The 57671-nt window shown below is 41.6% G+C and carries 56 protein-coding genes and 2 tRNA genes; 54 read left to right on the forward strand and 4 right to left on the reverse strand.

The annotated features are described in order from the left end of the window. Positions 1 to 312: 312 nt before the first annotated feature. The gene (locus IQ19_RS24330; RefSeq protein WP_110067691.1) at positions 313 to 516 is read right to left on the reverse strand and encodes a sigma factor G inhibitor Gin; all 204 of its coding nucleotides are present in this window, start codon (positions 514 to 516) and stop codon (positions 313 to 315) included. A 269-nt stretch (positions 517 to 785) separates the two neighbouring features. On the opposite strand from IQ19_RS24330, the gene IQ19_RS24335 reads away from it, so the two are divergent. The 10 genes from IQ19_RS24335 (at position 786) to rsmI (ending at position 8857) form a co-directional block, all read left to right on the forward strand. Then, positions 786 to 2219 carry an aminotransferase class I/II-fold pyridoxal phosphate-dependent enzyme gene (locus IQ19_RS24335; protein ID WP_144545986.1) on the forward strand — a complete coding sequence of 478 codons (1434 nt, stop codon included), beginning with the start codon at positions 786 to 788 and terminating at the stop codon, positions 2217 to 2219. A gap of 25 nt (positions 2220 to 2244) precedes the next feature. Beyond that, complete coding sequence (gene tmk, locus IQ19_RS24340; protein ID WP_144545988.1) at positions 2245 to 2883, forward strand: dTMP kinase; 639 nt, start codon at positions 2245 to 2247, stop codon at positions 2881 to 2883. 230 nt (positions 2884 to 3113) lie between these two features. Next, positions 3114 to 3443 carry a cyclic-di-AMP receptor gene (locus IQ19_RS24345; RefSeq protein ID WP_009336682.1) on the forward strand — a complete coding sequence of 110 codons (330 nt, stop codon included), beginning with the start codon at positions 3114 to 3116 and terminating at the stop codon, positions 3441 to 3443. Between the two features lie 54 nt (positions 3444 to 3497). Further along, complete coding sequence (locus IQ19_RS24350; protein ID WP_144545990.1) at positions 3498 to 3938, forward strand: YaaR family protein; 441 nt, start codon at positions 3498 to 3500, stop codon at positions 3936 to 3938. A 13-nt stretch (positions 3939 to 3951) separates the two neighbouring features. Beyond that, positions 3952 to 4959 (forward strand): DNA polymerase III subunit delta', encoded by a 1008-nt coding sequence (gene holB / locus IQ19_RS24355; RefSeq protein ID WP_144545992.1) that lies wholly within the window; start codon positions 3952 to 3954, stop codon positions 4957 to 4959. Continuing rightward, positions 4952 to 5779, forward strand: coding sequence for a PSP1 domain-containing protein (locus tag IQ19_RS24360; protein WP_144545994.1), 828 nt, complete (start codon positions 4952 to 4954; stop codon positions 5777 to 5779). The genes holB and IQ19_RS24360 overlap by 8 nt, the downstream gene beginning before the upstream one ends. Positions 5780 to 5791: 12 nt before the next feature. Then, positions 5792 to 6166 carry a DNA replication initiation control protein YabA gene (gene yabA / locus IQ19_RS24365; protein WP_144545996.1) on the forward strand — a complete coding sequence of 125 codons (375 nt, stop codon included), beginning with the start codon at positions 5792 to 5794 and terminating at the stop codon, positions 6164 to 6166. Positions 6167 to 6533: 367 nt separating this feature from the next. Then, entirely contained in the window at positions 6534 to 7274 is a 741-nt protein-coding gene (locus IQ19_RS24370) for a tRNA1(Val) (adenine(37)-N6)-methyltransferase (RefSeq protein WP_144545998.1), read from the forward strand. After that, a complete protein-coding gene (locus IQ19_RS24375) occupies positions 7264 to 7527 on the forward strand; it encodes a GIY-YIG nuclease family protein (protein ID WP_144546000.1) in 264 nt (87 codons plus the stop codon). The genes IQ19_RS24370 and IQ19_RS24375 overlap by 11 nt, the downstream gene beginning before the upstream one ends. A 454-nt stretch (positions 7528 to 7981) precedes the next feature. Then, positions 7982 to 8857: a 16S rRNA (cytidine(1402)-2'-O)-methyltransferase gene (gene rsmI / locus IQ19_RS24380; protein ID WP_144546002.1), complete on the forward strand. Its 876-nt coding sequence runs from the start codon at positions 7982 to 7984 to the stop codon at positions 8855 to 8857. 41 nt (positions 8858 to 8898) lie between these two features. Here the strand turns inward: rsmI and IQ19_RS24385 are convergent, their stop codons facing one another. After that, the gene (locus IQ19_RS24385; RefSeq protein WP_144546004.1) at positions 8899 to 9183 is read right to left on the reverse strand and encodes an AbrB/MazE/SpoVT family DNA-binding domain-containing protein; all 285 of its coding nucleotides are present in this window, start codon (positions 9181 to 9183) and stop codon (positions 8899 to 8901) included. 1156 nt (positions 9184 to 10339) lie between these two features. Between IQ19_RS24385 and metG the strand changes: the two genes are divergently transcribed. From metG to IQ19_RS24515, 26 genes are all read left to right on the forward strand, one after another. Continuing rightward, a complete protein-coding gene (metG, locus tag IQ19_RS24390; RefSeq protein ID WP_144546006.1) occupies positions 10340 to 12304 on the forward strand; it encodes a methionine--tRNA ligase in 1965 nt (654 codons plus the stop codon). Positions 12305 to 12525: 221 nt separating this feature from the next. After that, the gene (locus IQ19_RS24395; protein WP_144546008.1) at positions 12526 to 13293 is read left to right on the forward strand and encodes a TatD family hydrolase; all 768 of its coding nucleotides are present in this window, start codon (positions 12526 to 12528) and stop codon (positions 13291 to 13293) included. 511 nt (positions 13294 to 13804) lie between these two features. Next, entirely contained in the window at positions 13805 to 14998 is a 1194-nt protein-coding gene (locus IQ19_RS24400; RefSeq protein ID WP_144546073.1) for a G5 and 3D domain-containing protein, read from the forward strand. A 277-nt stretch (positions 14999 to 15275) separates the two neighbouring features. Then, the gene (rnmV, locus tag IQ19_RS24405; protein WP_144546010.1) at positions 15276 to 15836 is read left to right on the forward strand and encodes a ribonuclease M5; all 561 of its coding nucleotides are present in this window, start codon (positions 15276 to 15278) and stop codon (positions 15834 to 15836) included. Next, complete coding sequence (gene rsmA / locus IQ19_RS24410; RefSeq protein ID WP_144546012.1) at positions 15829 to 16707, forward strand: 16S rRNA (adenine(1518)-N(6)/adenine(1519)-N(6))-dimethyltransferase RsmA; 879 nt, start codon at positions 15829 to 15831, stop codon at positions 16705 to 16707. Before rnmV ends, rsmA begins: the two co-directional genes overlap by 8 nt. A gap of 354 nt (positions 16708 to 17061) precedes the next feature. Then, positions 17062 to 17946 (forward strand): sporulation peptidase YabG, encoded by an 885-nt coding sequence (gene yabG / locus IQ19_RS24415; RefSeq protein ID WP_144546014.1) that lies wholly within the window; start codon positions 17062 to 17064, stop codon positions 17944 to 17946. 320 nt (positions 17947 to 18266) lie between these two features. Continuing rightward, complete coding sequence (veg, locus tag IQ19_RS24420; RefSeq protein WP_110067675.1) at positions 18267 to 18530, forward strand: biofilm formation stimulator Veg; 264 nt, start codon at positions 18267 to 18269, stop codon at positions 18528 to 18530. Positions 18531 to 18685: 155 nt separating this feature from the next. Next, positions 18686 to 18856 (forward strand): small, acid-soluble spore protein, alpha/beta type, encoded by a 171-nt coding sequence (locus IQ19_RS24425; RefSeq protein ID WP_144546075.1) that lies wholly within the window; start codon positions 18686 to 18688, stop codon positions 18854 to 18856. A gap of 321 nt (positions 18857 to 19177) precedes the next feature. Next, positions 19178 to 20047: a 4-(cytidine 5'-diphospho)-2-C-methyl-D-erythritol kinase gene (ispE, locus tag IQ19_RS24430; protein ID WP_144546077.1), complete on the forward strand. Its 870-nt coding sequence runs from the start codon at positions 19178 to 19180 to the stop codon at positions 20045 to 20047. Positions 20048 to 20107: 60 nt separating this feature from the next. Beyond that, the gene (purR, locus tag IQ19_RS24435) at positions 20108 to 20926 is read left to right on the forward strand and encodes a pur operon repressor (protein ID WP_144546016.1); all 819 of its coding nucleotides are present in this window, start codon (positions 20108 to 20110) and stop codon (positions 20924 to 20926) included. A gap of 113 nt (positions 20927 to 21039) precedes the next feature. After that, complete coding sequence (locus tag IQ19_RS24440; RefSeq protein WP_144546018.1) at positions 21040 to 21414, forward strand: RidA family protein; 375 nt, start codon at positions 21040 to 21042, stop codon at positions 21412 to 21414. 204 nt (positions 21415 to 21618) lie between these two features. After that, positions 21619 to 21909, forward strand: coding sequence for a septation regulator SpoVG (spoVG, locus tag IQ19_RS24445; protein ID WP_009336662.1), 291 nt, complete (start codon positions 21619 to 21621; stop codon positions 21907 to 21909). A 276-nt stretch (positions 21910 to 22185) separates the two neighbouring features. Further along, positions 22186 to 23553 (forward strand): bifunctional UDP-N-acetylglucosamine diphosphorylase/glucosamine-1-phosphate N-acetyltransferase GlmU, encoded by a 1368-nt coding sequence (glmU, locus tag IQ19_RS24450; RefSeq protein WP_144546020.1) that lies wholly within the window; start codon positions 22186 to 22188, stop codon positions 23551 to 23553. A 20-nt stretch (positions 23554 to 23573) separates the two neighbouring features. After that, the gene (locus IQ19_RS24455; RefSeq protein ID WP_144546022.1) at positions 23574 to 24530 is read left to right on the forward strand and encodes a ribose-phosphate diphosphokinase; all 957 of its coding nucleotides are present in this window, start codon (positions 23574 to 23576) and stop codon (positions 24528 to 24530) included. A gap of 175 nt (positions 24531 to 24705) precedes the next feature. Continuing rightward, on the forward strand, positions 24706 to 25356 hold the full coding sequence (locus tag IQ19_RS24460; protein ID WP_144546024.1) for a 50S ribosomal protein L25/general stress protein Ctc: 651 nt from the start codon (positions 24706 to 24708) through the stop codon (positions 25354 to 25356). Between the two features lie 266 nt (positions 25357 to 25622). Beyond that, positions 25623 to 26183, forward strand: a complete 561-nt coding sequence (gene pth, locus IQ19_RS24465; RefSeq protein ID WP_144546026.1) for an aminoacyl-tRNA hydrolase — start codon at positions 25623 to 25625, stop codon at positions 26181 to 26183. Positions 26184 to 26311: 128 nt separating this feature from the next. Next, entirely contained in the window at positions 26312 to 26542 is a 231-nt protein-coding gene (locus tag IQ19_RS24470) for an anti-sigma-F factor Fin (RefSeq protein ID WP_144546028.1), read from the forward strand. A gap of 370 nt (positions 26543 to 26912) precedes the next feature. Beyond that, positions 26913 to 30452 (forward strand): transcription-repair coupling factor, encoded by a 3540-nt coding sequence (gene mfd / locus IQ19_RS24475; protein ID WP_144546029.1) that lies wholly within the window; start codon positions 26913 to 26915, stop codon positions 30450 to 30452. Positions 30453 to 30985: 533 nt separating this feature from the next. Then, positions 30986 to 31522 (forward strand): stage V sporulation protein T, encoded by a 537-nt coding sequence (gene spoVT / locus IQ19_RS24480; RefSeq protein ID WP_009336655.1) that lies wholly within the window; start codon positions 30986 to 30988, stop codon positions 31520 to 31522. 293 nt (positions 31523 to 31815) lie between these two features. Next, positions 31816 to 33423, forward strand: a complete 1608-nt coding sequence (locus tag IQ19_RS24485; protein WP_144546031.1) for a putative polysaccharide biosynthesis protein — start codon at positions 31816 to 31818, stop codon at positions 33421 to 33423. A gap of 8 nt (positions 33424 to 33431) precedes the next feature. Beyond that, on the forward strand, positions 33432 to 34886 hold the full coding sequence (yabN, locus tag IQ19_RS24490) for a bifunctional methyltransferase/pyrophosphohydrolase YabN (protein WP_144546033.1): 1455 nt from the start codon (positions 33432 to 33434) through the stop codon (positions 34884 to 34886). Between the two features lie 29 nt (positions 34887 to 34915). Continuing rightward, positions 34916 to 35182, forward strand: a complete 267-nt coding sequence (locus tag IQ19_RS24495; protein ID WP_110067662.1) for an RNA-binding S4 domain-containing protein — start codon at positions 34916 to 34918, stop codon at positions 35180 to 35182. A gap of 421 nt (positions 35183 to 35603) precedes the next feature. After that, the gene (yabP, locus tag IQ19_RS24500; RefSeq protein WP_026583004.1) at positions 35604 to 35906 is read left to right on the forward strand and encodes a sporulation protein YabP; all 303 of its coding nucleotides are present in this window, start codon (positions 35604 to 35606) and stop codon (positions 35904 to 35906) included. After that, positions 35903 to 36535 (forward strand): spore cortex biosynthesis protein YabQ, encoded by a 633-nt coding sequence (yabQ, locus tag IQ19_RS24505; protein ID WP_144546035.1) that lies wholly within the window; start codon positions 35903 to 35905, stop codon positions 36533 to 36535. The genes yabP and yabQ overlap by 4 nt, the downstream gene beginning before the upstream one ends. A gap of 15 nt (positions 36536 to 36550) precedes the next feature. After that, positions 36551 to 36961 carry an FtsB family cell division protein gene (locus IQ19_RS24510; RefSeq protein ID WP_144546038.1) on the forward strand — a complete coding sequence of 137 codons (411 nt, stop codon included), beginning with the start codon at positions 36551 to 36553 and terminating at the stop codon, positions 36959 to 36961. Between the two features lie 349 nt (positions 36962 to 37310). Next, entirely contained in the window at positions 37311 to 37769 is a 459-nt protein-coding gene (locus tag IQ19_RS24515; protein ID WP_110067659.1) for a S1 domain-containing RNA-binding protein, read from the forward strand. A gap of 160 nt (positions 37770 to 37929) precedes the next feature. On the opposite strand, the gene IQ19_RS24520 is transcribed toward IQ19_RS24515, so the two are convergent. Continuing rightward, positions 37930 to 38001, reverse strand: a tRNA-Glu gene (locus IQ19_RS24520). 147 nt (positions 38002 to 38148) lie between these two features. Beyond that, positions 38149 to 38222, reverse strand: a tRNA-Met gene (locus IQ19_RS24525). A gap of 358 nt (positions 38223 to 38580) precedes the next feature. Between IQ19_RS24525 and spoIIE the strand changes: the two genes are divergently transcribed. The 18 genes from spoIIE to dusB all read left to right on the forward strand — a co-directional run bounded on the left by spoIIE (position 38581) and on the right by dusB (position 57522). Next, on the forward strand, positions 38581 to 41061 hold the full coding sequence (gene spoIIE, locus IQ19_RS24530; RefSeq protein ID WP_144546040.1) for a stage II sporulation protein E: 2481 nt from the start codon (positions 38581 to 38583) through the stop codon (positions 41059 to 41061). Between the two features lie 365 nt (positions 41062 to 41426). After that, positions 41427 to 42167 (forward strand): vWA domain-containing protein, encoded by a 741-nt coding sequence (locus IQ19_RS24535; protein WP_144546043.1) that lies wholly within the window; start codon positions 41427 to 41429, stop codon positions 42165 to 42167. Further along, a complete protein-coding gene (locus IQ19_RS24540; protein ID WP_144546079.1) occupies positions 42136 to 43113 on the forward strand; it encodes a serine/threonine protein kinase in 978 nt (325 codons plus the stop codon). Before IQ19_RS24535 ends, IQ19_RS24540 begins: the two co-directional genes overlap by 32 nt. 254 nt (positions 43114 to 43367) lie before the next feature. After that, entirely contained in the window at positions 43368 to 44756 is a 1389-nt protein-coding gene (gene tilS, locus IQ19_RS24545) for a tRNA lysidine(34) synthetase TilS (RefSeq protein WP_144546045.1), read from the forward strand. A gap of 23 nt (positions 44757 to 44779) precedes the next feature. Then, entirely contained in the window at positions 44780 to 45325 is a 546-nt protein-coding gene (gene hpt / locus IQ19_RS24550; RefSeq protein ID WP_199749550.1) for a hypoxanthine phosphoribosyltransferase, read from the forward strand. A gap of 142 nt (positions 45326 to 45467) precedes the next feature. After that, a complete protein-coding gene (gene ftsH, locus IQ19_RS24555; protein WP_144546047.1) occupies positions 45468 to 47459 on the forward strand; it encodes an ATP-dependent zinc metalloprotease FtsH in 1992 nt (663 codons plus the stop codon). A 175-nt stretch (positions 47460 to 47634) separates the two neighbouring features. Next, a complete protein-coding gene (locus tag IQ19_RS24560) occupies positions 47635 to 48414 on the forward strand; it encodes a type III pantothenate kinase (protein WP_144546050.1) in 780 nt (259 codons plus the stop codon). A 60-nt stretch (positions 48415 to 48474) separates the two neighbouring features. Beyond that, entirely contained in the window at positions 48475 to 49353 is an 879-nt protein-coding gene (gene hslO / locus IQ19_RS24565) for an Hsp33 family molecular chaperone HslO (protein WP_144546052.1), read from the forward strand. 185 nt (positions 49354 to 49538) lie between these two features. Next, the gene (locus IQ19_RS24570) at positions 49539 to 50417 is read left to right on the forward strand and encodes a peptidyl-prolyl cis-trans isomerase (protein ID WP_144546054.1); all 879 of its coding nucleotides are present in this window, start codon (positions 49539 to 49541) and stop codon (positions 50415 to 50417) included. 229 nt (positions 50418 to 50646) lie between these two features. Continuing rightward, the gene (gene cysK / locus IQ19_RS24575; RefSeq protein ID WP_144546056.1) at positions 50647 to 51576 is read left to right on the forward strand and encodes a cysteine synthase A; all 930 of its coding nucleotides are present in this window, start codon (positions 50647 to 50649) and stop codon (positions 51574 to 51576) included. Between the two features lie 149 nt (positions 51577 to 51725). Further along, a complete protein-coding gene (gene pabB, locus IQ19_RS24580; RefSeq protein WP_144546058.1) occupies positions 51726 to 53141 on the forward strand; it encodes an aminodeoxychorismate synthase, component I in 1416 nt (471 codons plus the stop codon). After that, positions 53138 to 53731 (forward strand): aminodeoxychorismate/anthranilate synthase component II, encoded by a 594-nt coding sequence (gene pabA / locus IQ19_RS24585; protein ID WP_144546060.1) that lies wholly within the window; start codon positions 53138 to 53140, stop codon positions 53729 to 53731. The genes pabB and pabA overlap by 4 nt, the downstream gene beginning before the upstream one ends. Positions 53732 to 53734: 3 nt before the next feature. After that, the gene (pabC, locus tag IQ19_RS24590) at positions 53735 to 54592 is read left to right on the forward strand and encodes an aminodeoxychorismate lyase (protein ID WP_144546062.1); all 858 of its coding nucleotides are present in this window, start codon (positions 53735 to 53737) and stop codon (positions 54590 to 54592) included. 11 nt (positions 54593 to 54603) lie between these two features. Beyond that, entirely contained in the window at positions 54604 to 55440 is an 837-nt protein-coding gene (folP, locus tag IQ19_RS24595; RefSeq protein ID WP_144546065.1) for a dihydropteroate synthase, read from the forward strand. After that, entirely contained in the window at positions 55433 to 55792 is a 360-nt protein-coding gene (gene folB, locus IQ19_RS24600) for a dihydroneopterin aldolase (protein WP_144546067.1), read from the forward strand. The genes folP and folB overlap by 8 nt, the downstream gene beginning before the upstream one ends. Beyond that, positions 55792 to 56319 (forward strand): 2-amino-4-hydroxy-6-hydroxymethyldihydropteridine diphosphokinase, encoded by a 528-nt coding sequence (folK, locus tag IQ19_RS24605; RefSeq protein WP_144546069.1) that lies wholly within the window; start codon positions 55792 to 55794, stop codon positions 56317 to 56319. The genes folB and folK overlap by 1 nt, the downstream gene beginning before the upstream one ends. After that, on the forward strand, positions 56271 to 56486 hold the full coding sequence (locus IQ19_RS24610) for a helix-turn-helix domain-containing protein (protein ID WP_144546071.1): 216 nt from the start codon (positions 56271 to 56273) through the stop codon (positions 56484 to 56486). The genes folK and IQ19_RS24610 overlap by 49 nt, the downstream gene beginning before the upstream one ends. 34 nt (positions 56487 to 56520) lie before the next feature. Then, positions 56521 to 57522: a tRNA dihydrouridine synthase DusB gene (gene dusB, locus IQ19_RS24615; RefSeq protein WP_144546081.1), complete on the forward strand. Its 1002-nt coding sequence runs from the start codon at positions 56521 to 56523 to the stop codon at positions 57520 to 57522. The last annotated feature ends 149 nt before the right edge of the window (positions 57523 to 57671 follow it).

Genomic DNA, 57671 nt, shown 5'->3' on the forward strand with positions numbered 1-57671 from the left:
CCAGAATTTTATTTTATCGGTCACTTTTCCGACATATCGGTCAGATTTCATTTTTATCGGTCACTTTTTCCATATATCGGTCAGTTGCCTCTATGGCGCTCTTTTGAAGCTACACCACTAAACCGAGCAATTACAAATGGCCTGCAATTTCAATTAAAATTTACTGTGAAGCTTTAAGCAACAACTCGTATAATTTGATGGTTAATAAAAGAGTGAAAAAAATTATCCTCTTTTCCGCAGCACCACATCCTGTCTTGCCTAACAGCATAAGCCCCAGCAAAAATAAAAAGCCCCCGTCCGAGGAGCTCCCTTTTAAGAAAATATTTCTGGCATTGTTATTTTTTTAAGTTTCTTTAAGTAATAATTATATTTTGGATTGCTTGTATCTGTAGTTATTAAATCTTTTTCACAATCTGTGCAGATAAAAGAAGTGTATAGATGTATTCCCCTTGTTTTAGCCTGCTCGCAAATGACACATTCTTCTCCTGCATGTTTTTTTGCTAATAGCGAACCCAATCACTCCACCTCCATACACTTATTCTGCCCAGTAATATTTTATTGTATACAATTTTTCGAATATTCATTGGCGGTTTTTTTTGAGGTTACTTGATTAATATTGTATGATGGAAATCCTATTTGGGTGTATGTCTATCATGGATTTCTTTATAAAATTGCTTATTTAATGAGGGGACTGGCTATATTGCAGGTGTGGCTCTTTATAGGAAATACCCTATTTGTTAAAATAGGATAAGAATCTAAGGAAAGTGCAATAATTTGGTGATGAAATGAATCAGGAACGGACTCCATTATTTGATCAGTTGAAAAAGCATGCCTCACAGCATCCAATATCTTTTCATGTCCCGGGACATAAGTATGGAGAACTTTTAAGCTATGGTGAAATAGAATACTTTAAAGATATTTTAAAGCTGGATGCCACGGAACTCGGTGGCCTGGATGACTTGCACTCTCCCGAGGGAGTGATATTGGAGGCTCAAAGGCTGCTTGCAAATTTGTACGGTGTCTCCACAAGTTATTTCTTGGTAAATGGGTCAACTGCAGGGAACCTCGCTATGATTATGGCGGCGGCTGAAGAGAATGATACCGTATTAGTACAGCGAAATTGCCATAAGTCGATCCTTAACGGCATTTCTTTGGCTAAGGCAAATCCGGTTTTCTTAGCGCCTGAATACAACCAGGATTGGGGCGTGGCTGGAGGGGTGTCGTTAGAGACGGTAAAAGAAGCAATCGAGCAATACCCGCATGCCAAAGCGCTGATTTTAACCTACCCTAATTATTATGGAATGGTTTTCGACTTGGAGCAGATTATTAAACATGCTCATCAATATGGAATACCTGTGCTGGTGGATGAGGCGCATGGGGCACATTTTATAGGAGGAAAGTGTTTTCCGGCTTCTGCAGTCCAACTCCAGGCGGATATTGTTATACAATCAGCCCATAAGACACTGCCTGCTATGACGATGGGGGCGTACCTGCATTTTAATAGTAAACTTGTAAACGAAGAAAAATTAAGCAGCTATTTGGGGATACTCCAATCAAGCAGCCCCTCCTATCCAATTATGGCCTCGCTTGATATGGCCAGAGCGTATTTAGCTTCTTTTTCAGATAAAGATGCGGATAAACTATGCGAGAAGGTTGAAAGTTTCAGGAATGCATTAAGCACAATAAAAGGCATTAAAGTCCTGCCTTATGATAATAATATCGGCGATCCTCTAAAGGTTACAATTCAATCCATAACCTCCCTAAGCGGATTTGAACTTCAGCAAATTCTGGAGCAGCACGGTATCTATGCAGAAATGGCTGACCCCTATAATGTTTTGCTTGTTTTTCCACTGCTAAAAACATATATGGACTATCCTGTTGATCGGGTCGTCAGTTGTTTAGAGGAAGGAATAAAAATTTATTTACACACAGAAGATCAAAAAAAGAAAATGATATTTTCAAAAAAGCCTGTTTCAGAACTTGTTTTAAATCAAAAAAAACGAGAAGGCCTTATCATCAAGCCAGTTCCACTGGCGGACGCTGTCGGCAGGGTATGCGCACAGGAGGTGACCCCTTATCCGCCGGGCAGTCCGCTTTTATTTCCGGGGGAACCAATACATAAGGAAGATATCCAAAATATAAGAATTCTTAAGGAAGCCGGTGCGCGCTTTCAAAATGAGGAAAATATCAAACAAGGCACCATTAAAATATATGAATGATTATGGAACAGCTGGAGGAAGTAATATGAATAATGGAATGTTTATTACCGTTGAAGGGCCTGAAGGTGCCGGAAAAACGACAATCATTAATATGCTGGCAAATAGACTTGAAGCGGAAGGCTTTCAGGTCCTTCAAACGAGGGAGCCAGGCGGAATTGAAATTGCTGAACAAATCAGAGGTGTAATCCTCGATAAAAATAATACAAAGATGGACCCGAGGACCGAAGCTCTTTTATATGCGGCGGCTAGAAGGCAGCACCTGGTTGAAAAGGTAAAGCCCGCATTAGAAAAAGGCTATGTATTATTATGTGACAGGTTTATTGACAGCTCACTTGCTTATCAAGGGTATGCAAGGGGATTAGGCATTGAGGAGGTCTTCTCCATTAATAGCTTTGCAATTGAGGGAATGATGCCTAAGCTAACATTGTACTTTGATATTGAACCAGAGGCTGGGTTGGAGAGAATCAATCAGCATAAGGGCAGGGAAGTAAATCGTCTTGATCTGGAAAAATTAGACTTTCACCATAAAGTACGCGAGGGATATCTCAAATTAATGGAGCTTTATCCTGACAGAATTTATAAGATTGATGCATCAAGGCCGGTGGAGGATGTCTATAAACAGGCAGAAGCAAAACTAAAAGAAGTGCTAGAAGGGAAAATATAAGAAAGGGCCTTAAAGATTTTATATCTTTAAGGTTTTTTTGTAGAAGAAGTAAGTGCAAGAGCGTGTAGCTATCTGCTATATGCATTCAGCAGCTTCAGGCGGAAATTATTATAGGCAATTTTTTTAAAAATAATCTCCGCAGTATTCCCTTAATTTCTGCTTGAGCATAAAATAATTGATATAATAAAGGTAAGGAACAACGGATATAAAACTGTAAAGGGGATGGGTCTATGAAATTAATCCTGGCAGTAATACAGGATCAAGACAGCAATAAGCTTATGAATGCCTTGGTGGATAATAATTTTCGTGCAACAAAATTGGCCAGTACAGGCGGTTTTTTGAAATCCGGCAATACTACCTTCATGATCGGCACAGAGGATATTCGGGTAGAACGGGCTCTGCAGATTATTAAAGAAAACTGCCGGGCAAGAGACCAGCTTGTTGCACCCGTTTCACCAATGGGCGGAAACGCTGATTCTTATGTGCCCTATCCAGTAGAAGTAGAAGTGGGCGGTGCAACAGTTTTTGTATTGCCAGTTGAGCAATTCCACCACTTTTAATAAACCATTATAGTATTTACAGGGGCCCATGCTGCCTCTTTCGGAGGGTAATGTATGAAAATCAACCAGGATCTTCAGCTGAAAATGGAAAATATCCGCCAGGATCAAAAGCAGTCAGCGGGGGATGGCGCCAAGTTTTATGAACTGGTTCAGAAGCAGGGCGAAAAGATGCAGGCTTCACAGCTTCAGGGATTATTAAAAGATATAGATGCCGCCGGAGAACGCCTTGCTCGTTCCCGGACTTTTAAAGACTTGTCCAAGTTTAAAACATTGGTTAAGAGGTTTGTGAAAGAAGCCGTTGACTATGGCATGGAGCTGAAGCAATCACATAGCTGGAATCAATTTGGACAAGGCAGGTCGCTAAAGGTTGTCGAAACCGTTGATGAAAAGCTTTCTGAGCTGACAGATGAACTAATGAAAAAAGAAGAGTCTTCGATTGATATACTTGGAAAAGTTGGAGAAATTAAAGGTCTTTTAATAAATTTATATACGTAAGTGAGTGATTGTTGTGGGAAAAACGTGGGCACAGCTGGAGGCCATACAGCCAGTAGTATTGAAAATGTTTAAAAATAGCATAGTGAAGGATCGGCTGGCCCACGCCTACTTGTTTGAAGGAATGAAAGGGACAGGGAAGCGGGAAGCGAGCACACTTTTAGCCAAAAGCCAATTCTGCAAGGCTCCCGTTGAAGGGTATGTTCCATGTGAAACATGTTCAAACTGTAAAAGGATTAATAGCGGCAATCACCCGGATGTCCATATCGTAGAGCCGGACGGACTGTCTATTAAAAAGAATCAGATTCAAAGCCTGCAGGAAGAGTTTTCAAAAACAGGTGTAGAATCAAAAAGAAAACTTTATGTGATTGTACATGCAGACAGGATGACTGTAAATGCTGCCAATAGTCTGCTGAAATTTCTGGAGGAACCTCATTCGCAAACGACTGCCATTTTAATTACTGAACAGTCCCAGCAAATGCTTCCTACGATTCTATCCCGCTGCCAGACGATTACTTTTAAACCTTTATCCCCAGCTGAAATGATCGAACAGTTAAAGAATAATGGAGTAGATCCTAGCCAGGCACCATTACTTGCACAAATTACCAATAATTTGGATGAGGCTTTGGAATATAGTTCTGATGATTGGTTTGTACAAGCACAAAAAATAGTGTTAAAATTATATGAAGTGATTAAGAAAAATCCACTTGAGGCAATGGTTGCCCTTCAGGAGGATTGGTTCTTGCACTTTAAAGAGAAAGAGCAGATTAATCGCGGCTTAGATTTATTACTTCTTATTTTTAAAGATTTATTATATATACAGCTTGGGAAACAAGACCAGGTTGTCCATCTAAACGAAAAGAATCGTTTAGAGCAGTTTGCACTGCAATCTTCTACAAAGCGTCTAACTGAACAGATGACGGCTGTTTTGGAAGCGAAAAGAAAATTACAGGCAAATATGAATCCGCAGCTGTTGATGGAACAGCTTGTGTTAAAATTGCAGGAGGGATCTTCCTTTGTATGATGTAGTAGGAGTGCGCTTTAAAAAAGCGGGCAAGATATATTATTTTGATCCCGGAGATCTCTCAATACAAAAGGATGACTTTGTCATTGTCGAAACCGTTCGAGGCGTAGAGTACGGAAAAGTAGTTATAGCCCCGAAACAGGTTGATGAACATGATGTTGTCCTGCCATTAAAAAAGGTTCTTCGTATTGCAGATCAAAAGGATCGCATGATTGTTGAGGAGAACATGCAGGCCGCAAAAGAAGCATATGAGGTTTGCTGTGAGAAGGTCAATACACATCAGCTCGATATGAAGCTTGTGGATGTTGAATATACATTTGATCGAAATAAAGTCATATTTTATTTTACGGCTGATGGGCGGGTTGACTTTCGTGAACTTGTAAAAGACCTTGCAGCCATATTCAGGACAAGAATTGAACTTCGCCAGATTGGTGTGAGGGATGAAGCGAAAATGCTGGGCGGCATTGGCCCGTGCGGAAGGATGCTTTGCTGTTCCACATTCCTGGGCGATTTTGATCCAGTGTCCATAAAAATGGCAAAAGACCAGAATCTTTCGTTAAACCCAACGAAAATTTCAGGTTTATGCGGGCGCTTAATGTGCTGCCTGAAATATGAGAATGATGAGTACGAAGCAGCTAAAGAACAGCTCCCGGACCTTGGGGAATGGATTCAGACTCCTGATGGACCGGGAAAAGTCGTAGGCTTAAATATATTGGAGCGTGTTCTTCAAGTAGATGTTAAAGAACAGGAGCGCGTACTCGAATATACACTCAATGAAATTTTAAAACAAGGTGCTGTATCAGTTCAGTCCACAGATTAAGAGGTGGAAGGCGTGGATAAAAAAGAAATCTTTGACTCAGTAAGTAACATGGAAACCCAAATTGGAGAGTTATATCAGCAGCTTGGTGAGTTAAAGCAGCATTTGGCAGAAATACTTGAAGAGAATAACTCTTTAAAGCTGGAGAATGAACATTTAAGACGCCATTTAGACATATCTTCGGAAAAGGAAAGCACATCGGTTAAAAAGAAAAAAGCAGTGCAGCCTGCCGGAGATACGGATGAGGATAAGGTGATTGATATCGGGGAAGGCTATGATAATCTTGCCCGCCTCTATCAGGAAGGCTTTCACATTTGCAATCTTCATTTTGGCAGCCCTAGAAAAGAGGGCGACTGCCTGTTTTGCTTGTCCTTCCTTAATAAGAAGTAAACTTTTAGCCTTCCTGATTAAAGGAAGGCTATTTTTCCATATGAAATAGGCTTAATTAGTCTTTTTCAAAAGGGCTATGTTAAAGCAAATGGTTGATATTGGCACTCTGTTGATTGGAGCGGAAGGCGCGAGATCCTCGAAAAGGCATCGCATTTTCTTCGTGCGATGCCTATTCAAGGATGCTTGTTCAATGTCCTGCGGGAAGAGCGAGTCAAAGGGGGACCGACCCCGCAGGCTTAGTGCTGGAGGAGGCTCCCGGACCGCCCGCAGTTCGCTGAGCGCCCTGGAGCGGAAATCAACAGACAAGTTTATTAACAGAGCTTTCAGAAAGAATACAATTTAAGAAACAGAGCATGGAGGATCAAGTATGGATTTTTTAAAAGAAGGTGAACGGCTGGACTATTTGCTGGCAGAGGAAATGCGGATCATCCAGAGTCCGGCCGTATTTTCTTTCTCGCTGGATGCTGTACTGCTGGCCCGGTTTGTATATGTGCCGATTCAAAAGGGGAACCTTATTGATTTGTGCAGCGGTAATGGTGTTATTCCATTATTTTTAAGTGCAAGAACAAAAGGCACCATTACAGGGGTGGAGATTCAGGATCGGTTGCATGATATGGCTGTAAGAAGCATTGAATACAACAAACTTCAGGACCGTATAAAGATGATCCATGGGGATATAAAAGAAATGCCCCAGGTTCTTGGGTATGGGAAATTTGATGTCGTGACCTGCAACCCTCCGTATTTTCCTACACCTTCCCGTGATGAAATCAATGAAAATGAACATTTAGCAATTGCCCGCCATGAAATTCTATGTACCTTGGAGGATGCCATTAAAGCATCAAGCCAGCTGGCGAGACAGGGTGGCAAGGTTGCATTTGTTCATCGGCCGGGCAGGTTCCTGGATATCGTCACCTTAATGCGGAAATATAAGCTTGAACCGAAAAAGGTTCAATTTGTGTATCCAAAGGCAGGGAAGGAAGCGAATACCCTGCTCATTGAAGCTGTTAAAAACGGAAGCCCGGATTTGAAAATCTTGCCTCCGTTATTTGTATATAATGGGGAAAATGAATACACACCTGAAATAAGAGAGATTTTATATGGAGAATAGCCACTATTTTTATGTTCTTTATTGTAGGGATGGCAGTTTATATGCAGGCTATACGAATGATCTTGAAAAAAGAATAAAGGTCCATAATGAGGGCAAAGGGGCCAAGTATACAAGAGGCAGAGGGCCGGTTAAACTGGTCTTCTCCAAGTTATTTTCGGATAAGAGTGAAGCTATGAGGGCTGAATATGAATTTAAACAATGGCCCAGGAAAAAGAAGGATGAGTTTTTAAAGCGACATAATATTTCATTTTAAAAATTTGAGAACGGTCTAGCTCCGAGCGCCATCGGCTCGAGATTTTAAGCATGTCTAGTTTTGGCTCCTAGGGACGAAAGATTAGCCAATCCATTTCAGAAGGAGTAAACACCTTCTTACAGGGCTAGTCTTATGCTTGTCGTCCCTGGGCAAGTCGCCTACACATTTCAGACAATCCGTCCAGAAGGTAAAGGGCAACCTTCCAGCCGGTTTGTCTGAAGCTTAAGGCCCGCAGGATAAGGAAGGGCTTCGACAGCCTCCTCATCGTACGAAGTAAAAACGATAGCTTTTACGAGGATGCGGTTTCATGCAGACATTGCCACAGGACAAGGAAAGCTGCGGCAGCGTTACATCGCACGACCAAAAGTGTTAGCTTTTGGGAGGACGTGGCGGTTTTAGTCTGCAATCAACTGGTGGCGCTCTGCGCTTTTCGCGAAGGAAACGGGTGGTACATATGTGGCAGCAAAAAAGCTTTGAAAATGAAGAGACAAAAGGAATCCTTTATTTGGTTCCAACTCCAATTGGAAACCTTGAAGATATGAGTTTTAGGGCTGTAAGGATTTTAAAAGAGGCTGACTTTATTGCAGCGGAGGATACACGCAATACTAAGAAGCTTTGCAATCATTTTGAGATTGTGACGCCCATAATCAGTTATCATGAACATAATAAGGAAGCAAGCGGGCAAAAGCTTCTGGAGAAAGTGGCAAATGGCGCGAAGATTGCCCTGGTCAGCGATGCGGGAATGCCAGCTATTTCAGATCCGGGTTATGACCTTGTAACAGCAGCTGTTGAAGAAAGGCTTACCGTTGTGCCGCTTCCGGGTGCCAATGCTGCATTAACCGGTTTGATCGCTTCCGGAATTAATACACAGCCCTTTTATTTTTATGGCTTCTTAAACAGGCAGAAGAAAATAAAAAAACAAGAGCTGGAAAAGCTGGCGAAGCTGCCGGCGACAACGATTTTATATGAAGCTCCTCATCGCCTCAAGGAGACCCTATCATTAATTTGTGATTTAATGGGAAACCGGAACATCTCCTTGTGCCGGGAACTAACGAAAAGATATGAAGAATTTATTAGGGGAACGGTTTCTGAAGCAATCGAATGGGCCGCCAGCGGAGAAGTAAGAGGGGAATTTTGCATCATTATTGAAGGTGCCTCTGAAGATATGAAGGAAGAAGAACCAGTCTGGTGGGAAAATGTTTCAATAGAAGATCACGTAAAGCATTATATAGAAGAAAAAGGATTGGCAAGCAAAGAAGCCATTAAGCAAACAGCAAAGGACAGGGGATTAAATAAACGGGATGTTTATCATGCCTATCATGTCGAGTAATAAAAAAAGCTTCTCACAACTGTGAGAAGCTTTTCTCTTTATTATTTTACTAATTCAAATGTGTTTTGAATTTCTTTTAATAGCTGTTCAGCACCGTCACGGCTAAGGATTAGTTTTCCGTTAGCTAAAGAGATGTTTTCGTCAGAAACTTCTCCAGTAACCTGGCATGTCATGTTTGGCTTGTACTTCTTAAGGATGATTCTTTCGTCATCTACATAGATTTCCAAAGCATCCTTTTCTGCAATTCCTAATGTACGTCTTAATTCAATAGGGATAACAACGCGGCCAAGCTCATCAACTTTACGAACAATACCTGTGGATTTCATAATAAATTTCTCCTCTCAAATCTCCAAATAATATTTTTCTCTATCTATGTTGTTTCGTCATTATTCGACAAAATCTTTATTAATTACATAATACCAGCCATTCCCAAATACGTCAATTACTTTATGTTTAATTCATATAGAAAATTTTAGGATATACACTGGAGTATTGATACAATAAGGTTTTATTGCTGAAATGAAAGAGTAGGAGAGGGAGGAAGCCAGATTTTTGCTATAAATTTCGAAAATGACTTGTTTCGACATTTCGACAAAATTCTACAAAAACCTTTACCATCGATATAATAATATTCGTAGGTGCATTTCCTTTTATAGGGATAAAGAAGGAGTTGTATTTTATTTTTTTATTAAGCAGAAGTTTTTTATAAAGTCTGGTTTCGCAAACTTTGTTGCTTTTCAACAAGTAGTGAGGAAAGGTTGATTTCCGCTCCAGGTGCTCGCTTTCCGCGGGGCAGGCGGTGAGCCTCCTCGGCGCACAGCGCCTGTGGGGTCTCACCTGTCCTGCTACTCCCGCAGGAGTCTCGCACCTTACGCTACAATCAACCAACCTTTTTTATCAGTTTCCATTCCTCATAACCTATTTAAAACAACAATCTTTTAGAAAAGAGCCTTTATAAAAAAGCTCTGTTAAAATTGTCTGTTGATTTCCGCTTCAGGGCGCTCAGCGAACTGCGGGCGGTCCGGGAGCCTCTCAAGCACTAAGCCTTTGCTCTGCCTTTGTCCCTCTTTTCCCGCAGGACATTGAATTAACATCCTCTAATTAACATTGCACGAGGGAAATGCGAATGCATTTTCGAGGAGTCCCGCCTTCTGCTCCAATCAACAGAGTGCCAAAATCAACAATGAGCTTTAACATAGCCTATAAAAAAGATTCATTAGCTTCACATCTGCCTATTGGTTGCACAAATTCAAGTTTTTAGGTATATTTTGATGGTATAAGAGGTTATGATGACGAATATAACATCTTGAAAAACACGGATATAGCAGGCCCAAAAACGGCACGATTTTCTGATTTTTACTCTCGTCCACATTGGGCGGGATTTTTTAATAGTTGATGAGATTTTATAAAAAAGAGTCAATAATAAGCTTAGCTGCATAAACATATGCACCGATGCTTTCTTAAAATTAGGGAGGGAATCTTGTGGAGGAAAAATTAAAGACTTTTTATCTGACCACTCCAATTTATTATCCTAGCGGAAATTTACATATAGGGCACGCCTATACAACTGTAGCCGGTGATGCGATGGCACGTTATAAGCGTATGCGCGGCTATGATGTTATGTACTTGACTGGAACTGATGAGCATGGACAAAAGATTCAGGAGAAAGCGGAAGAGAAAGGTGTTACTCCGCAGCAGTATGTAGATGAAATCGTGGCAGGGATACAGGAATTATGGAAAAAGCTCGATATATCCTACGATGATTTTATCCGTACCACTCAAGACAGACATAAACAGATTGTAGAAAAAATCTTCGCCCAGCTTGTTGAACAGGGAGATATTTATCTTGGAGAATACGAAGGCTGGTACTGTACTCCTTGTGAGTCTTACTACACAGAGCGCCAGCTGTCGGATGGAAACTGCCCTGACTGTGGACGTCCGGTCCACAAAGTAAAAGAAGAATCCTATTTCTTCAAGGTCAGCAAGTACGCTGACAGGCTCCTGCAATATTATGAAGAAAATCCGTCATTCATTCAGCCGGAATCCCGCAAGAATGAAATGATCAATAACTTTATTAAGCCTGGGCTTGAGGATTTGGCTGTTTCCCGAACAACGTTTGACTGGGGTGTAAAAGTTCCAAATAATCCTAAGCATGTTGTATATGTTTGGATTGATGCTTTGTCCAATTATATTACAGCTCTTGGCTACGGGACCGATGATGATTCAAAGTATTTGAACTATTGGCCCGCAGATGTTCATTTAGTAGGGAAGGAAATTGTACGTTTCCATACCATTTATTGGCCAATCATGCTTATGGCTTTGGATCTGCCACTTCCTAAAAAAGTTTTTGCACATGGATGGTTATTAATGAAAGACGGCAAAATGTCCAAATCGAAAGGGAATGTAGTTGACCCGGTGACATTGATTGACCGCTATGGACTGGATGCACTCCGCTACTATTTACTTCGTGAAGTGCCATTCGGTGCAGACGGCGTATTTACGCCTGAAGGCTTTGTAGAAAGAATCAACTTTGACCTTGCCAATGATTTAGGAAATCTTTTAAATCGTACCATTGCAATGGTGAATAAATATTTTGATGGTGTTATTCCAACTTATAAAGGGTCCGACGGAGAGTTTGACCAGCTGCTGCTTCAAATGAACCGTGAGACTGTTTCCAAGTATGAGGAAGCAATGGAAAAAATGGAGTTTTCTGTTGCCCTTTCTGCCGTTTGGCAGCTTGTTAGCAGAACAAATAAATATATAGATGAAACGCAGCCTTGGGCGCTTGCCAAAGAAGAAGCAAAGAGAGAAGAGCTTGCAAGTGTAATGGTACATTTAGCAGAGTCTCTGCGCAGAATTGCTGTGCTTCTTCAGCCTTTCTTGACCCGTACACCGAAAGAAATTTTCGCTCAATTAAATGTAAATGAAGAAGCATTAACATCATGGGAAAGCCTTGAAACTTTCGGACTGATACCGGAAGGCACAAAGGTCTTAAAGGGAGATCCTATCTTCCCTCGCCTTGATATTAATGATGAAGTGGAATTCATTAAAACAAAAATGCAGGGTTCAGCTCCTAAAGAGGAAGCAAAGCCTGAATCAAAAGCAGAAGCAAAGCCGGATAGCGAAGAAATCACGATTGATGATTTCATGAAGGTCGATTTAAGAGTGGCGAAGGTTATCCAGGCAGAACCGGTGAAAAAGGCTGATAAGCTTCTGAAGCTGCAGCTGGATCTCGGCTACGAAAAACGCCAGGTTGTTTCCGGTATTGCAAAGTTCTATAAACCGGAAGAATTGGTTGGCAGAAAAGTCATTTGTGTAACAAACTTGAAACCTGTTAAGCTTCGCGGCGAGCTATCAGAAGGAATGATTCTGGCAGGCGGAAAAGACGGTGAGCTTTCACTTGCCACAATTGCTGAATCCCTTCCTTTAGGAGCAAGAGTTAAATAATTTTTCATTTGTTTAAAAAAAATTAAAAACATAGAAGTGTTAAGCGTATACCGTAAGCATTTCTATGTTTTTCTTTTTAAACAATAATATTTTCCAAAAGTAAAAAATCAGCAGAAAGTTAACTATTTGAACCTGGAAGGGAATGACCAACCCAATTTCTGTTGTTATATAAGTGAAAAAATTGTAATAGAAAAATAATATAAGCAAAAAGGAGTTTTTTCATGTTTTTCGACACACATGCACACTTAAATGCTGAACAATATAACGAAGATTTGAAAGAGGTAATCGACAGAGCCTTAAGTGAAGGAGTATCCAATATTGTGGTAGTCGGTTTTGACCGTCCAACCATTGAAAAAGCCATGGAGCTTACAGAGAAGTACGAGTTTATTTACGCAAGCGTTGGGTGGCATCCGGTTGATGCGATCGATATGACAGAAGAGGATCTACAGTGGATTGAGGAGCTTTCCCAGCATCCGAAAGTGGTGGCTCTTGGAGAAATGGGCTTGGACTATTATTGGGACAAGTCTCCAAAAGATATTCAAAAGGAAGTATTCAGAAAGCAAATCCGCCTGGCTAAAAAAGTAAAGCTTCCAATCGTCATCCATAACCGTGATGCAACAGCTGATATTGTAGAAATTCTTAAGGAAGAAGGAGCCGGAGAAGTAGGCGGAATCATGCACTGCTTTAGCGGAAGCCCTGAAACAGCCAAAGAGTGTGTAGATATGAATTTCTATATTTCTTTGGGAGGACCAGTTACATTTAAGAATGCTAAAAAGCCGAAAGAAGTGGCTGATGTTATTCCCTTGGAAAAGCTATTGATTGAAACGGACTGCCCGTATTTAGCTCCACATCCATTCAGAGGGAAAAGGAACGAACCTAGTTATGTAAAACTAGTTGCAGAGCAGATAGCAGAAATAAAAGGAGTTTCTGTAGAAGAAGTTGCAAGCGCCACAACCGAAAATGCAAAAAAATTATTCGGCATAAACTGATAACCCTTTTTGTCGAATCCTGTAGGAGCTTGTCCAAATTTTTTCTGTTTCTAAAAAGTTCTACATGTCTCCTTCGTCTCATAGGATAACCATGTCGATAAGTCTCTCTTTCCTTTCTCTTGTTTTTTTTGCATAATAGGAAATACGTTTAAGAGAACAGCTTGCCATTTATTAGAAAAAGAAGGTTCCTAAGGCGGAATCGCGATCTGCCAAGGAAAAGTAACCAGTGAAAAAAAGAAGGATTTTTTAAATGCAATGTTGAAAAGTATTAAACCAGGGCGAGCGGGTGTTCAAAAAAACGGAGCATTTACAGGAAGGTATGCATAGAGGGGGATCTGTCTTTCATACATAAAGATAGAGTGCAGTTCTTCAAAAGCAGTCAAAATAGCCGCATGCCTGCATTCCGCCAGCCTGTATGGCAGCAAGGAAAGTGAAAGAGTTGACAGCCGGCAAGATACTCTATATAATCACTCCGAGAGAAAAGGAGGCGTTTTTCATCGTGATTCAAAACATGAAAAACCTGTTATCCAAGTCTTTGAGTAAAAAGAAAATGGCCATTTTTTCTGCTAGTTTAATAGTTTTTGCAGCTGCTTTCGGTTTCATCATGTATGAAACAACAAAGAAAACAGTAGCATTAACGCTGGATGGCCAAGAGAAAGTCATCAAAACGCATGCAACAACGATTCAGGATATATTCGATGATCTAAACATTTCATTGCGCTCAGAAGATTATGTGTTTCCCTCGGTAAACACACAGGTGAAAGACAAACTGGAAATTGTTTATGAACCGGCTAAACAGGTTCAAGTTGTAACAGATAACGAGAAGAAAACGATTTGGACCGCAGCAAAGACGGTTGAGGAAGTTTTAAAAGAACAGAATATTACTTTAAAAGAACAAGATAAGGTTCAGCCAAAGCCAGAGGATAAAATTAAGAGCAACATGGAAATACAAGTAGAAAAAGCATTTTCTTTAACGCTGAATAATGGCGGAAAAGAAAAGCAGGTTTGGTCAACTTCGACTACGGTCGCTGACTTTTTATCACAGCAGGGAATCAAAATCAATGAATTAGACCGTGTTGAACCAAAGTTGGAAGAGACAGTCAAAGCCAATGACACTATAAAAGTCATTCGAGTTGAAAAAGTCACCGATGTAGTGGAAGAACCAATTAATTTCGCAGTTGTTACGAAAAAAGACAATAATTTGGCTAAAGGCACTGAAAAGGTCGTGAATGCCGGAAAAGAAGGCCTTCTGACAAAACAGTTTGAAGTTGTTTTGGAAAATGGCAAAGAAATTTCCAGAAAACTGATCAGTGAAAAGAAAGTAAAAGAAAAGCAGGATAAAGTCGTTGCTGTTGGAACGAAGGTAGCTGCGGCAACACAGGTAGTGTCCCGTGGAACCAGCAGTAAGGAAAGCGGAAAAGAAATTTACGTAACCTCTACAGCATATACTGCTCATTGCAGCGGCTGCTCAGGCAAGACGGCAACTGGATTGGATCTGCGTGCAAATCCGGGTGCAAAGATAATAGCTGTTGATCCAAGTGTAATTCCGCTTGGAACGAAAGTTTATGTTGAAGGCTATGGTTATGCAGTTGCAGCTGATACAGGCGGAGCTATCAAAGGAAACAAAATTGATGTTTTCTTCGCTACTAAAGCAGAAGCTTATAAATGGGGCAGAAGAACTGTAAAGATTAAGATATTGAATTAATTTTAGCTTTTTTATAAATATTTCCTTTTCATGCAGGGGTCATTCCCCTGCATTTTTTATTGCTTAGCGGAGAAGTTAGAAATAACATTTTTTCTTTTACTGGGACTTTCAGATATAATAAAAAATATTCTTTATAAATATATTCTTCTTTCATTTATTTAGACGAATTACATTACAGAAATGTTTCAAGTTTTTTTCATTTTTTTAAATTCATTTTTTAAAAGTTAGGCAAAGCCGGTAAAGAGCGGCTGTTTGTTTGTAATATAGAGGAGGAAGTATGAAGATAAAAGAATTCATTGTTGTGGAAGGCAAGGATGATACAGCAGCCATCCGAAGGGCGCTGGATGCCGATACAATTGAAACAAATGGTTCAGCCATCAATAAGGAAACAATCGAAAAAATAAAGCTGGCCCAGCAAACGAGAGGCGTTATAGTATTTACAGATCCCGATTTTCCCGGGCAGAAGATAAGAAATACGATCACAAATGAAGTACCGGGATGCAAGCATGCTTTTATAGAAAAGGCGGATGCCTTGCATAAGCATGGGAAAGGGGTTGGCGTTGAGCATGCTTCCCCGGAAATGATCCGTCAGGCTCTTAAAGATGCCCAGGTGATGATGGAAACTTATGAGGAAACAATTACTCAGGAAGACTTGGTCACAGCCGGCCTGATTGGTGGAGACGGTGCCAAAGAGAGAAGAGAAAAGCTTGGAAAGATGCTTAAAATTGGCTATACAAATGGGAAACAGCTTCATAAAAGGCTGATGATGTTCCAGGTTAGCCAGGAGGATTTTGCGGCTGCAGTAGAAGCTATTCGCAAGGAGGAACAAAATGCATAAAGATATTGCAACACCAGCCAGAACGAGAGCGATTTTGGATAAATACGGTTTTTCTTTTAAGAAAAGCCTTGGACAGAACTTTCTAATTGATACCAATATACTCCGAAGAATCGTCGATCATGCAGATTTAACGGAAGAATCCGGCGCAATTGAAATTGGCCCAGGAATAGGAGCCCTGACTGAACAATTGGCAAGGAGAAGCAAAAAAGTGCTTGCTTTTGAAATCGACCAGCGCCTTCTGCCCATTTTAGAAGAAACATTATCGCCATACCCTAATACAAACATTATTAACGAAGACGTATTAAAAGCAGATGTAAACGCAGCAATTGAAAGGGAGTTTAATGGGATTAATGATATTATGGTCGTTGCCAACCTCCCGTATTATGTGACAACTCCAATCATTATGAAACTGCTGGAGGACAAGCTGCCAATCAGGGGTATCGTCTGTATGCTACAGAAGGAGGTTGCTGACAGGATCTCAGCCCGTCCGGGCACTAAGGATTACGGCTCCCTATCTATCGCTATCCAGTACTATACAGAGGCGGAAACAGCCATGATTGTCCCTAAGACGGTATTTGTACCGCAGCCGAATGTGGACTCCGCAGTCATTAAATTAACAAAGCGAAAAGAGCCGGCAGTAACCGTTAAGAGCGAACGGTTCTTTTTCCAAGTGACAAAATCAAGCTTTGCTCAAAGACGTAAGACCCTGCTTAATAATCTGACAAGCCAGCTTCCGGAAGGAAAACAAAAGAAGGAGCAAATCCTGTATGCACTTGAACAGGCTGAGATAGATCCTGGGAGAAGAGGCGAAACATTATCCATAGAAGAGTTTGCGCGTTTAAGTGATGCCCTTCTGCCTTACTTTTCTTAAAGGCTGTTTTATAGCTCATAGTTGATTTTGCCACCCTGTTGATTGGAACGGAAGGTGCGGGATCCTCGAAATGCATTCGCATTTTCTTCTTGCGATGCCTATTCTTAAAAAATGTACTCAGATTTTAAAATAAACCAAAAAAGCCTGCTAAAAGCGGGCTTTTTTTTATAGCCATAATGCGGGCTGTAAATAAGGGATATATTCTCCTTTTATACGCACATGTTTATAGACGAATGCATAATTTATGACATAAATATTAATTCCATCAGCGGTCTTATCCCGTTAATGAGATATAAAAGCCAAAGAGATTAGAGAAGCCCGTGTTCCCCATGTGGGCCAATTGGAGTGACGACATTGACTATAAATATTATGGATATCGTCGGAAGAATTTCTTATCGCTGTGATATTCTATTCCGTGTGATTGATATTAGAGAACAGAACGGCAAGAAAATGGCCGTTTTATTTGGAGAGGATATTCGTCTTGTTGCCGATGCTCCCTATGAAGATTTAATCGTCATCAACCAGGCGGACCGAATGAAGATCGAACAGGAGTATAGATCCCTCGAAGAGCAGTCCTTTCAGCTTTTCAGACAGGATATAGCCCTTTTAAGAGAAAAACAGGAGTATGAGGTCACAGACGGCTACAGCAAGACACTTAATTATTTTCAGATACCAGGAAGAGTGCTGCATCTGGATGGAGATCCCTCATATTTAAAGAAATGCCTGAGTGTATATGACAAAATAGGCATCCCGGTTACAGGCATTCATTGCAATGAAAAGGAAATGCCGATGAAAATAGGACAGCTCATCGATCATTACAGGCCTGATATCCTGGTTGTTACCGGTCATGATGCATATTCCAAGTCTAAAGGAAAGAAATCGGATATTACTGCTTATAGGCATTCCAGGGAATTTGTGCAAACGGTAAGAGAAGCCAGAAAAAAGATTCCCCATCTGGATCAGCTCGTTATCTTTGCAGGGGCCTGCCAATCCCACTTTGAATCGCTGATCCATGCAGGAGCCAACTTTGCGAGCTCCCCTTCAAGGGTGAATATCCATGCTCTCGACCCTGTTTATATTGTAGCTAAAGTAAGCCTTACTCCTTTTATGGAAAGAATTAACGTATGGGATATCTTAAGAAACACATTAACAGGTGAAAAGGGATTGGGAGGTATTGAAACACGAGGTGTTTTGAGAACAGGGATGCCTTTTAATAATGAACAGTTAAATGAGTCATAATCCGGCAAGCCGTTTATATTTAGGGAACGGCTTGTTTTTTTTGTGGCAATAAAAAAGCATAAAGCTACAAATTATGATGTGTTTTGACATTTAAAGCCTCTGGAAAGAGCAGAGGAACAGCTGATAAATCGCTTTCCAGATGGATCTTTAAAAACTATACATATTCTTTTAAGTTTACGGTAATCCTAAAATTGTTGAAAATTAGAAGAAAAAGTAGAAGAAAACATATTGACATTTATTTTTAAAGACTGTTATAATTTATATTTTTGTTTGACAACATTGTGTCAGTGTGATATACTTTACATAGTGAGGTGGACCGAATGGCAAAAACATTATTGGATATTAAAAAAGCTCTTGATTCAAATCTTGGAAAAAGGCTCTTGCTAAAAGCAAATGGCGGACGCAGAAAGACCATTGAGCGTTCAGGTGTTTTGGCAGAAACGTACCCTTCCGTATTTGTGATTGAATTAGATCAAGATGAAAATGCATTTGAACGTGTATCTTACAGCTATGCGGATGTTTTAACAGAAACGGTTCAAATTACATTCTACGAAGACACATCAGGACAGGTTGCTTTAAGCTAATATATATTTTACAGCAGAGCGGTGAACATTTTGTTTGCTGCTTTTTGTTTTGTCTTTTTTGCTGAGGGGCTGTTTATTCAGGATAAATAAGGGGCTTATGAATAGAAGGTCCCTGTTCCATAATAAAAGTACCGCAGTTAAAGGAGATGTTAATGTTGGGCAGAAGAAGAGGCGTTATGTCAGATGGTTTAAAAGAAGAAATCGCAAAAGAACTTGGGTTTTATGATGTAGTCCAAAAAGAAGGCTGGGGCGGCATTCGTGCCAAAGATGCCGGCAACATGGTGAAGCGGGCTATCGAAATGGCACAGCAAAATCTTAGCAAATAACACATAGCTTTGTTCATTGTTTCAACCATTAACAATAAAAACTGTACTGCGGCTGCCGGAGCTTACGCTTCGGCATTTATTATTTAGAAGTGTCTCTAAAAGACCGGAAATCTCGAAAGAACCTTATTATTCAGGCCCTTGCGCTTTTCTGTTCAATTTGTGGTAAAATAGGACAAAAAATGGAGACGCTCTATAAGAAAGGTGTAAGGCACCTTCTTGTCGGATTGGCTTATGACCTCGAGCCGATGGTGCCTGGAGCTAAACAGTTATCAAAGTCTAATTTTATAAATTTTTTTATATTTAAAGAAGTAGGTGGAAATGTTGAAGGTCATGGTTAAGGCACCTGCTAAAATCAATTTGTCATTGGATGTTTTACATAAACGGGAAGATGGCTATCATGAGGTTGAAATGATTATGACAACTATTGATTTGGCGGACCGCCTGGAATTAACGCTTTTAAACAAGAATGAAATAAAAATTATCTCGCATAACCGTTTTGTTCCGGATGATCAGCGAAATCTTGCCTATCAGGCTGCGCATCTTCTTAAAGAACGGTTTCAAGTGCAAAAAGGTGTAGCCATTACGATCGAAAAAACGATTCCTGTTGCTGCTGGGCTTGCGGGCGGAAGCAGTGATGCGGCAGCTACTCTTAGAGGCCTAAATAAGCTATGGGAATTGGGCCTTTCAATGGATGAACTTGCCGAAATTGGGTCGGAAATTGGTTCGGATGTGTCTTTTTGTGTTTATGGAGGGACTGCTTTGGCAAAAGGAAGAGGAGAAGTGATTAAAGAGCTTCCCGCACCTCCTACTTGCTGGGTAATACTTGCCAAGCCATTTATCGGCGTATCGACAGCGGATGTTTATAGAAGGCTTGATGTGAACCAGGTACACCATCCGAATACTGGCGGAATGATTGAAGCTATACATAACGGAAGCTATGCAGGGGTTTGCCATAATCTCGGAAATGTCCTTGAGGATGTAACATTACAGATGCATCCTGAGGTGGCACAAATTAAAGACCAAATGAAAAGGTTTGGGGCAGATGCTGTCCTGATGAGCGGTAGCGGCCCTACGGTGTTTGGACTTGTCCACCATGATTCAAGAATGCATCGGATTTATAATGGCCTAAGAGGATTCTGTGATCAGGTGTTTGCTGTCAGAATGCTTGGGGAAAGGCATAAGCTTGATTAAATCCGTATATTAATGGTATATTATCGTTAAAATATTCGGATTTACATGGGGGTTCCACAAATGAAATTTCGCAGAAGCGAACGGTTAATAGATATGACCAATTATTTATTAAACCATCCGCGTCAGCTGGTATCCTTAACTTTCTTTTCAGAAAGATATGGTTCTGCCAAGTCCTCCATAAGCGAGGATTTAACAATCATTAAAGAAACATTTGAGCAAAGGGGAATAGGCACACTGCAGACCGTTTCCGGAGCAGCTGGCGGAGTCAAGTTCAATGTAAAGGTAACAGATGATGAGGCTCGTCCATTTGTAGATGAACTATGCGGCCTAATAGCCAGTCCAGAAAGGCTTTTGCCGGGCGGATATCTGTATATGACTGACATATTGGGAGATCCACTGATTGTCCAGCGTGCCGGTAGACTATTTGCCTCCGCATTTGCAGATAAGCCAATTGATGTCGTGATGACTGTGGCTACCAAAGGGATACCCCTCGCATATGCTGCCGCTAACTATCTCAATGTACCTGTTGTCATTGTAAGGCGGGACAGCAAGGTGACAGAAGGTTCGACTGTAAGCATTAATTATGTGTCAGGATCGGCAAAAAGGATCCAAACGATGGTTCTCTCAAAACGAAGCCTTGCGGAAGGATCCAATGTCTTAATCATCGATGACTTTATGAAAGCCGGCGGAACAGTGAATGGCATGGTCAGTATGCTGGAGGAATTTAAAGCAAATCTGGCTGGGATTGCTGTCCTGGTTGAGGCTGAAAAAGCAGAAGAGCGGCTGGTTGATGAGTACCTTTCTCTTGTACGCCTCTCCGATGTAGATGTACGGGAAAAGAAGATCAATGTAAGTGAAGGCAACTATTTTAAAAAATAGGTTACGTTTAAAGTTCATTTTTACCGCCCGCGGAAAGCGAGTAACTGGAGCGGAAATCAACAGGCAAGTTTAACAGAGCTAAAAATAAATGATATTTTTTAGGGGGAGAATTCATGAAAGTCATTCAAACGAACCAGGCTCCTGCAGCAATTGGGCCATATTCACAAGGAATCACAGTCAACAATCTTTTTTACAGCTCAGGACAGATTCCACTTACAGCAGAAGGAGCAATGATTGAAGGTGATGTAAAAGCGCAGACTCACCAGGTTTTTAAAAACCTTCAAGCTGTATTGGAAGAGGCAGGAGCTTCTTTAAATACCGTTGTAAAGGCAACTGTATTTATAAAAGACATGAATGAATTTTCAGCAATCAATGAAGTGTATGGAGAATATTTCAGCACACATAAGCCTGCACGTTCCTGTGTAGAGGTCGCCCGCCTTCCGAAGGATGCATTGGTGGAGATAGAAGTAGTAGCGCTCGTTAAATAAAACGGGCGTTTTTTTATTATCAGAAATAGAGGAAAAAATACATGATATAAGGGGGTTAGCTTAAGCTTTTGTCTGCAATTTTTATAAAAGTAAAAAGATGAACAAAATATTCAAAAAATATTTTTCCATTTAAGAAGGAGAATTGGGAAATATGTTGAATTTATAAAATTAGGATTATATCTTCTGGAAAAGGTGGTGAACAGAATGGAAGTGACAGACGTTAGATTACGCCGCGTCAATACGGATGGACGAATGAGGGCTATCGCATCTATTACTTTGGATCATGAATTTGTTGTTCATGATATTCGTGTGATTGATGGGAACAACGGCTTATTTGTAGCTATGCCTAGCAAACGTACTCCGGATGGAGAATTTAGAGATATTGCTCACCCAATTAACTCAGGAACGCGCGGTAAAATCCAGGAGGCTGTATTAGCCGAGTACCACCGTTTAGGTGAATTAGAAGTTGAATTTGAAGAAGCCGGTGCTTCCTAAAGAATAAAACAACAAGGGCCTACTTCATAAGTAAGGCTCTTTTTTATTTTTTTAATTTTTTCAGCTTTTAGCTCTAAGCTCGCCAGATATGGAGGTGCTTAGGGCTTTTTTTATTTTATATCCTGTACCCTGTTTTTGGGGGGATATAAACCATTTTTTAAAAAAATACCGTTTACGGTAATGACAAATATTTGTACTTTGTTATCATTCCTTGAAATAAGAGCCCATTTAAGATATATTCTTAATGGATAAAAAGGTTAAATTGGAGGCCTGTAAATGTCTAATCGATACGCGGTAATTTTAGCCGCTGGCCAGGGGACAAGAATGAAGTCAAAGCTTTATAAAGTCCTTCATCCTGTGTGCGGTAAACCGATGGTTCAACATGTTGTTGATCAAGTTTCAAAGCTTAATATAAAAGAAATTGTCACTATTACAGGGCATGGCGCCGAGATGGTTAAAGAACAGCTTGGTTCAAGCAGCAAATATGCTCTTCAGGAGGAGCAGCTTGGTACAGCACATGCCGTCATGCAGGCGCGTGAAATGCTTGAAGGCAAAGAAGGCGTCACCATCGTTGTTTGCGGAGATACTCCGCTTATCAAGCATGAAACAATGGAAGCGCTTTTTAAGCATCATGAAGAGCTTTCTGCAAAAGCGACTATTTTAACTGCGCATGCGGAAAGTCCATTTGGATATGGGCGTGTAATCCGCAATGAGCAGGCTATGGTTGAAAAAATCGTAGAACATAAAGATGCTTCAGAAGAAGAGCGCAAGATTAAAGAAATCAATACTGGAACTTACTGCTTTGATAATAAAGCACTTTTTGAAGCCTTGAATAAGGTTACAAATAATAATGTCCAGGGCGAATATTACCTTCCGGATGTCATTGAAATCCTTAAAAATGAGGGTGAAATCGTTACGGCTTATCAAACAGCCGATTTTGAGGAGACTTTGGGTGTCAATGACCGGGTAGCACTATCCCATGCAGAAACATTCATGAAAAAGCGGATAAATGAAGAACATATGCGTAATGGAGTTACAATCATTGATCCGTCAAACACATATATTGGTGCGGATGTTAAAATTGGTTCTGATACTGTGCTTTACCCTGGAACCATTCTTTCAGGCAATACGCTAATTGGTTCAGATTGCGTAATTGGACCTCATACGGAGATATCCGATTGCCATATAGGAGATCAGACAGTAATCCGCCAATCTGCAGCATATGACAGCCATATTGGCTCACAGGTGAATATCGGGCCATTTGCCCATATTCGTCCTCAATCTGATATTCACGATGAAGTGAAAATCGGTAACTTTGTTGAAGTGAAAAAGTCTGTCTTTGGAAAAGGGAGCAAGGCTTCTCATCTAAGCTATATTGGCGATGCAGAAATTGGCAAGGATGTCAATTTGGGCTGCGGCTCAATTACTGTCAATTATGATGGCAAAAATAAATACCTGACCAAAATAGAAGATGGTGTGTTTATTGGCTGCAACTCAAATCTGGTTGCACCGGTAATCATTGGTGAAGGTGCTTATGTAGCAGCAGGATCAACCATTACAGAAGATGTGCCGGGTGAAGCCCTTTCCATTGCCCGAGCACGCCAAGTCAATAAGGAAAATTACGTTCAAAAATTTAACAAGTAATAAAGCGATGGAGGCCCAACATGTCTAACCAGTATTTAGATCCAAATTTAAAGGTGTTCAGTTTAAATTCAAACCGAAAGCTAGCTGCAGAAATTGCAAATGTCATTGGTGTAGAGCTGGGGAAATGTTCTGTAACCCGCTTTAGCGATGGTGAAATCCAAATCAATATTGAGGAAAGTATCCGCGGATGCGATGTGTACGTTATTCAATCCACAAGTTCTCCTGTTAATGAGCACTTAATGGAGCTCTTGATTATGATTGATGCGCTTAAACGTGCATCTGCAAAAACAATCAACATTGTTATGCCTTATTATGGCTATGCCCGCCAGGACCGCAAAGCCAGAGCACGTGAGCCAATTACAGCTAAGCTTTGTGCGAACTTGCTTGAAACAGCAGGTGCGACCCGCGTAATTACACTTGACTTGCATGCGCCACAGATTCAAGGTTTCTTCGATATTCCTATTGATCATTTAATGGGTGTGCCGATCCTGTCTGATTACTTTAAGAACAAAATCATGGATGGCGATATCGTAATCGTATCTCCTGACCATGGCGGTGTAACACGCGCACGTAAAATGGCTGATCGCCTAAAGGCTCCAATTGCCATTATTGATAAACGCCGTCCGAAGCCAAATGTGGCAGAAGTAATGAACATTGTGGGTAACATCGATGGAAAAATTGCCATCTTAATCGATGATATTATTGATACTGCCGGAACGATAACACTAGCTGCAAATGCCCTTGTAGAAAATGGCGCATCAGAAGTGTATGCATGCTGTACGCATCCTGTACTATCAGGCCCTGCCATCGATAGAATCGAAAACTCAACCATCAAAGAGCTGGTTGTGACAAATTCAATCACTCTTGCAGAAGAAAAGAAAACAGATAAGATTGTTGAACTATCAGTAGCGCCACTTATCGGTGAAGCTATTATCCGTGTTCATGAAGAGCAATCTGTCAGCACGCTGTTCGATTGATAATAAAATTTAATAAACAGGCCAGGCTTGCTGAAAAGCAAGCCTGCTGTGCTATTATTAAATAAATGATAAAGCTGAAAAAACTAAAACGTTTAGACTTTCTCATTTTAGGGCATTTTTTTATATAGACAGTTAATGATCTTATAATTTCTAAAATGAGGAAGGGGACGTATTTATGACAGCTGTATTGCAAGCGAAAGAAAGAAAAGGATCACGTAATTCACACTTAACCGCATTGCGCGAGGAAGGAAATATTCCTGCTGTATTGTATGGTTCCAAGCTTGAGAGCAAATCCATCTATTTAAGTGGAGCAGATTTCCTTAAGACGATTAAGGAGGTTGGCAGAAATGGTGTTTTCTCCTTGGACTTGGCTGGGAATAAATTTGATGTAATGTTGGGCGACTATCAGTCCAATCCTTTGAAAAATGAAATTGTCCATGCTGATTTACTGGCTGTGGATATGACAAAGGAAATCACTGCCGATGTACGAGTTGTGCTGGTTGGGGATGCAGCAGGAGTTAAGGACGGCGGGGTAATGCAGCAGTCCATGCATGAGGTATCTGTCACAGCTACGCCAAGCAATATTCCTTCTGCTGTTGAAGTCGATGTTACCGATCTTCAGGTGAATGAGACTTTAACGGTAGCTGACATTAAGGGTAATCGCGACTATGAAATCAATAACGAAGAAGAACAGGTTATTGCTTCTATTCTCCCTCCAAGACAGGAGGAAGAAATTAACAGCGGCGAAGAACAGGAAGCAGGCACACCTGAAAGCGAAGAAGGAAGAGAAACAACAGCAAATGAAGATAAAGCAAGTGAGGAATAGGCTGAGCGAAGCCTTTTCAAGCAGGGGCTGGCCCGATAGGCATCATATTCCAGCCCCTGTTTTCTTGCATAGGTGCAGGATCGCGGCAAGAGCAGGTAAATAATGCATTGCAAAAATTTGTTGTGGCGGCTCCTTTAACAGGAGGCGGCTTTAAAATAAAATTAAAAAGAATAACTTTGACAGTTGTCTAGCTCCGAGCACTATCGTCTTGGGGGCTTGTCGCTGATAAGCAAGTGCTCTGAGCTTTTCTATTATGGGGTGAAATAATGAAGCTGATTGTAGGGTTGGGGAATCCCGGCAAGCAATATGATAAAACGAGACATAATATTGGCTTTGATGTAATTGATGTCTTATCAGAACGGCTGAATATTCCTTTGAATCAAGCAAAATTGAAAGGGGTATTCGGAACAGGCTATGTGAACGGAGAAAAGGTTTTTCTGCTTAAGCCTCTTACATATATGAATTTATCCGGTGAATCAATCCGGGCTGTTATGGATTATTTTGAGATTAATGATGAAGAACTGGTTGTCATTTATGATGACCTGGATCTGCCTGTGGGCAAGATTCGGCTGCGGCAAAAAGGCAGCGCTGGCGGGCACAATGGCATTAAATCGACAATTGCCCATCTGGGGACACAGGAATTTAACAGAATAAGAGTAGGCATTGATCGACCACCAAACGGCATGAAGGTCCCTGATTATGTATTGGGGCGGTTCACAAAAGAAGAACAGGAAGTCATGGACGAAGTGGCTAAAAGATGTGCGGAAGCCTGTGAAGAGTGGTTCAAAAAACCATTTTTACAGGTAATGAACGATTTTAATCAATAAGGTTCATATTTTTTTGTTCTTATCATAGAATAATGTATCTTTAAACATCGTCTCACTGGCTCTATGAATAAATTCCCGCTCAAAGGCCCATAATAGGATTATGGACAGTTTGACGGGGAGGGACAGGCATGGCTATTCATTATCATTGCCGTCATTGCAGAACGAAGATTGGTTCGATTGAGAATGACTCTGTTCATACAGAGCAACTTGGATTTCACAAATTAAATGATGAGGAACGCCAGGAAATGATCTCATATGACCAGTCAGGAAACTTGCATGTAAAAGCTATTTGCGAGGATTGCCAGGAATCGCTTGAACGCAATCCTGATTACCATCAACAGGACTTTATTATTCATTAACAAGCTTTGGAGACAATCCAAAGCATTTTTCTATTTCTGCTTTCTGATGTCAGCATGATCACCTGGGGGATTATTCATCTTCCCCGGTGGATGGGCTGAATGACTGTGTTTGGCATTATACTTATTTTTAATGGAAGTCTGCTCTATTCCCTGCTGTATCAGGGCTTTATTGGGGATGTTTTTAATAGATACCCATTTATAGAGTGCTTGTTGCACAACGCGTTTTTTTAGTAAGATTATGATAACAAAAGCGGCTGAGAAGTGAGATCGCTTTTAAAAAGATACGAAAGTATTACTATTTTAAATTTGGCATTTATCTAGCTTTGAGCGCATAAAGCGGCGCTTGTGTTTTTCATTAGGAGGGGCTTTCATGTTAGGTCTTAAACAGATTATTAGCCAGCAGGATGATGTAAGTTCCATCTTGTCTGGAATAGAGGAAGGGTTAAGGGAGCAGATGCTTGCGGGTTTATCGGGATCTGCGCGCACGCTGTTTTTATCTTCCGTATATGAGCAATCCGGAAGGCCAATGCTGGTTGTAACCCATAACCTTCTGCAGGCCCAGAAATTATACGATGATATCGTGAATCTGGCAGGAGAAACAGATGTATTTTTATACCCTGCAAATGAACTCATTGCAGCTGAAATTGGAATTGCAAGCCCGGAATTGAAGGCCCAGCGGATAGAGGCTTTGAATTATTGGAGTAAAAATAAAAAAGGAATCATGATTGTCCCGATGGCCGGGTTAAGGAAGATTCTGCCGCCTCCAGCCCACTGGAGCAAATATCAGTTATCCTTAAAGGTTGGCGATGAACTAACTGAGGATCAATTAAAGAGTTTTGTCCAAATGGGCTATGTTCGTTCTGAAATGGTTTCTTCACCAGGAGAATTTAGTGTCAGAGGCGGAATTATTGATATTTATCCGTTAACAGAAGCAGATCCGGTCAGGATTGAGCTTTTTGATACAGAAGTTGATTCAATCCGTACATTTTCTTTGGAAGATCAGCGGTCAAAAGAAAAATTGACCGAATTCTCAATTGGCCCAGCAACTGAAATACCGCTTGATGCTGAGCATTTTAATAAATTGATTGAAAAACTGGAAAATGGCTTGGGTACAAGCCTGAAAAAATTAAAGGACGATAAAGCAAAAACCCAGCTGGCACAGAATGTAGGCTATGAATTGGAACAGCTGAGAATGGGGAACAAGCCTGAACAGCTTTTCAAATACCTATCGTTTGCATTTGATGAAGGAAGTAGTTTAATAGACTACCTTCCTGCCAATGGCTTGATTTTCATAGATGAAATCAGCCGTGTACAGGAAATGAATGATTCGCTTGAGAAGGAAGAAGCGGAATGGTATACAAGTCTTTTAGGAGAAGGCCAGATCATCCACAATGTTAAGGTATCCCATAACTTAAAGGAGTTTTTGCATAGGTCTAAGCAGCCGATTACGTATATGTCCTTGTTCTTAAGGCATGTACCGAACACAAATCCGCAGAATATCATCAACATTTCCTGCAAGCAAATGCAGAATTTCCATGGCCAGATGCACGTGCTTAAAAGTGAACTGGAAAGATGGAGAAAAGGCAAGTATTCTGTTGTTTTCCTAGGTCCAGATGAAGAGCGTGTCAAAAAGCTTCAAAGAGTCCTTGAGGATTATGAAATTGATGCAGCTTTTGTAAATGCCAATCAGCCTCTTTTGCAAGGCAAGGTTCAAATTTTGGAAGGCAGCCTGCAAACAGGGTTTGAGCTTCCGAGCCAAAAGCTTGCTGTTATTACGGAAGAAGAGCTTTTTAATAAGCGCACCAAAAAGAAGGCGCGCAGGCAAAAGTTATCCAATGCGGAGAGAATTAAAAGCTATTCCGAGCTAAAAGTCGGCGACTATGTCGTTCATGTAAACCATGGTATAGGAAAGTATTTGGGGATTGAAACGCTTGAAATTAACAGAGTCCATAAGGATTATCTTCATATACGTTACCAGGGCAGCGATAAGCTTTATGTACCAGTTGAGCAAATTGACCTTGTCCAGAAATATGTTGGCTCAGAAGCGAAAGAGCCAAAGATTTATAAATTGGGCGGAAATGACTGGAAAAGGGTTAAGAAAAAGGTTGAATCATCTGTTCAGGATATTGCGGATGACTTGATCAAGCTCTATGCTGAGCGTGAGGCATCAAAGGGTTATGCGTTCAGTCCTGACGGAGATATGCAAAGAGAGTTTGAATCAGCGTTCCCGTACCAGGAAACAGAGGACCAGGTTCGTTCCATTCATGAAATCAAGAAGGATATGGAAAGGGAACGCCCGATGGATCGCTTGCTATGCGGCGATGTGGGCTATGGTAAAACAGAAGTCGCTATCCGTGCAGCTTTTAAGGCGATTGCAGATGGAAAACAGGTTGCTTTCCTAGTACCGACCACCATCCTTGCCCAGCAGCATTATGAAACGATGAGAGAGCGATTCCAGGATTATCCGATAGAAATCGGACTTTTGAGCAGATTCAAAACGAAAAAACAGCAAACAGAAACCTTAAAAGGCTTAAAGGCAGGGACTATTGATGTAGTTGTCGGCACACACCGGATTTTGTCGAAAGATATCCAATATAGAGATTTAGGCCTGCTCATTATTGATGAAGAGCAGCGCTTTGGTGTTACACATAAAGAGAAGATCAAGCAACTTAAGACGAATGTTGATGTCCTTACGCTGACAGCCACGCCGATTCCGAGAACCCTACATATGTCAATGCTTGGAGTCCGGGACTTATCTGTCATTGAGACTCCGCCGGAAAACCGATTCCCGGTTCAGACATACGTAATGGAATACAACGGCTCGTTAGTCCGCGAAGCAATAGAGAGGGAACTGGCAAGGGATGGACAGGTCTATTTTCTATATAACCGTGTAGAGGATATAGAACGAAAAGCCGAGGAAATATCCATGTTAGTTCCAGATGCAAGGGTAACTTATGCCCATGGGAAAATGACGGAAAATGAGTTAGAATCTGTAATGTTAAGCTTCCTTGAAGGCGAGTCCGATGTTCTTGTCAGCACGACGATCATAGAAACAGGAGTCGATATTCCAAATGTCAATACACTGATTGTCCATGATGCTGACAAAATGGGCCTTTCTCAGCTTTATCAGTTAAGGGGAAGGGTTGGCCGTTCCAACAGGGTTGCCTATGCGTATTTCACATACCGAAAAGATAAAGTTTTAACGGAGGTAGCTGAAAAGCGGCTTCAGGCAATAAAAGAATTTACGGAACTCGGATCAGGCTTTAAAATCGCCATGCGCGATTTATCGATCAGGGGTGCCGGTAATTTACTGGGTGCCGAACAGCACGGATTCATAGATTCAGTTGGTTTTGATCTTTATTCTCAAATGCTTAAAGAAGCGATTGAAGAACGAAAAGAGAATATTGGCGGCGTAGAAGAAAAAGCGCAAAAAATTGAAGTCGATTTGGATGTAGATGCTTATATTCCAGATTTCTATTTATCTGATGGCCATCAGAAAATTGAAATGTATAAACGTTTCCGTGGAATTTCGTCGCTGGAAGATGTGGAAGAACTACAGGATGAGATGATCGACCGCTTTGGCGAGTATCCTGAAGAGGTAGCTTATTTATTCCAGATTGCTGAAATGAAGGTCTATGGAGAGCTTGCAGGCATTGAGACTGTAAAGCAATCGAAGAATGAAGTGCTGATCCTCTTATCTGAAAAAGCCAGCGAAAATATTGACGGGCAAAAAATATTCCAGATCACAAGCAAATACGGAAGAATGATTGGCCTTGGAATGGAAGGCAAGAAATTGAAGGCTGTCCTCCATATCAAAGGATCTAAAACAAATGAATGGCTCAACATCGCATACGAAGTAATAAAAGGAATGCATGAAGCTAAAAAAGAGCAACAACATCCAACTGTGTAAAAATATGGAATTATTTCTGTTAATAAAATGAAACAATAGAAATGTTTATATGATCCATTCAAGGGTAATTTTAATTTGAGGGATCATTTGGAATGTTTATCCGGTTTTGGAATCTATAACATCTATGAGAAAAAGTTTTTGTGCACGTATATAACTTTCCATATGAAAGATACTAAGTTCAAACATGGCGATGTATTCATTTTCTCCCAATATGAGTCATAGCCAAAAGAGGAAAGAGTAAGTGCTGCGCTGAAGATAGAATTGTCTAGCTCCAGCGCCTAGCCCCTCGAGTCATAAGCCAAATCACTCCAGAAATCAGGACAAGGAACGCTTCGGCAGCGATACATCGCCCGATCAAAGCGAGCTTTGGGAGGTTTCCTGCGTGATTCGTCTTATGCTTGTCGGACTGGCACAGGATGTGCTGGCATCTGCGTTCGCCACAGGACGTGGCGGTTTTTAGCAGATGTTCATACATCTTGATGTGCGCTTCCGCTTTTCTAAAAAATCATCAGATGAAAGTGAGGCAACGTTGGATGAAAGCAACAGGTATAGTTCGTCGTATCGATGATTTGGGTCGTGTAGTAATCCCTAAAGAAATCCGCAGAACATTGCGTATACGTGAAGGGGACCCGCTGGAAATTTTCGTGGATCGTGATGGAGAAGTCATCTTAAAGAAATATTCACCAATAAGTGAACTGAGCGATTTTGCAAAAGAATACGCAGAAGCCTTATATGACAGCCTGGGAAATCCAGTGTTAATCTGTGACAGAGATACTTACATTGCTGTTGCAGGCGGTTCGAAAAAAGATTACTTAAACAAAAATATAAGCGATCTTGTTGAAAAAACAATGGAAGAGCGCAGCTCGGTCCTTGTCAACCAGTCTGGCGATATCTCGCTTGTTGACGGGAACACAGAATCTTCCTCCGCTTATACAATTGGCCCTATCATTGCAAACGGAGACCCGATTGGAGCAGTCATTATTTTTGCTAAAGAAGATTCATTAGGCGATGTGGAACAAAAAGCAGTTGAAACAGCTGCAGGCTTCCTTGCCAGACAAATGGAATCATAAAAATGAATACTTTATGAAAGGGGTAGCGGAATGCTGCCTTTTTTCTTTGTATACAGCTCATAACGGATTCCCGCATAAACCAATGGTATTCGTGTATAAATTGCAGGGCCCCGCGCGAAAATGAGGAACAGCGGCACACAAAAGCCTGTAATCCGCGTACAAAAGCAATACCCGCACAAAGTTTAACCCTGGCTGTAAACAATTCGTATTTTAAATTTAAAAAGAAAGCAATCTTATGCATTAGCCCTGATATGCTATAATACTTTCGAATTCATTTGGAAGGAGATGGGCAATTGAAGCCCGTTCATACATCAGGCGATCTATTTAAAGGGGCCTTTATTCTGACGATCGCTGCCCTTGTAACAAAAATTCTAAGCGCTATATACCGAGTGCCTTTTCAAAACATTGTCGGCGATGTAGGCTTTTATATTTATCAGCAGGTGTATCCCTTCTATGGGATTATTTTAGTGTTATCTACATATGGATTTCCTGTTGTGATTTCCAAGCTTTATGTCGAGCAGGCTGCTTTAAAAAGGGAAAAGGATGTCCAAAATTTATTTGTGATTTCTGCTCTTGTCCTGACAATAATAGGATTTACAGGATTCTCAATTCTTTATTGGGGATCAGATTGGCTGGCTGCCAGGATGAACGACCCGCAGCTTGCAGTTTTGCTCAAGGTGGTCGCGGTTGTTTTTCTCATTTTTCCTATTGTCTCAATGTTAAGAGGCTTCTTTCAGGGAAGGGGTAATATGGTTCCTACTGCTGTTTCACAGGTGGGGGAACAGCTTGTGAGAGTCGTAACCATTCTGCTTGCAGCCTTTTTATTGGTACGGGAAGGATACTCTCTCTATATTGTGGGAGGGGGCGCCCTTTTTGGGGCAATAACCGGCGGATTTACTGCCGCACTTATATTAATTACATTTTTCTATATAAAACAAAGAAGGAATCTTCCATCGTTAATTGAAATTGATTTTAAAAAGAGCGTCAAAATTGCCAAGGTGCTTATCATCCAGGGGTTCGCAATTTGCATCAGCAGCCTCGTCCTTATTTTTATCCAGCTGGCGGATTCATTAAATCTATACTCGCTCCTGTTAGCCTCCGGTTATGAGGGGGAACAGGCGAAAGAGCTGAAAGGTGTGTATGACCGAGGCCAGCCGATTGTGCAGCTTGGCATGGTCGTCGCGACGTCGATGTCTTTGTCGCTTGTACCGCTTATCTCCAAAGAAAAAATGAAAAACCAGGCTGCTTTTCTGCATGATAAAATCAGGCTTGCTCTCCAAATAAGCATTCTCGTTGGCGCTGCTGCAACGGTAGGGTTATGGAATATTATCGAACCGGCAAATGTTATGCTTTTTGAAAATAGGTCTGGATCGGATGTCCTTTCAATTCTTAGCCTTTTAATCTTTTTGAGTTCGATGATTATAACCATTACAGCTATTCTGCAGGGACTGGGGTTTATCCTTTTTCCGGCAGCTGCGATTCTTTTGGGCTTTGCCATTAAGTATGGATTGAACATACTATTGGTACCAACGTACGGAACAATCGGTGCAGCGGCAGCATCCTGCCTTGCTCTTGCAGCAGTTCTGCTGCCTCTTATATTCAAACTTCGGAGCTATTTGAAAATATCGCTGTTTCCCATCCGTTTTTTATTTGTCATTTGTATGGCAGCGGTCATCATGGCTATTGTTTTACAGCTATACCTCCAGGCAACAGGAATGTTCGCAGATTTTGAACATGACCGGCTGTATACTGGTTTTCAGGCATTAAGTGCTGTAGTTTTAGGAGGCTTTACTTATTTGTTTATTGTGTTTAAAGGCAATACTTTTAAAGAGGAAGAGCTCGCTCTGCTTCCATTTGGAAGCAAATTAATGTTCTTGCTGCCTAAAAAGAATAGGAGATGAATAATTTTATGAAAAAAATAACGATTCTCGGGCTTGGAGCGGGAGATTTGGATCAGCTTCCTTTAGGTGTCTATAAAAAGCTTAAAAATTCAGAGGCCCTCTATTTACGGACAAAGGAGCATCCTGTTCTTCGCGACCTCGAACATGAAGGGCTGCAGTATCAGTCTTTTGACAGCGTATATGAAAAACACGATCAGTTTGAAGAGGTTTATGAGGAAATATGCGAATTCCTTCTGGAGGCAGCTCTGGCAAATAATATTACCTATGGAGTGCCAGGCCATCCGCTTGTGGCAGAAAGAACGGTTCAGCTTCTGATTGAGCGAGCGTCAAATAAGGATATTGAGATAGAGATCGGAGGAGGACAGAGTTTTCTCGACCCTTTGTTCCAGGCATTGAAAATCGATCCAATCGAAGGATTTCAACTCCTAGATGGAACCGATTTAAACAGGGATGAAATCGAAGTTGCACAGCATGTCATTATTGGACAGGTGTATGACCAATTTGCAGCCAGTGAAGTCAAGCTTACGCTAATGGAAAAGCTGCCTTATGACTATGAGGTATTTATAGTGACTGCTGCTGGCAGCAAGGAGGAGAAACTTAGAAAAGTTCCTCTGCATGAGCTTGACCATGATATGGAGCTGAATAACTTAACCTCTGTATATGTGCCGCCTGTTAAGGATGAAACGATTTTATATAAGGATTTTTCAAAGCTTCGCAGCATTATTGCTGAATTGCGCGGGCCGAACGGCTGCCCATGGGATCTTAAACAGACTCATGTATCACTGAAAAAGTACTTAATTGAAGAAGCATACGAGCTGATCGAAGCAATTGATAATGAAGATAGCGACCATATGACAGAAGAGCTTGGAGATGTCCTTCTTCAGGTTTTGCTTCATGCCCAGATTGGGGAGGATGAAGGCTATTTTACCATTGATGATGTCATTCAGGGACTTTCTGAGAAAATGGTCCGCCGCCATCCGCATGTGTTTGGTAACGTACAGGCTGATAATGAAGAGGAAGTTTTAAAAAATTGGCAAAGCATTAAACAGGAAGAAAAGGGTGAGAAACAGGAATCCATTATGGATAATGTGCCTAAATCTTTCCCTAATTTAATGAGGGCTGCTGAAATTCAAAAAAAAGCGGCAAAAGTTGGCTTTGATTGGAAGGAAGTCGAACCTGCCTGGGAGAAAGTGAAGGAAGAGATTTCTGAATTTGAATCTGAAGCAGGGAATAAAAGCAGCCAAATGGAAGCGGAATTTGGAGATATTCTTTTTGCGCTGGTCAATATCGCCCGTTTCTATAAAATTGATGCGGAAGAAGCGACAAGAAAAACGAATGAAAAATTTATCCGCCGTTTTTCATATGTGGAAGAACGGGTAAAGGAAAGCGGCAGAAATTTTGAAGACTTTACGCTAGAGCAGCTTGATGAATATTGGAATGAAGCAAAATCGAAAGGATACTAAAATAGAGAAACCAGAGGAGTGGCGGACAAATGAGATTGGATAAATTTTTAAAAGTATCAAGGCTTATCAAAAGAAGAACACTGGCAAAAGAAGTTTCCGATCAGGGAAGGATTTCAATTAACGGCCAGCAGGCTAAGGCCAGCTCGACCGTTAAAGTTGGGGATGAACTCCAAATCCGCTTTGGCCAGAAGCTGGTAACTGTAAAAGTCGAGCGTCTGCAGGAAACGACCCGAAAAGAAGAGGCTGCTGAAATGTATTCAATTATAAAAGAAGAAAAGGCCGAAACTGAGGCATAAGTTTTTTGGAAGAGATAGAAATCTTTGAACTTTGATAGCTGTCCTAGCTCCACAAGGAACGCTTCGGCAGGATCATCGCACGACTAAAAGCGTTAGCTTTAAGGAGGAGCGCCTACCCCCCCCTCGAGGTCACAAGCCAATCCTCCCAAAAAGGTAAAAAACACCTTTTCGTGAGGCTCGTCTTGTGGTTGAGGCCCGCAGGATAAGGAAGGCTTCGTCAGCATAAACATCGCACGACTAAAAGCGGCAGCTTTTAGGAGGAAGCGGGCCATGCAGACGTTGCCACAGGAGGTGGCGTCTTTAGTCTGCGTTCTGCTTGGCTAAGGCGCTTCCGCTTTTCTTTATGGCTTGTTCTATTTTTATATCCCTATTCATAAACATGTACAAAAAGGTTGTACTATGTGATTGCGAGGGATGAATTATGAGCCAATATTATGAGTCAAGTTCAAACAAAGTGAATACCCAGGAGCATGATGTCATTATGAGGGGCAGAAGGCTGCTGGATATTACAGGGGTCAAACAGGTAGAAAGCTTTGATAATGAAGAGTTTTTGCTGGAAACGGTGATGGGCTTCCTGGCGATTAGAGGGCAGAATCTGCAGATGAAGAATTTGGATGTAGACAAGGGAATTGTTTCCATAAAGGGGAAGGTATTTGACCTTGTATATATAGACGATCAGAATGGAGATAAAGCTAAAGGTTTCTTTAGCAAATTATTCCGATGACACTGACCACTCAATTTATGACCATGCTGGCCATGATCGGCATGGGAAGTGTTTTTGGGGCTTCCCTTGATACCTATAATCGTTTTCTCAAGAGGACCAAGCGTAAAAGCTGGATTATTTTTATTAACGATATCCTTTTTTGGCTGCTGCAGGGATTGGCTATCTTTTATATTTTATTTCTGGTTAATAAAGGTGAATTAAGGTTTTATATTTTCGTTGCCTTGTTATGCGGATTTGCCGCTTATCAAAGTTTATTTAAAAAAATGTATTTGCGGGTATTGGAGATTTCCATCGGAATGGCAATCTCCATATACCGCTTTTTAGTTAAGGCGTTTACTCTAGTCATTTATAAACCCCTCCAAGGGCTTATAACCGCGTTGATTGCCATCACTGTTATGCTTGGGAAGGGACTTTATTCCCTTTTGAAAATTGCTTTGCGGGTCATTTGGTTTACATTAAAGGTGATTTTTCTGCCTGTCAAATGGATTTTGTCACTTTTGTGGAAACTTTTGCCGAAAAATATTAAAAAATCCGTCGAGAAGTTATATAATAAATTGGCAGGATATTTACAGCGGATAAAGAATTATGTTTTAAAGTGGATCTCAAAGTGGAAAAAGCATAAAGAGTAAGGAGGGAATGCGAAAGTGAGTGTCAGCAAGAAGAGAAATGTAGCCAAAATTGAAACAAGCTATGTCAGACAGCAGGAAGCGGCAGAGATCAGTGCGGGCCGGAAAAGAAAGCTTTTATTTAGAAGATTAGCAGCCTTTTTTACACTGGCAGCCGTACTTTCTTTTTTTATGATCTCTACACTCGTTTCGCAATCTGCCGCTCTGGAAGAAAAAGTGGAAGAGAAAAACCGGCTTGACAAGGAGCTTGCTGCGCTGCAGAAGAAAGAAGTCATTCTTGAAGAGGAAATTGTTAAATTGAATGATGATGAATATATAGCAAAGCTTGCCAGGAAGGACTATTTCTTATCCGACAATAATGAAATCATTTTTAATCTCCCTGAAGAGACAGAGAAAAATAAGAAGAATAAGGAAAAATCAACCGACTAGAGGCTGTATTGACACTTTTTTTTTGAATTCTGTATAATATATAGATAGTATGATTTATCGCAGATTAACAGGCAGTAACCCTTCGCTTATATAGTAAGTAAAGCTTAATGGGGTTATTAAAAGGGAACTGCCTGTAAAGGCCCGATTAAAAGAACTCAGACTAAAAACGTCACACCTGTGGCAACGTCTGAGTGGCCCGCATCGTGCGGACCTCAACTAACCATCAGTGTATGTGTGTGAAGGTATAATTCTGTAAAGCTGGGAAAAAGCTGAAGATGTATTAGGCAATAATCACTAAATACCCTGATGGAAGTTTCACTTTATATCTTTCAAGGAGGCAATTTTTTTAATGTCAATCGAAGTAGGCAGCAAGTTACAAGGAAAGGTCACAGGTATTACAAATTTCGGAGCATTTGTGGAGCTGCCGGAAGGTTCAACCGGTCTGGTGCACATAAGTGAAGTCGCAGACAATTATGTCAAAGATATTAATGATCACCTCAAAGTAGGTGATATGGTCGAAGTGAAAGTCATTAATGTCGAAAAGGATGGCAAGATCGGTTTATCCATCAAGAAGGCAAAAGACCGGCCTGAGCGATCTGAAAGACCTGAAAGAGGCGACAGAAAAGAATTTAGAGGACATTCAAATTCTGGCCGTCCTCGTCATGGCAGAACAAATGATAACCGCCCATCCAAAGAGAATTTCGAATCAAAAATGGCTCGATTCTTAAAGGATAGCGAAGATCGTCTGTCATCACTAAAACGCCACACTGAATCCAAACGTGGAGGAAGAGGCGCAAGACGAGGATAACTTGCTGCTGATCTTGATATATAGCAGAGTAAATTAAAACAAGTCCGGTTCGGGCTTGTTTTTTTGTGTGCTTTTAGATGTTTAGTAGTTTTTTAGTTTGGGTATAAAATTTTTCTTTATATCAAAAAAGCATCAGCCTAAGGCTGACGCTTCTTTGAAATGACCCGTACGGGATTCGAACCCGTGTTACCGCCGTGAAAGGGCGGTGTCTTAACCGCTTGACCAACGGGCCTTAATAAGGATGAATGTTTCTGTGTCCAGCTGCAGTGCCTAGGGGCTTGAGGTCATAAGCCAATCTGTCAAAAAGGTAAAGTACAACCTTTCTGCCACCTTGTCTTATGCTTGTCGCCCCAGGGCAACGCGCTTCCGCATTTCATGATAGCGGCGGAGGGGATCGAACCCCCGACCTCACGGGTATGAACCGTACGCTCTAGCCAGCTGAGCTACACCGCCATATTTTTATAGATTAACAGTTGTGCCTTAAAGCACAAGATTTATAATACAAAGTTTTAAAAAAGAAGTCAATAAAAGATTAAAAGAAATATGTCGCAATTCCACCAAGATGCTTCGTCAATTTTTTCCAAGCAGTTTGACGTTCTATAAAGCAGTCTTTTCAAGGCTTTTCTTTACTTTTTCTGTCAATGTGTTACATATCCTCACCTAGAGTGAACTTAAATATTGTTATCTGACCCCATATAAGGTGGAAAACCGTCGAACGAAAAGTCCGGGCTTGTCCGCTATTTTGACAAACTTCTGAGGAGCTGGCTTTTATAATTGTCAGCAACGATAAAAATATGGGGAGTGTAGTTTAATGGAAAAGGTAGAAAGGAATGTAATGGAGCCGATCGGAGAAGTGCCATTTAACAAACCGAAACTCGAATTTGCCAAAGGCTTAAAAAAGCTCCAATCAGGATTGGAGAATTTCTTTCTTAAAAGAGGCTATGTTCTGCTGATCATTGGCTTTTTGCTTGGAAGAGCCTTGATATTAGCGAAACTAACCCCTTTTAGCCTTCCATTTTTCGCTGCGGTTTATTTTATAAGAAGAGATAAGGCTCCGCTCGCATTGGTGGGATTGATTGCAGGTGCAGCAACTTTATCCATATCGAATGCTGTATCCGCTTTTGGAATCACATTTATATTCTTGTTTGTCTTTAGGGTGTCGAAAAAATGGCTGAATAATGAAATTAGGGCTTTGCCCTTCTATGTATTTTTCACCATTTTGGCGGGAAAACTGCTTGAGGCCTTTATTGTTAAGGGCCAGCTGGCATTATATGATGGAATGATGGCTGGTGTTGAGTCCAGCCTGGGCTTCATTCTTACTCTTATTTTTCTTCAAGGTCTTCCGCTGCTTTCAATTAATAAGCGCAGGCAATCGCTGAAAACGGAAGAAATCGTGTGTCTTATTATTATGCTGGCTTCTGTTATGACAGGAACAATTGGGTGGACAGTCTATGATCTTTCGGTAGAGCATATTATGTCCCGCTATCTTGTCTTGCTGTTTTCATTTGTAGCAGGAGCAACGGTCGGTTCTACTGTAGGGGTGGTAACTGGGTTAATATTCTCCCTTGCCAATATATCAAGTTTCTATCATATGAGTTTGCTTGCTTTTTCAGGGTTGCTTGGCGGCCTTTTAAAAGAAGGGAAAAAGTTCGGTGTGGCAGTCGGGCTGCTGATAGCAACGCTGCTGATGGGTATGTATGGCGAAGGAAGCGGAAACCTGATGAAGACCCTGTCAGAAACAGGCGCTGCTATATTATTATTTCTCTTAACCCCTCAGGCATTAACGGCAAAGCTGGCAAAGCACATACCGGGAACACCGGAGTATGCCGCAGAACAGCAGCAGTATATGCGAAAAATGCGGGATGTAACAGCACAGCGGGTTGCACAGTTTTCAAGTGTATTTCAAGCCTTATCCAAAAGCTTCTCTGCCCACGATGAGCCGTCGGAATGGGAAGACGGTAATGATAGAGAAATGGATTATTTTCTAAGCAATGTAACAGAAAAAACATGCCAGACTTGTTTCAAGAAAGACCATTGCTGGTCAAAGAACTTTAATACAACCTATGAATATATGATGGATATTATGCATGATGTGGACAATAATCAGGGGGCGCTATCCCCAAAGCTTGCAAGGGATTGGGAAAAGTACTGTACAAGATCCAAAAAAGTGACTGAAGCAGTCCAGCAGGAGCTGACCTATTTTAAGGCCAACCAAAAGCTGAAGAAGCAGGTCCAAGAAAGCAGAAGGCTTGTGGCTGACCAGTTGATGGGTGTTTCTGAAGTGATGGGCGACTTTGCGAAAGAGATTCAAAGGGAACGTGAGAACCATCATAAACAGGAAGAGCAGATCCTGGAGGCACTTCAGGAATTTGGCATTCATATCGAGCAAGTTGAAATATATAGCCTTGAACAGGGGAATGTTGACATTGATATGACCATCCCGTACTGCCAGGGACATGGAGAATGTGAAAAGCTGATTGCTCCAATGTTATCTGATATTCTTGGAGAAACGATATTAGTAAATTCAGAGGAATGCGCTGCCTTTCCAAATGGCTTTTGCCATGTAACCTTCCGTTCAGCGAAGGCTTTTGCGGTAGAAACCGGAGTTGCGCATGCGGCGAAAGACGGCGGGTTAATTTCAGGTGACAGTTATTCAACTATAGAACTGGGCTGCGGCAAGTATGCCATTGCCATCAGTGATGGTATGGGCAACGGAGAACGTGCCCATGCGGAAAGCAAAGAAACCCTTTTGCTGCTGCAAAAAATTCTTCAATCGGGAATTGAGGAGCAAGTTGCAATTAAATCAGTTAATTCAGTCCTTTCTTTAAGGACGACAGATGAAATCTTTTCAACCTTGGATTTGGCCATGGTTGATCTGCAAAATGCCGACGCGAAATTTTTGAAGATTGGATCTACTCCAAGTTTTGTTAAAAGAGGCCATAAAGTATTGAAAATCCAGGCCAGCAATCTTCCGATGGGCATTATCCAGGAATTTGATGTGGATGTTGTAAGTGAGCAGCTGAAAGCCGGCGACTTATTAATCATGATGAGTGATGGGGTTTTTGAAGGGCCAAAGCATGTGGAGAATTTTGATTTGTGGATGAAGCGGAAAATAACAGAGTTAAAGACAGACGATCCTCAGGAAGTGGCAGATTTAATTATGGAAGAAGTCATTAGGTCCAGATCAGGAAATATTGAAGATGATATGACTGTTGTGGTATCAAGGATCAAACATAATACACCTAAGTGGACAAGCATTCCGGTTCAGGCAGTCCGCCAAAAAGCCAACTGATTAATTTGCTCATAACATGTTGTCTCGATAAATAAATATGTTCTTTAAGTTAGATAAGTGTCTAGCTCCAGCGCCTACCCCCTCGAGGTCACAAGCTTGTCTAGTTGCGGCTCCTAGGGACTCGGGGTCATAAGCCGTTTCCTTTCAGAAGGAAGAACGCCTTCTTACAGGAACCGTCTTATACCTGTCGTCCCTGTGCAGTCGCCTCCACATTTCGGGCAATCCTCCCAGAAAGGCAAAGAACGCCTTCCAGGAGGCTCGTCTTGTGCTTGTCGGGGGTGATCAAGGTGCTTCAGCATTTCTCAGGTATATTTCCCCTTTTTTCAGTCGAAAATGGTAACAACTCAGAAGTGGAGGGGAGTTTCATGAAAACAGGAACACTTAAGCAAATCTTGCTGATAACGGATGGCTGTTCGAATCAGGGTGAAGATCCAATCGCAATGGCTGCCCTGGCAAAAGAGCAAGGGATTACAGTCAATGTGATAGGAGTCATGGAGCATGATGTGATTGATGAACAGGGCATGAACGAGATCGAAGGAATTGCCATGTCTGGCGGCGGAGTCAGCCAGGTTGTCTATGCACAGCAGCTGTCGCAGACGGTGCAAATGGTAACAAGGAAAGCGATGACCCAAACTCTTCAGGGAGTCGTGAACAAAGAGCTGCAGCAGATTTTGGGCGGTGAGAAAACAATGGAAGACCTTCCTCCTGAACAGAGGGGAGAAGTCATGGAAGTTGTCGATGAACTTGGTGAGACAGTCGAACTTGAAGTGCTGGTATTGGTCGATACAAGTGCGAGTATGAAGCATAAGCTCCCAACAGTAAAGGAAGCACTGCTGGACCTATCTTTAAGCCTGAATGCCCGATCCGGTGATAATCGTTTTTCCGTTTTTGTATTTCCCGGGAAAAAGAAAGATGTCGAAAAATTGCTGGACTGGACACCAAAGCTTGAGTCATTGACAAGCATTTTCTCTAAATTGACAACAGGCGGCATTACACCAACTGGTCCAGCCATCCGCGAAGCACTAACATATTTTAAGAAAAAACGTTCATTAAGGAGTCTGCTTTCCCGTGATGATGATGAATCATTCTTTGAAGAGTCAGTGTAAAGTAAACCTTGGTACCGTGATTGAAGGAAAGTGGCACCGCAACCGTTACACAATTGTAAAGGAACTGGGTTACGGTGCAAATGGGATTGTTTATCTGGCAAAAAGCCAAAATCAGCAGGTTGCTTTGAAGATGAGCGATAACGGGATGTCCATAACCTCTGAAGTGAACGTCCTCAAATCCTTTGCAAAGGTCCAAGGCTCTGCCCTCGGGCCTTCTTTGCTTGATGTGGATGATTGGGAAAGAAGGGGCAGCAAAATATCCTTCTATGTTATGGAATACATACAAGGCCCCGACTTGCTAACGTTTATTCATCAAAAGGGGCCATCCTGGACTGGTGTTTTAATCGTCCAGCTGCTAAGCGATTTGGAAGCATTGCATAAGAACGGGTGGGTTTTTGGCGATTTAAAGCCCGACAATTTGATTGTAACAGGGCCTCCACCCAAAATACGCACAATCGACGTGGGAGGAACAACAGTCCAGGGAAGGGCCATTAAAGAATTCACAGAGTTTTATGACAGGGGGTATTGGGGACTTGGGACACGGAAAGCTGACCCTGCTTATGATTTATTTGCTGCCGCAATGATTTTAATTAATACAGCTTATCCGAAGAGGTTCAGCAAAAGCACCGGAGATCTCAAACAGCTAAAATTGATGGTCAGGCAAAAGAAAGAACTCTTAAAATATGAAGATGTTATCTTAAATGCGCTTCAAGGCAATTATGCCTCGGCAGATGAAATGAGAAATGATATGCTTCAGCTGACACGTTCAAGCTCTGGACAAAGGAGTACACCTAACCGAAAAAAAGGCCAAACAACCGGGAGCCAGCCTGTCAGCCGGCAGGCATACATTCAAAAGAAGAAAAAGGGCGGCTTTATTGAAACTGTCTTAATCGTCCTGATTGTGACACTTCTTTATCTCTTTTATATTTATGGACAGCTTCTTTAAATTTCTTAGCTCTGTTAAACTGGCCTGCTGCTTTCCGCTCCATACAACTAAGTGCCCAAAATAAACAATGAGCTTTAACATAGCCAATGTCTAAAAAAATTGAAACCTTTTAGCCTCTCGGCCGTAATAAAGGTTACATATTCCCTTTTGATATTTACATGGAAAAAATGATATGCTTTTTAATGCACAAGGATTATATGGCCCGTGGCAAGGGTAAAGAAAAATATATTTTAAAATGGATAAGGAAGTAGCCTATGCTCGAAGAAAAAGTTAGAGCTTTCCTTAGGAGAAAGGGAATTGAACTAAATAACAAGAAGCTCTTGATTGGGGTATCAGGCGGCCCCGATTCGATTGCCCTGCTCCATTATCTTTGGAGCTTTAAACATCTATTTAATATTGAAATAGTAGCTGCGCATGTCGATCATATGTTTAGAGGTGATGAATCTTTCCAGGACGCCATGTTTGTCAGGGATTATTGCATCGAAAGGGAAATCCCTTTTGAAATGGAGCAAATTGATGTACCTGAGTTTATAGAGAAGACGGGAAAGAGTTCCCAAGCAGCAGCCAGGGATTGCAGATACAGCTTCTTTGGGAAAATTGCAAAAAAACATAATGTGGATTACATTGCATTGGGGCATCATGGAGATGACCAGGTAGAAACTATTTTAATGCGGTTAACAAGGGGAAGCACCGGGAAAGCTAGAGCAGGAATGCCTTTTATTCGCCCATTTGCAGATTGTTTTATCATTCGTCCGTTTTTATGCATGAGCAGAAACGAAATTGAGCAGTATTGCCTTAAAGAGGGGATTACCCCCCGGCGGGACCCCAGCAATGAAAAAAGCATTTACAGCCGAAACCGCTTTAGAAAAGAGGTGCTCCCATTCCTGAGAGAAGAAAACCCTCATGTGCATGAGCATTTTCAAAGATTTAGTGAAGATTTGCAAAGTGATGAGGCATATCTGCAGGAATTAACTGTCCATAAAATGAATACAGTAATGGAAAAGAAGACAGATGAGGAAATTAGCTTGGATATTGATGCTTTTGAGGCAATGCCAATGCCTTTACAAAGGAGAGGTATTCAACTAATATTAAACTATCTTTATAAGGAAAGACCTGCGTCTTTATCCGCATCTCATATAGAGAGCATTTTTTCCTTAATGAAAAGTCCTCATCCATCGGGAAAACTAATTTTTCCAAACGATTTACATATTGTACGCTCCTACCGGAAATGTCATTTCCAATTCCCGAAGGAACCTGTACAATCCTATCGATTTCAAGTCTCCGAACCTGCAATCATTAAACTCCCAAACGGCGGATCCATTATATTTGAATATACTGACTGTCCTGATGGAAATCTAAACAATGATACCCTGCTATTAGACAGGGAAGATGTCTCTCTTCCGCTTATTATAAGGACGAGAGGAGCAGGAGACCGCATGACCCTTAAAGGAATGCAGGGAACCAAGAAAATTAAGGACATTTTCATTGATTGTAAAATACCGCTGCAGGAAAGGGAAACATGGCCAATTGTCACCGATGCACATGGCCGCATCTTATGGGTTCCCGGTTTGAAAAAATCCCATTATTCAATGCAACATACATCTGGTGCTAGTTATATTATTTTAAAATACATAAAGCAATGATCTTCTAGGGGGCACAATAAATGATGAAAAATGATATTGAAAAAGTATTAATTTCAGAAGAGGAGCTGCAGGATAAAATCAAATCCCTTGCTGCTGAACTTACTGAAGAATACAAGGACCGATTCCCGCTTGCAATTGGAGTTCTGAAAGGGGCTATGCCTTTTATGAGCGATCTTTTGAAGCGCGTGGATACATACCTTGAGATGGATTTCATGGATGTATCAAGCTACGGCAATGCAATGGTTTCTTCAGGTGAAGTAAAAATCCTAAAAGACCTTGATACATCCGTAGAAGGAAGAGATATCCTTATTATTGAAGATATTATTGACAGCGGATTAACGCTTAGCTACCTTGTAGAACTTTTCCGATACAGAAAAGCTAAAAGCATTAAGATTGTTACGCTGCTTGATAAGCCGACAGGCAGAAAAGCAGATATCAAAGCAGATTATGTAGGCTTTATCGTTCCTGATGAATTTGTAGTGGGCTATGGATTGGATTACGCAGAAAAATACCGCAATCTTCCTTATATTGGAGTCCTTAAGCCAGAGGTATACAGCAATAATGATTAAGTAAACCATAAGATTGATATTGAGTTAAAGCCCTTTACTGAAAAGAGAAACACCCGGTTTTGAAAAGTCTAATTCCTTGTATTGGCACGATTTTCTATGATACTATACACTATAGTTTGTTTACCGTGGGAGGAGGTAAGGGATGAATCGGATCTTCCGGAATACCATCTTTTATTTATTAATATTTTTAGTCATTATTGGAGTTGTCAGTTTTTTTAACGGCAACAATGAACCAACTGAGCACATCTCTTATAATAAATTTGTCGATTATCTAGAAAGTGGCGAAATAACGTCGGTTTCATTACAGCCTGAGAGAGGTGTTTTTGAGGTACGTGGGCAGCTTGAGGGATATGAGGAAGGAAAATACTTCCTGACTTACATCATGAATAATGATAATATCCTTGACCGAATTGATGAAATGGCGAAAACCTCAGATGTTGAAGTAATGCCTGCGAAGGAAACAAGCGGCTGGGTAACATTCTTTACTTCAATAATACCTTTCATCATTATCTTTATTTTATTCTTCTTCCTGCTGAACCAGGCGCAGGGCGGAGGAAGCCGTGTTATGAATTTCGGCAAAAGCAAAGCCAAGCTTTACGATGAAAGCAAGAAGAAAGTGCGTTTTAAAGATGTAGCAGGAGCCGATGAGGAAAAGCAGGAGCTTGTTGAGGTCGTTGAGTTTCTTAAGGACCCGCGCAAGTTTGCTGAACTTGGAGCAAGAATTCCTAAGGGGGTACTTCTTGTAGGACCTCCGGGAACTGGTAAAACCTTGCTTGCACGTGCTGCTGCCGGTGAAGCGGGAGTGCCGTTCTTCTCTATCAGCGGTTCTGATTTCGTAGAAATGTTCGTAGGTGTCGGGGCTTCCCGTGTCCGTGACTTATTTGAAAATGCGAAAAAGAATGCTCCATGTATCATCTTTATTGATGAGATTGACGCCGTAGGGCGCCAGCGTGGCGCTGGACTTGGCGGGGGCCATGATGAACGTGAGCAGACCCTTAATCAGCTTCTTGTAGAAATGGATGGGTTTGGAGCTAATGAAGGGATTATTATCATTGCTGCAACAAACCGCCCGGACATTCTTGACCCAGCATTATTGCGTCCGGGACGTTTTGACAGACAGATTACGGTTGACCGCCCTGATGTTAAAGGCCGTGAAGCAGTGCTTAAAGTACATGCCCGCAACAAGCCTTTGGATGAGTCAGTTAACTTAAAGAGCATCGCCATGCGTACACCTGGATTTTCGGGTGCAGACCTTGAAAATCTATTGAATGAAGCAGCGCTTGTAGCTGCCCGCCGAAATAAGAAAAAAGTCGATATGGAAGATATCGATGAAGCAACAGACCGCGTAATAGCTGGACCAGCCAAGAAAAGCCGTGTCATTTCCAAAAAGGAAAGAAACATTGTTGCTTTCCACGAGGCAGGCCATACAGTTATTGGTTTAGTGCTTGATGAAGCTGAAATGGTTCATAAAGTAACGATCGTACCTCGTGGCCAGGCAGGCGGCTATGCTGTCATGCTTCCGAAAGAAGACCGTTACTTCCAGACAAAGCCCGAGCTTCTTGACAAAATTGTCGGCTTGCTGGGTGGACGTGTTGCTGAAGAAATCGTGTTCGGCGAAGTAAGTACAGGTGCCCATAATGACTTCCAGCGTGCGACAGGCATTGCCCGCCGCATGGTAACCGAATTTGGTATGAGTGACAAGCTCGGGCCATTGCAATTCGGACAGTCACAAGGCGGCCAGGTTTTCCTTGGACGTGATTTCCATAATGAACAGAACTATTCAGATGCTATCGCATATGAAATCGATCTTGAAATCCAGCGCATCATCAAGGAATCTTATGAAAGAGCGAGAAAGCTCTTAACAGAAAATCGTGATAAGCTGAATCTGATCGCAAATACATTGCTTGAAGTCGAAACGCTTGATGCAGAGCAAATCAAGCATTTATCGGAACATGGCAGGCTTCCTGACCGTGCAGTGGCTGCCATTGAAAGTGCCGATGACGTTAAAGTGAATATCAGCATTAAAAAAGATGATCCTGCTGATTCAGGCGAAATTCCTGAAGCACGGGAAGGTTCAAGCCCTGCAGAAGCGGATACGCCTCCTGCTATTGATGAGGAACGTAAGGATAAATAAGAAAAAGCGCCTTTTAGGCGCTTTTTTTGCTGGTTTTTATACTTGTTTTCATACTTGCCCAGGCAAATGGCATTTCCTATTACACGAATCTATAAGAGTTATGATATGATGTTTGCAGTGTATAAAAAATTAAGCGTTTGCGCTTTTGCGAAATAAATATAAAGTGGTGAGAAGGTTGATCTTTGTTTTTGATGTAGGAAATACTAATATTGTTCTGGGTGTCTATGACCGTGATGAATTAAAACATCATTGGAGAATTGAAACCAATCGCAATAAAACAGAAGATGAATATGGAATGATCATTAAGTCTCTGTTTGAGCATGTAAATCTTTCTTTTTCTGATATAGACGGCATTATTATTTCTTCTGTAGTGCCGCCAATCATGTTTTCACTTGAAAGAATGTGCCAGAAATATTTCCATGTTAAGCCCCTTGTTGTAGGACCAGGGATAAAAACAGGATTGAATATTAAATATGAAAACCCGAGAGAAGTTGGTGCAGACCGTATCGTCAATGCAGTGGCAGCGATTCATGAATATGGGAGCCCGCTTGTAATTGTTGATTTCGGAACAGCAACTACCTATTGTTATATAAATGAAAATAAGCAGTATATGGGCGGAGCGATTGCTCCGGGAATAGGAATTTCAACTGAGGCGCTTTATTCGCGTGCCGCCAAGCTTCCAAGAATTGAAATTGCACGCCCTGACCATATTGTTGGGAAAAATACAGTTGCCGCCATGCAGGCAGGCATCTTATATGGTTACGTAGGCCAGGTAGAAGGTATAGTAAAAAGAATGAAGGACCAGGCCGCCGAGAGCCCGACTGTCATTGCGACTGGAGGGCTGGCCAGTCTTATTGCCCAGGAGTCTAAAATCATTGATGTGGTTGATCCATTTTTAACTTTAAAGGGTTTGCAGATTATTTATAAACGAAATATGGAAACCCTAAAAAAATAGCACGTTAGATTAAAAAAGAGCCGGTGTTAATAAGTGGCGGTTTCTGGAAAGGAGCAAGAAATGAGCGATTATTTAGTAAAAGCACTTGCCTATAATGGCCAGGTTCGTGCCTATGCGGCCCGCACTACGGGAACAGTAGGAGAGGGACAGCGCAGGCATTATACTTGGCCGACTGCTTCTGCTGCACTTGGCAGAGCGATGACTGCCGGCGTAATGATGGGCGCTATGCTTAAAGGTGATAATAAGCTGACAATCAAAATTGAAGGCGGCGGTCCGATTGGCGCTATTCTTGTAGACAGCAATGCAAAGGGAGAGGTGCGCGGTTATGTTACAAATCCGCAAACACACTTTGACCTTAATGAGCAAGGCAAGCTTGACGTGCGCCGCGCGGTCGGTACGGAAGGTACATTAACAGTAGTTAAAGATATTGGGATGAGGGACCATTTCACAGGACAAGTTCCTCTCATTTCCGGAGAACTAGGGGAAGACTTCACCTACTACTTTGTAACTTCTGAGCAGGTACCATCTTCAGTCGGAGTGGGTGTATTAGTTAACCCTGATAACACGATTCTTGCTGCGGGCGGATTTATTCTTCAGTTAATGCCTGGCACTGACGAAGAGACCATTACAATCATTGAAAACAGGCTTAAAGAGATTCCTCCTATTTCAAAACTTATTGAGCAAGGGTTGACGCCAGAGGAACTGTTGGAAACCATTTTGGGCAAAGACCAGGTGAAATTCCTTGAAAAAATGCCTGTTTCCTTTACATGCACATGTTCAAAAGATCGTTTTGCCAATGCGATCATCAGTTTAGGGAAAAATGAAATACAGGAAATGATTGAAGAAGATGGCCAAGCTGAGGCTTCCTGCCATTTCTGTAATGAAAAATATCATTATTCAAAAGAAGAGCTGGAAGAACTAAAGAAAGAAGCGGAATAATTGCATATCGGGTCAGGAATATAAGAAGTGATTATGGACTTTGATCAATGTCTAGCTTCAGCGCCTACCCCCTCGAGGTCACAAGCCAATCCTCCCAGAAAGGTAAAGAATACCTTCCCAGGAGGCTCGTCTTGTGCTTGTCTGGGGTGAGCGAGGCGCTTACGCTTTTCTTGGGGGAGGAGCAGTTGGAAAAGAAACACCTATGGATGGTTATTGCTGGACTGGTTTTACTCAATTGTGTCACACTAGCTTTTTTGCTTTTTAGAGACGATGGAAGCAATGGGGAAGCAGTAGCAAAAGTCGGCAAGGATAAGATCACTCGGCAGGAGTGGCTGAGTGAAATGGAAGTAAGATATGGGAAAAGTACCTTAAATGAGTTGATTGACCAAAAGGTTATTGAAAACGCCGGAAAAAAGTACGGCATTAATATTTCGGACCAGGCAGTGGACCGAGAATTGAAAATGGTTAAAACAATGTATGGAAGCGATTTTTCTGAACAGACAACAGAAGATAAGTGGAGAAGGCAAATAAAAAACAATCTGATACTTGAAGAGCTTTTGACGAAAGATGTAGCTGTTTCAGAAGAAGAAATGAAGCAATACTATGAGCAAAACAGCAGCCAATTTAATGTGCCTGACTCTTACCGCATTTCTCAGATTGTCGTAAAAACAAAAGAAGAAGCGGAACAAACCTTGAAGGAATTAGAGCAAGGATCCAGCTTTTCTGTGTTGGCGATGGAACGTTCTATCGATGAATTTACGGCTAATCAGGGAGGCAATGCCGGTTATATCAGTGAAGATGATGAGCACATAGCAGAAGACTTCCTTAAGCAGGTTAAAAACTTAAAGCAGGGGGAATGGAGTAAGGCGATTAAAACCGAAGAAGGCTATGCAGTTGTCAAGCTGCATGAGCATCTTAAAGGTGAAAGCTATTCCTACAAAGAAGTAAAAAACCTAATAAGACGCCAGATTGCTCTTGAGCAAATGGATGTCCCGGTTTCGGCAAAGCCATTTTGGAAAGAAACGGATGTTGAATGGTTTTACGGAGAAGAAGAAGTACAATAATGATGAAAAACACGGAAAGTTTCCGTGTTTTTTTCTACATAAAAAAATAAGAAGGTTTTTTTGTATGTGAGTATGAATAATAATTAAGGGTAATTTAATCAAGATGACAAAAGTATGAATTTTCTTTTAAATGGGCAATTATATGTTTCAAAATAATTGACATCACCAATAAAAATTGGTAAATTTGTATTAAACCAATAAAAATACTCGGAAATAAGGAGTGGGGAAAATGGTACGCGTAGCAAATACAATCGCAGATCTTGTAGGCCAGACACCAATTGTGAAACTAAATCGTTTAGTTGATGAAAATAGTGCAGATGTTTATTTAAAACTGGAATATATGAATCCGGGAAGCAGTGTTAAAGACCGTATTGCCTTGGCAATGATCAATGCTGCAGAGAAAAGTGGAAATCTGAAGCAGGGCGACACCATTATTGAACCAACGAGCGGTAACACAGGAATTGGTTTAGCTATGATTGCGGCTGCAAAAGGATATAAGGCAGTTTTAGTAATGCCTGAAACCATGAGTATGGAGCGCCGCAACCTGCTTCGTGCTTACGGTGCCGACCTTGTCCTAACACCTGGGCCTGAAGGAATGAATGGAGCGATCCGCAAGGCAACAGAATTGGCTAAAGAAAATGGCTATTTTATGCCGCAGCAGTTTGAAAATCCTGCGAATCCGGAAGTTCACCGTTTAACAACAGGACCTGAAATTGCAGAGCAAATGGGAGACCAGCTTGATGCCTTTATTTCAGGAATTGGAACGGGCGGAACGATTACAGGGGCAGGAAAAGTGCTTCGCGAAAAGTATGAAAACATTAAAATATATGCGGTTGAACCGACTGATTCACCTGTGCTATCAGGCGGAAAGCCAGGCCCCCATAAAATCCAGGGAATTGGAGCAGGATTTGTTCCAGATACTCTTGATACAAAGATTTATGATGAAGTCATTCAAATATCAAATGATGAGGCGTTTGAATATGCCCGCCGCACGGCCAAAGAAGAAGGAATTCTTGGCGGCATCTCCTCAGGTGCAGCCATCTGTGCAGCATTAAAAGTTGCTAAAGAGCTTGGCAAAGGCAAAAAGGTGCTGGCAATTATTCCAAGTAATGGAGAGCGTTATTTAAGTACTCCTTTATATCAATTCGAAACCGAATAATAATAGAGGCAGCGGTCTATTGGCCGTTGCCTTTTTGTGTTTAATTTTACTTGGCAGTATCCAGAAATGCAATTTTAGACAAAAATTATGAAAGCTTGCCCTACATCATGTATGATGAAAAAAGAGAAATATTTAGGGGTGACTTTCTATTGAATCAACTTCACATACATGCAAAAAAGATATCTTTTTCATATAATCGTTTCTTCCGCCAATATCGCAGGCTGGCAGAAGGAAGAGAGCATCATGTTTTGCTTGAAAGCGGGAGAGGCGGCCGGTACAGTATCGCAGCTTTTGATCCGGAAGCAATTTTAACGGGTAAGGATTCAAAGCTTGAGATACGCCAGAATGGCCAAAAACAAATACTTGAAGGAAATCCTCTTCACTTAATGCAGGATTGGCTAAACCAATATCAAGTTGAAAAGCTGGAAGAACTCCCTGATTTCCAAGGCGGTGCTATCGGGTTTATCAGCTATGATTACGCACGCTATATTGAAAAACTTCCGAATGATGCAATAGATGATCTCCGAATTCCTGATATACACTTTTTTGTATTTAAAGAGTTCTTTGTTTTTGACCATGAGAAGGAAACACTTTGGCTGCTTTTCTTATATGAAAAAGGTGAAGAGCAATCAATTGATGAGAGAACTAAGGGGTGGGAACAGAGCTGGCAAAAAAATGATACAGAGCCTGCTGCTAAAGTTGGACACCAGCAAAGTGCCAATGATCTTGATGTTTCCATGAATGAAGAAGAGTTTATGGCTGCTGTTAGGAGTGTACAGGAATATATTTCTCAGGGAGATGTGTTCCAGGTAAACCTATCCGTGCGCCAAAGCCGCCCCATTCAAATTGAAGCAATGGAGATATATGAACAGCTGAGGTCTTTAAATCCGTCGCCGTATATGGGTTATTTTCATACCCCTGACTACCAGCTTGTAAGCGGATCACCGGAGCTTTTGATTAAGAAAAAGGGAAGTGAAGTCAGCACGCGTCCGATTGCGGGGACAAGATCCCGCGGGAAGGACCATGAGGAGGACCTTAAGCTAGCCAGTGAGCTGATCGAAAATGAGAAAGAGCGTGCAGAGCACGTTATGCTGGTCGATTTAGAGCGAAATGACCTAGGCAGGGTCTGTAAATATGGAACAGTTACAGTTGATGAATTTATGGTGATTGAAAAATACTCGCATGTTATGCACATTGTCTCCAATGTAAAGGGACAAATAGAAGAGGATAAAAATGCAGTTGATTTAATCGATGCTGTATTTCCTGGCGGCACAATCACGGGTGCTCCAAAGGTCAGGACGATGGAAATTATTGAAGAGCTGGAGCCGGTTACAAGGGGACCTTACACTGGTTCGCTTGGATGGATTAACTTCAGCGGCGATCTGGAGCTAAATATCATTATAAGGACGATGCTTGTGAAGGAAGGAAAGGCGCATGTTCAGGCAGGTGCCGGTATTGTAATTGATTCCAATCCAAAGAATGAATATAAAGAATCGCTGAAAAAAGCAATTGCTCTTTGGAAAGCAAAAGAACTCGCAGAACAGGCAAAAGGGGATCAGCTATGATTTATATGATCGATAATTATGATTCTTTTACTTATAATCTCGTACAGTATCTAGGTGAATTGGGTGAAGAGCTAGTTGTTAAAAGAAACGACGAGACTTCCATATCCCAAATAAGCGGTCTGCAGCCCAAATTTTTAATGATTTCTCCCGGGCCGTGCAGTCCGAATGAAGCGGGCATCAGCCTCGAAGCGATTGAAGCATTTGCAGGTAAAATCCCTGTTTTTGGCGTTTGTCTTGGCCATCAGTCGATTGCACAGGTGTTCGGTGGTGATGTGGTGCAGGCGGAACGGCTCATGCACGGAAAAACATCCGAGATTTACCATGACGGGAAGACGATATTTAAAGGACTGCCCAACCCATTCCCGGCTACCCGCTACCATTCATTGATTGTCAAAAAGGAAACTCTTCCTTCTTGCCTGGAGGTTTCTGCCTGGACGGCTGAAGGAGAAATAATGGCCCTGCGCCATAAGAAGCTTCCGGTTGAAGGAGTCCAGTTCCATCCCGAATCAATTATGACTACAGCCGGAAAGGAATTGCTGCAGAATTTCATTAATCACTATAAAACAACCTTGCAGACAGAGGGGCTGTAAACCTTGTATCTCTATTTGAACGGCAAAGTGGTAAAAAAAGAAGAGGCAGCCATTTCCCCTTTCGATCATGGCTTCTTATATGGCATGGGGCTTTTTGAGACCTTTCGAGTATATGAAGGACATCCTTTTTTGCTTGATGACCATCTGGAGCGGCTTAATCAGAGTTTAGATGTTTTAAATATAGAAGCGAGTTTTACAAGGAGTCAATTGGCCGAAGCATTGGAACTGCTACTTAAAAAAAACGGATATAAAGATGCGTATATCAGGATGAATGTATCAGCGGGTATGGGTGAGATTGGCCTTCAAACAGACCCTTACACAAAACCGAACACGATCATATTCTGCAAACCGCTTCCCCCGAGAAGCGCCAGGCAGGAAAAGCAGGCAGTACTGCTGAAAATCCCCCGCAATACACCTGAAGGAGCAGAACGATTAAAGTCACATCATTTTTTAAATAATATCCTTGCAAAAAGAGAAGCAGGAAATGATCCTGGAACAGAAGGCGTACTTTTAACAAAAGAAGGCTTTTTAGCCGAAGGGGTTGTATCAAACCTATTCTGGATTAAAGATCATGTACTATTCACTCCTTCTATTGAAACAGGCATCCTTAATGGCATTACCAGAAAATTTGTTATCAGGCTGGCAGAAACAATGGGATTGAGTGTGCGAGAAGGAATGTACAGGCCAGAGGATGTCTGGAAGGCAAATGAAGCTTTCGTAACCAATTCCATTCAGGAAATTGTCCCGATCTCTTCGTTTGGTGGTCACTCAATGCCTGGTCTTTCCGGTGAAAAAACATCAAAGCTCCAGTCAAGCTATGAACGTTACTGTGAATGTTTGTGGAGCAGGAATGAACTGTAGGAGGTTTCATAATGTCTAAAACAACAATCCAATGTGGCCCGTATACATTAGACTACGGCAATAAAACGCTTGTTATGGGAATTCTGAACGCAACGCCAGATTCCTTCTCGGATGGAGGCAAGTACAATCATCTTGATCAAGCGATAAAACATGCAACGGAAATGGTTGAAAACGGTGCGGATATTATTGACGTTGGGGGCGAGTCAACCCGTCCTGGATTTGCTGCAGTACCTGCACAAGAGGAACTGGAAAGAGTTCTTCCTGTTATCGAGGCGATTTCAAAGGAAGTAGATGTTCCGATATCCATTGATACCTATAAGGCTGAAGTAGCGAAGCAGGCAATTGAAGCCGGAGCGCATATTATCAATGATGTATGGGGTGCTAAGGCAGATCCGGATATGGCATCTGTCGCAGCAGAGACCCAAGCTCCGATCATTCTAATGCATAATCGCAAAGACATGGAATATACTTCGTTTTTCCGTGATGTCATGAATGACTTGTATGAAAGTATCACCATGGTTAAATCAGCAGGTGTAAAGGACGAGAACATCATTCTTGATCCGGGTATTGGTTTTGCGAAAGATCTAAACTATAACCTGGAAATGATGAGAGATTTGGACAAGCTCGTTGCAGTGGGCTATCCTGTCCTGCTTGGAACATCGAAAAAACGGATGATTGGAACCATCCTGGACCTTCCTGTTGAAGAGCGGACAGAAGGGACAGGGGCAACTGTTTGCTACGGCATCCAAAAGGGCTGCCAAATAATCAGAATTCACGATGTGAAGGAGATGAGCAGGATGGCAAAAATGATGGATGCCCTGATGGGAAAAGGTGAGTATAATGGATAAAATATATGTCAACCAAGTGGAATTCTACGGGTACCATGGCGTCTTTCCTGAAGAAACCCGTCTTGGCCAGCGTTTCGTTGTCGACCTGATCGTGGAAACAGACTTAAAAAAGGCCGGGGAAACAGATAATCTGGAGGATTCCATTAATTATGGCGAGCTGTACACGGTTTGCAAAGAAGTTGTAGAAGGAAAGCCTTATAAGCTTGTAGAGGCAGTAGCTGAGAAGCTGTCAGGGGAACTGCTAGGACGTTTCCCGCTGATTTCCCAGCTAACTGTTAAAGTGATCAAGCCCGATCCGCCCATTCCGGGCCACTATAAATCGGTTGCAGTTGAAATTACGAGGGGCCGATAATGGAGAATACAGCTTTTATTGCGCTTGGTTCCAACATTGGCAACCGCTTTGAAAATTTAAAAGAAGCCATCGAAAAGATTGGTCGGCTCCCTGAAGTTGGGGTGGTAAATACTTCTTCTATTTACGAAACCGATCCGGTTGGCTATGAAAATCAAGAACAATTTCTCAATATGGCTATCCAAGTTTCAACGGCTTTAAACCCTTTTGAATTACTGGATGCATGCCTTGAAACAGAATTGGATCTTGGAAGAAAAAGGGATATTCGCTGGGGTCCCCGCACAATAGACCTTGACATTTTGCTGTATAATCACGAAAATATTGAAACAGAGAAGCTTATTGTTCCTCATCCTCGGATGCATGAAAGAGCATTTGTCCTTATTCCTCTTTTAGAGATTGATTCCAGCATCAGGCTTCCGAAGATGGAGAGGCCTCTTAGTTCAATACTGGAAGATATACCTGACAGAGAGGGAGTACGGATATGGAAGCAGAAAAATGGGGAAGACGTATTCGCGCTTTTCGAAAGTTAAAAGGCTTTACACAAGAAGGTTTTGCGAAAGAACTGGGTGTATCGGTTTCAATTTTGGGTGAAATTGAAAGAGGAAATCGATTGCCGGCCCCGGCCTTAATTGAGCAGATCGCTTTTGCGCTTAATGTTACACAAGAAGAATTGGCTCCGAAGCAAGAGCACGATTAATATATAGGTCTGAAATCTATAAGGAGGTACAATGATGTTCAAAATTGGCGAAATCGAGATGAAAAACCGTGTTGTTCTGGCTCCGATGGCCGGAGTGTGCAACTCGGCTTTCCGTCTGACTGTTAAAGAATTTGGTGCCGGCCTTGTATGCGCTGAGATGGTCAGCGATAAAGGAATTGTTTTTAAAAACGAAAAAACAATGAATATGCTATACATCGATGAAAGAGAAAAGCCGCTAAGCCTGCAGATCTTTGGAGGCGAAAGAGAAACACTTGTTGAAGCGGCCAAATTCGTTGATAAAAATACAAATGCAGATATTATCGACATCAATATGGGATGCCCTGTTCCAAAAATCACAAAATGTGATGCAGGTGCCAAGTGGCTCCTTGATCCGGATAAAATTTATGAAATGGTCTCTGCAGTAACAGACGCTGTTGAAAAGCCTGTTACAGTGAAAATGCGCATGGGCTGGGATGAAGATCATATCTATGCTGTTAAAAATGCTCAAGCTGTTGAGCGTGCAGGCGGTAAAGCAGTAGCCCTTCACGGCCGTACACGTGTGCAGATGTATGAAGGAAAAGCGAATTGGGATATTATTCGCGAGGTAAAACAGAATATCAACATTCCGTTAATCGGAAATGGTGATGTGCAAACACCTCAGGATGCAAAGCGCATGCTGGACGAAACTGGCTGTGACGGTGTCATGATCGGCCGTGCTGCACTTGGAAACCCATGGATAATTTACCGAACAGTGAAATATCTTGAAACTGGAGAATTAATGGGTGAGCCTCCAGTACGCGAGAAAATTGATGTTTGTATTCTTCACCTTGACCGCCTGATTTCACTAAAAGGCGAAAATATCGCGATCCGCGAAATGAGAAAGCATGCAGCATGGTACCTAAAAGGAATCCGCGGCAATGCAAAAGTCCGCAATGCCATCAATGAGTGCAATACAAGAGAAGATCTTGTGACTCTATTAAACGCTATTGTCATTGATGCAGAAGAAAAAGAAAGAAACCAAATCCAGGCTGGATAAGCGGCATAAAGTTTGACATGCTGTCGTTCTTTGCCTATAATACTTTTGATACAAAGAAACTGCCAGTGCATGAACTGGCAGTTTTTATTCTATTTAAATATTTGGGATGTCTGTTTTAACCTCATTGTGTAAAATAATAGAGATATACA

The sequence above is a fragment of the Cytobacillus oceanisediminis genome, assembly GCF_007830235.1.
Classification (GTDB): domain Bacteria; phylum Bacillota; class Bacilli; order Bacillales; family Cytobacillaceae; genus Cytobacillus; species Cytobacillus oceanisediminis.

Bases quoted from the DNA above. Each gene is read 5' to 3' on its own strand.
- IQ19_RS24335 (WP_144545986.1), top strand. From the start codon at position 786: ATGAATCAGGAACGGACTCCATTATTTGATCAGTTGAAAAAGCATGCC.
- tmk (WP_144545988.1), top strand. From the start codon at position 2,245: ATGAATAATGGAATGTTTATTACCGTTGAAGGGCCTGAAGGTGCCGGA.
- IQ19_RS24345 (WP_009336682.1), top strand. From the start codon at position 3,114: ATGAAATTAATCCTGGCAGTAATACAGGATCAAGACAGCAATAAGCTT.
- IQ19_RS24350 (WP_144545990.1), top strand. From the start codon at position 3,498: ATGAAAATCAACCAGGATCTTCAGCTGAAAATGGAAAATATCCGCCAG.
- IQ19_RS24370 (WP_144545998.1), top strand. From the start codon at position 6,534: ATGGATTTTTTAAAAGAAGGTGAACGGCTGGACTATTTGCTGGCAGAG.
- IQ19_RS24375 (WP_144546000.1), top strand. From the start codon at position 7,264: ATGGAGAATAGCCACTATTTTTATGTTCTTTATTGTAGGGATGGCAGT.
- rsmI (WP_144546002.1), top strand. From the start codon at position 7,982: ATGTGGCAGCAAAAAAGCTTTGAAAATGAAGAGACAAAAGGAATCCTT.
- IQ19_RS24385 (WP_144546004.1), bottom strand. From the start codon at position 9,183: ATGAAATCCACAGGTATTGTTCGTAAAGTTGATGAGCTTGGCCGCGTT.
- IQ19_RS24395 (WP_144546008.1), top strand. From the start codon at position 12,526: ATGTTTTTCGACACACATGCACACTTAAATGCTGAACAATATAACGAA.
- IQ19_RS24400 (WP_144546073.1), top strand. From the start codon at position 13,805: ATGAAAAACCTGTTATCCAAGTCTTTGAGTAAAAAGAAAATGGCCATT.
- rnmV (WP_144546010.1), top strand. From the start codon at position 15,276: ATGAAGATAAAAGAATTCATTGTTGTGGAAGGCAAGGATGATACAGCA.
- rsmA (WP_144546012.1), top strand. From the start codon at position 15,829: ATGCATAAAGATATTGCAACACCAGCCAGAACGAGAGCGATTTTGGAT.
- veg (WP_110067675.1), top strand. From the start codon at position 18,267: ATGGCAAAAACATTATTGGATATTAAAAAAGCTCTTGATTCAAATCTT.
- purR (WP_144546016.1), top strand. From the start codon at position 20,108: ATGAAATTTCGCAGAAGCGAACGGTTAATAGATATGACCAATTATTTA.
- IQ19_RS24440 (WP_144546018.1), top strand. From the start codon at position 21,040: ATGAAAGTCATTCAAACGAACCAGGCTCCTGCAGCAATTGGGCCATAT.
- spoVG (WP_009336662.1), top strand. From the start codon at position 21,619: ATGGAAGTGACAGACGTTAGATTACGCCGCGTCAATACGGATGGACGA.
- glmU (WP_144546020.1), top strand. From the start codon at position 22,186: ATGTCTAATCGATACGCGGTAATTTTAGCCGCTGGCCAGGGGACAAGA.
- IQ19_RS24455 (WP_144546022.1), top strand. From the start codon at position 23,574: ATGTCTAACCAGTATTTAGATCCAAATTTAAAGGTGTTCAGTTTAAAT.
- IQ19_RS24460 (WP_144546024.1), top strand. From the start codon at position 24,706: ATGACAGCTGTATTGCAAGCGAAAGAAAGAAAAGGATCACGTAATTCA.
- pth (WP_144546026.1), top strand. From the start codon at position 25,623: ATGAAGCTGATTGTAGGGTTGGGGAATCCCGGCAAGCAATATGATAAA.
- IQ19_RS24470 (WP_144546028.1), top strand. From the start codon at position 26,312: ATGGCTATTCATTATCATTGCCGTCATTGCAGAACGAAGATTGGTTCG.
- mfd (WP_144546029.1), top strand. From the start codon at position 26,913: ATGTTAGGTCTTAAACAGATTATTAGCCAGCAGGATGATGTAAGTTCC.
- spoVT (WP_009336655.1), top strand. From the start codon at position 30,986: ATGAAAGCAACAGGTATAGTTCGTCGTATCGATGATTTGGGTCGTGTA.
- yabN (WP_144546033.1), top strand. From the start codon at position 33,432: ATGAAAAAAATAACGATTCTCGGGCTTGGAGCGGGAGATTTGGATCAG.
- IQ19_RS24495 (WP_110067662.1), top strand. From the start codon at position 34,916: ATGAGATTGGATAAATTTTTAAAAGTATCAAGGCTTATCAAAAGAAGA.
- yabP (WP_026583004.1), top strand. From the start codon at position 35,604: ATGAGCCAATATTATGAGTCAAGTTCAAACAAAGTGAATACCCAGGAG.
- yabQ (WP_144546035.1), top strand. From the start codon at position 35,903: ATGACACTGACCACTCAATTTATGACCATGCTGGCCATGATCGGCATG.
- IQ19_RS24515 (WP_110067659.1), top strand. From the start codon at position 37,311: ATGTCAATCGAAGTAGGCAGCAAGTTACAAGGAAAGGTCACAGGTATT.
- spoIIE (WP_144546040.1), top strand. From the start codon at position 38,581: ATGGAAAAGGTAGAAAGGAATGTAATGGAGCCGATCGGAGAAGTGCCA.
- IQ19_RS24535 (WP_144546043.1), top strand. From the start codon at position 41,427: ATGAAAACAGGAACACTTAAGCAAATCTTGCTGATAACGGATGGCTGT.
- IQ19_RS24540 (WP_144546079.1), top strand. From the start codon at position 42,136: ATGATGAATCATTCTTTGAAGAGTCAGTGTAAAGTAAACCTTGGTACC.
- tilS (WP_144546045.1), top strand. From the start codon at position 43,368: ATGCTCGAAGAAAAAGTTAGAGCTTTCCTTAGGAGAAAGGGAATTGAA.
- hpt (WP_199749550.1), top strand. From the start codon at position 44,780: ATGAAAAATGATATTGAAAAAGTATTAATTTCAGAAGAGGAGCTGCAG.
- ftsH (WP_144546047.1), top strand. From the start codon at position 45,468: ATGAATCGGATCTTCCGGAATACCATCTTTTATTTATTAATATTTTTA.
- hslO (WP_144546052.1), top strand. From the start codon at position 48,475: ATGAGCGATTATTTAGTAAAAGCACTTGCCTATAATGGCCAGGTTCGT.
- cysK (WP_144546056.1), top strand. From the start codon at position 50,647: ATGGTACGCGTAGCAAATACAATCGCAGATCTTGTAGGCCAGACACCA.
- pabA (WP_144546060.1), top strand. From the start codon at position 53,138: ATGATTTATATGATCGATAATTATGATTCTTTTACTTATAATCTCGTA.
- folP (WP_144546065.1), top strand. From the start codon at position 54,604: ATGTCTAAAACAACAATCCAATGTGGCCCGTATACATTAGACTACGGC.
- folB (WP_144546067.1), top strand. From the start codon at position 55,433: ATGGATAAAATATATGTCAACCAAGTGGAATTCTACGGGTACCATGGC.
- folK (WP_144546069.1), top strand. From the start codon at position 55,792: ATGGAGAATACAGCTTTTATTGCGCTTGGTTCCAACATTGGCAACCGC.
- IQ19_RS24610 (WP_144546071.1), top strand. From the start codon at position 56,271: ATGGAAGCAGAAAAATGGGGAAGACGTATTCGCGCTTTTCGAAAGTTA.
- dusB (WP_144546081.1), top strand. From the start codon at position 56,521: ATGTTCAAAATTGGCGAAATCGAGATGAAAAACCGTGTTGTTCTGGCT.